The 54840-nt window shown below is 72.9% G+C and carries 55 protein-coding genes (2 of these 55 cut by a window edge); 25 read left to right on the plus strand and 30 right to left on the minus strand.

The features are described 5' to 3' along the window. On the minus strand, nucleotides 1-160 hold the 5' end (the start) of the coding sequence (locus tag AB8735_RS06970) for a dihydrofolate reductase family protein (protein ID WP_372406104.1). 431 nt of this gene lie to the left of the window's left edge; only the first 160 of its 591 coding nucleotides appear in the window; it begins with the start codon at nucleotides 158-160; its stop codon lies beyond the left edge, outside the window. A gap of 74 nt (nucleotides 161-234) precedes the next feature. Here AB8735_RS06970 and AB8735_RS06975 point away from each other — a divergent pair, with 74 nt between their 5' ends. Beyond that, the gene (locus AB8735_RS06975) at nucleotides 235-801 is read left to right on the plus strand and encodes a TetR/AcrR family transcriptional regulator (RefSeq protein ID WP_372406105.1); all 567 of its coding nucleotides are present in this window, start codon (nucleotides 235-237) and stop codon (nucleotides 799-801) included. 10 nt (nucleotides 802-811) lie between these two features. Here the strand turns inward: AB8735_RS06975 and AB8735_RS06980 are convergent, their stop codons facing one another. Genes AB8735_RS06980 through AB8735_RS06990 form a run of 3 tightly spaced genes read right to left on the minus strand, consistent with a single transcriptional unit; the run spans nucleotide 812 to nucleotide 2875 of the window. Beyond that, nucleotides 812-1219: a hypothetical protein gene (locus tag AB8735_RS06980; protein WP_344022352.1), complete on the minus strand. Its 408-nt coding sequence runs from the start codon at nucleotides 1217-1219 to the stop codon at nucleotides 812-814. A 43-nt stretch (nucleotides 1220-1262) separates the two neighbouring features. After that, nucleotides 1263-2039: a helix-turn-helix transcriptional regulator gene (locus tag AB8735_RS06985; protein WP_372406108.1), complete on the minus strand. Its 777-nt coding sequence runs from the start codon at nucleotides 2037-2039 to the stop codon at nucleotides 1263-1265. A gap of 32 nt (nucleotides 2040-2071) precedes the next feature. Further along, on the minus strand, nucleotides 2072-2875 hold the full coding sequence (locus tag AB8735_RS06990; RefSeq protein ID WP_372406109.1) for a helix-turn-helix domain-containing protein: 804 nt from the start codon (nucleotides 2873-2875) through the stop codon (nucleotides 2072-2074). 55 nt (nucleotides 2876-2930) lie between these two features. On the opposite strand from AB8735_RS06990, the gene AB8735_RS06995 reads away from it, so the two are divergent. Further along, entirely contained in the window at nucleotides 2931-3503 is a 573-nt protein-coding gene (locus tag AB8735_RS06995) for a class I SAM-dependent methyltransferase (RefSeq protein ID WP_372406111.1), read from the plus strand. Here the strand turns inward: AB8735_RS06995 and AB8735_RS07000 are convergent. The 5 genes from AB8735_RS07000 to AB8735_RS07020 all read right to left on the minus strand — a co-directional run bounded on the left by AB8735_RS07000 (nucleotide 3451) and on the right by AB8735_RS07020 (nucleotide 8001). Continuing rightward, nucleotides 3451-4743 (minus strand): aldolase, encoded by a 1293-nt coding sequence (locus AB8735_RS07000; RefSeq protein WP_372406113.1) that lies wholly within the window; start codon nucleotides 4741-4743, stop codon nucleotides 3451-3453. The genes AB8735_RS06995 and AB8735_RS07000 overlap by 53 nt on opposite strands. Nucleotides 4744-4896: 153 nt before the next feature. After that, a complete protein-coding gene (locus AB8735_RS07005; RefSeq protein WP_344022342.1) occupies nucleotides 4897-5859 on the minus strand; it encodes an electron transfer flavoprotein subunit alpha/FixB family protein in 963 nt (320 codons plus the stop codon). A 49-nt stretch (nucleotides 5860-5908) separates the two neighbouring features. After that, the gene (locus AB8735_RS07010; protein ID WP_344022340.1) at nucleotides 5909-6694 is read right to left on the minus strand and encodes an electron transfer flavoprotein subunit beta/FixA family protein; all 786 of its coding nucleotides are present in this window, start codon (nucleotides 6692-6694) and stop codon (nucleotides 5909-5911) included. 205 nt (nucleotides 6695-6899) lie between these two features. Then, complete coding sequence (locus AB8735_RS07015) at nucleotides 6900-7442, minus strand: flavin reductase family protein (RefSeq protein ID WP_372411787.1); 543 nt, start codon at nucleotides 7440-7442, stop codon at nucleotides 6900-6902. A 229-nt stretch (nucleotides 7443-7671) separates the two neighbouring features. After that, entirely contained in the window at nucleotides 7672-8001 is a 330-nt protein-coding gene (locus AB8735_RS07020; protein ID WP_372406116.1) for a TlpA family protein disulfide reductase, read from the minus strand. A 220-nt stretch (nucleotides 8002-8221) separates the two neighbouring features. On the opposite strand from AB8735_RS07020, the gene AB8735_RS07025 reads away from it, so the two are divergent. Then, nucleotides 8222-8944 (plus strand): lysophospholipid acyltransferase family protein, encoded by a 723-nt coding sequence (locus AB8735_RS07025; protein WP_344022336.1) that lies wholly within the window; start codon nucleotides 8222-8224, stop codon nucleotides 8942-8944. Nucleotides 8945-9147: 203 nt separating this feature from the next. Here AB8735_RS07025 and AB8735_RS07030 read toward each other — a convergent pair whose 3' ends face one another. The 4 genes from AB8735_RS07030 to AB8735_RS07045 all read right to left on the minus strand — a co-directional run bounded on the left by AB8735_RS07030 (nucleotide 9148) and on the right by AB8735_RS07045 (nucleotide 13128). Next, complete coding sequence (locus tag AB8735_RS07030; protein ID WP_344022334.1) at nucleotides 9148-10233, minus strand: low specificity L-threonine aldolase; 1086 nt, start codon at nucleotides 10231-10233, stop codon at nucleotides 9148-9150. Then, nucleotides 10212-10973 (minus strand): SDR family NAD(P)-dependent oxidoreductase, encoded by a 762-nt coding sequence (locus AB8735_RS07035; RefSeq protein ID WP_372406120.1) that lies wholly within the window; start codon nucleotides 10971-10973, stop codon nucleotides 10212-10214. The genes AB8735_RS07030 and AB8735_RS07035 overlap by 22 nt, the downstream gene beginning before the upstream one ends. A gap of 26 nt (nucleotides 10974-10999) precedes the next feature. Continuing rightward, entirely contained in the window at nucleotides 11000-12409 is a 1410-nt protein-coding gene (locus AB8735_RS07040) for a DUF6421 family protein (RefSeq protein ID WP_344022330.1), read from the minus strand. A gap of 167 nt (nucleotides 12410-12576) precedes the next feature. After that, nucleotides 12577-13128 (minus strand): GNAT family N-acetyltransferase, encoded by a 552-nt coding sequence (locus AB8735_RS07045; protein WP_372406122.1) that lies wholly within the window; start codon nucleotides 13126-13128, stop codon nucleotides 12577-12579. Between the two features lie 108 nt (nucleotides 13129-13236). On the opposite strand from AB8735_RS07045, the gene AB8735_RS07050 reads away from it, so the two are divergent. The 3 genes from AB8735_RS07050 to AB8735_RS07060 all read left to right on the plus strand — a co-directional run bounded on the left by AB8735_RS07050 (nucleotide 13237) and on the right by AB8735_RS07060 (nucleotide 15539). Beyond that, complete coding sequence (locus AB8735_RS07050; RefSeq protein WP_344022326.1) at nucleotides 13237-13629, plus strand: VOC family protein; 393 nt, start codon at nucleotides 13237-13239, stop codon at nucleotides 13627-13629. Nucleotides 13630-13793: 164 nt separating this feature from the next. Then, complete coding sequence (locus AB8735_RS07055; protein WP_372406125.1) at nucleotides 13794-14390, plus strand: DUF5134 domain-containing protein; 597 nt, start codon at nucleotides 13794-13796, stop codon at nucleotides 14388-14390. A gap of 210 nt (nucleotides 14391-14600) precedes the next feature. Next, nucleotides 14601-15539, plus strand: a complete 939-nt coding sequence (locus tag AB8735_RS07060; RefSeq protein ID WP_344022322.1) for a M56 family metallopeptidase — start codon at nucleotides 14601-14603, stop codon at nucleotides 15537-15539. A 186-nt stretch (nucleotides 15540-15725) separates the two neighbouring features. Here AB8735_RS07060 and AB8735_RS07065 read toward each other — a convergent pair whose 3' ends face one another. Genes AB8735_RS07065 through AB8735_RS07075 form a run of 3 tightly spaced genes read right to left on the minus strand, consistent with a single transcriptional unit; the run spans nucleotide 15726 to nucleotide 17139 of the window. Beyond that, on the minus strand, nucleotides 15726-16430 hold the full coding sequence (locus tag AB8735_RS07065) for a hypothetical protein (RefSeq protein ID WP_344032623.1): 705 nt from the start codon (nucleotides 16428-16430) through the stop codon (nucleotides 15726-15728). Further along, nucleotides 16427-16945 (minus strand): RNA polymerase sigma factor, encoded by a 519-nt coding sequence (locus AB8735_RS07070; protein ID WP_049716087.1) that lies wholly within the window; start codon nucleotides 16943-16945, stop codon nucleotides 16427-16429. Before AB8735_RS07070 ends, AB8735_RS07065 begins: the two co-directional genes overlap by 4 nt. Before the next feature lie 29 nt (nucleotides 16946-16974). Beyond that, nucleotides 16975-17139: a hypothetical protein gene (locus AB8735_RS07075; RefSeq protein WP_372406126.1), complete on the minus strand. Its 165-nt coding sequence runs from the start codon at nucleotides 17137-17139 to the stop codon at nucleotides 16975-16977. A gap of 285 nt (nucleotides 17140-17424) precedes the next feature. On the opposite strand from AB8735_RS07075, the gene AB8735_RS07080 reads away from it, so the two are divergent. The 4 genes from AB8735_RS07080 to AB8735_RS07095 all read left to right on the plus strand — a co-directional run bounded on the left by AB8735_RS07080 (nucleotide 17425) and on the right by AB8735_RS07095 (nucleotide 22069). Next, a complete protein-coding gene (locus AB8735_RS07080; RefSeq protein ID WP_372406128.1) occupies nucleotides 17425-18342 on the plus strand; it encodes an NAD(P)H-binding protein in 918 nt (305 codons plus the stop codon). Nucleotides 18343-18608: 266 nt separating this feature from the next. After that, a complete protein-coding gene (locus tag AB8735_RS07085; protein ID WP_344032630.1) occupies nucleotides 18609-19568 on the plus strand; it encodes a hypothetical protein in 960 nt (319 codons plus the stop codon). A gap of 138 nt (nucleotides 19569-19706) precedes the next feature. After that, entirely contained in the window at nucleotides 19707-21161 is a 1455-nt protein-coding gene (locus tag AB8735_RS07090; protein ID WP_372411788.1) for an amino acid permease, read from the plus strand. A gap of 65 nt (nucleotides 21162-21226) precedes the next feature. Continuing rightward, nucleotides 21227-22069 carry a GNAT family N-acetyltransferase gene (locus AB8735_RS07095; RefSeq protein ID WP_344032632.1) on the plus strand — a complete coding sequence of 281 codons (843 nt, stop codon included), beginning with the start codon at nucleotides 21227-21229 and terminating at the stop codon, nucleotides 22067-22069. A 6-nt stretch (nucleotides 22070-22075) separates the two neighbouring features. On the opposite strand, the gene AB8735_RS07100 is transcribed toward AB8735_RS07095, so the two are convergent. Together AB8735_RS07100 and AB8735_RS07105 are read right to left on the minus strand one after the other, a co-directional pair. Continuing rightward, nucleotides 22076-23260, minus strand: coding sequence for a hypothetical protein (locus tag AB8735_RS07100; RefSeq protein ID WP_372406130.1), 1185 nt, complete (start codon nucleotides 23258-23260; stop codon nucleotides 22076-22078). Nucleotides 23261-23268: 8 nt separating this feature from the next. Beyond that, entirely contained in the window at nucleotides 23269-25476 is a 2208-nt protein-coding gene (locus tag AB8735_RS07105; protein WP_372406132.1) for a CHAT domain-containing protein, read from the minus strand. A 132-nt stretch (nucleotides 25477-25608) separates the two neighbouring features. Here AB8735_RS07105 and AB8735_RS07110 point away from each other — a divergent pair, with 132 nt between their 5' ends. From AB8735_RS07110 to AB8735_RS07125, 4 genes are all read left to right on the plus strand, one after another. Continuing rightward, nucleotides 25609-26406 (plus strand): GNAT family N-acetyltransferase, encoded by a 798-nt coding sequence (locus AB8735_RS07110; RefSeq protein ID WP_372406134.1) that lies wholly within the window; start codon nucleotides 25609-25611, stop codon nucleotides 26404-26406. Beyond that, nucleotides 26403-27410, plus strand: coding sequence for an ElyC/SanA/YdcF family protein (locus tag AB8735_RS07115; protein WP_372406136.1), 1008 nt, complete (start codon nucleotides 26403-26405; stop codon nucleotides 27408-27410). The genes AB8735_RS07110 and AB8735_RS07115 overlap by 4 nt, the downstream gene beginning before the upstream one ends. 105 nt (nucleotides 27411-27515) lie before the next feature. Further along, nucleotides 27516-28466, plus strand: a complete 951-nt coding sequence (locus AB8735_RS07120) for a hypothetical protein (protein ID WP_372406137.1) — start codon at nucleotides 27516-27518, stop codon at nucleotides 28464-28466. Between the two features lie 145 nt (nucleotides 28467-28611). Further along, entirely contained in the window at nucleotides 28612-29577 is a 966-nt protein-coding gene (locus AB8735_RS07125) for a pirin family protein (RefSeq protein WP_372406139.1), read from the plus strand. Nucleotides 29578-29591: 14 nt separating this feature from the next. Here the strand turns inward: AB8735_RS07125 and AB8735_RS07130 are convergent, their stop codons facing one another. Continuing rightward, nucleotides 29592-29924: an HNH endonuclease gene (locus AB8735_RS07130; protein WP_344032644.1), complete on the minus strand. Its 333-nt coding sequence runs from the start codon at nucleotides 29922-29924 to the stop codon at nucleotides 29592-29594. Between the two features lie 499 nt (nucleotides 29925-30423). On the opposite strand from AB8735_RS07130, the gene AB8735_RS07135 reads away from it, so the two are divergent. From AB8735_RS07135 to AB8735_RS07155, 5 genes are all read left to right on the plus strand, one after another. Further along, the gene (locus tag AB8735_RS07135; RefSeq protein WP_372406142.1) at nucleotides 30424-30531 is read left to right on the plus strand and encodes a keywimysin-related RiPP; all 108 of its coding nucleotides are present in this window, start codon (nucleotides 30424-30426) and stop codon (nucleotides 30529-30531) included. Between the two features lie 118 nt (nucleotides 30532-30649). Further along, nucleotides 30650-32500, plus strand: a complete 1851-nt coding sequence (locus AB8735_RS07140) for a lasso peptide isopeptide bond-forming cyclase (protein ID WP_372406144.1) — start codon at nucleotides 30650-30652, stop codon at nucleotides 32498-32500. 5 nt (nucleotides 32501-32505) lie between these two features. Then, nucleotides 32506-32763 carry a lasso peptide biosynthesis PqqD family chaperone gene (locus AB8735_RS07145; RefSeq protein ID WP_344032650.1) on the plus strand — a complete coding sequence of 86 codons (258 nt, stop codon included), beginning with the start codon at nucleotides 32506-32508 and terminating at the stop codon, nucleotides 32761-32763. An 18-nt stretch (nucleotides 32764-32781) separates the two neighbouring features. Beyond that, nucleotides 32782-33198 (plus strand): lasso peptide biosynthesis B2 protein, encoded by a 417-nt coding sequence (locus tag AB8735_RS07150; RefSeq protein ID WP_372406145.1) that lies wholly within the window; start codon nucleotides 32782-32784, stop codon nucleotides 33196-33198. A gap of 3 nt (nucleotides 33199-33201) precedes the next feature. After that, on the plus strand, nucleotides 33202-34968 hold the full coding sequence (locus AB8735_RS07155; protein WP_372406147.1) for an ABC transporter ATP-binding protein: 1767 nt from the start codon (nucleotides 33202-33204) through the stop codon (nucleotides 34966-34968). A 25-nt stretch (nucleotides 34969-34993) separates the two neighbouring features. On the opposite strand, the gene AB8735_RS07160 is transcribed toward AB8735_RS07155, so the two are convergent. Further along, complete coding sequence (locus tag AB8735_RS07160; protein ID WP_372406148.1) at nucleotides 34994-35752, minus strand: dienelactone hydrolase family protein; 759 nt, start codon at nucleotides 35750-35752, stop codon at nucleotides 34994-34996. A gap of 237 nt (nucleotides 35753-35989) precedes the next feature. Between AB8735_RS07160 and AB8735_RS07165 the strand changes: the two genes are divergently transcribed. Next, nucleotides 35990-36538: a hypothetical protein gene (locus AB8735_RS07165; protein WP_372406150.1), complete on the plus strand. Its 549-nt coding sequence runs from the start codon at nucleotides 35990-35992 to the stop codon at nucleotides 36536-36538. On the opposite strand, the gene AB8735_RS07170 is transcribed toward AB8735_RS07165, so the two are convergent. The 3 genes from AB8735_RS07170 to AB8735_RS07180 form a co-directional block, all read right to left on the minus strand. Next, nucleotides 36535-37392 carry a poly-gamma-glutamate hydrolase family protein gene (locus AB8735_RS07170; protein WP_372406152.1) on the minus strand — a complete coding sequence of 286 codons (858 nt, stop codon included), beginning with the start codon at nucleotides 37390-37392 and terminating at the stop codon, nucleotides 36535-36537. The two genes, AB8735_RS07165 and AB8735_RS07170, sit on opposite strands and share 4 nt — an antisense overlap. 105 nt (nucleotides 37393-37497) lie before the next feature. Beyond that, nucleotides 37498-38865: a xylan 1,4-beta-xylosidase gene (locus AB8735_RS07175; RefSeq protein WP_372406154.1), complete on the minus strand. Its 1368-nt coding sequence runs from the start codon at nucleotides 38863-38865 to the stop codon at nucleotides 37498-37500. 112 nt (nucleotides 38866-38977) lie between these two features. Then, on the minus strand, nucleotides 38978-39559 hold the full coding sequence (locus AB8735_RS07180) for a glycoside hydrolase family 25 protein (protein ID WP_372406155.1): 582 nt from the start codon (nucleotides 39557-39559) through the stop codon (nucleotides 38978-38980). Nucleotides 39560-39654: 95 nt separating this feature from the next. Between AB8735_RS07180 and AB8735_RS07185 the strand changes: the two genes are divergently transcribed. Next, nucleotides 39655-40365 (plus strand): HAD family hydrolase, encoded by a 711-nt coding sequence (locus AB8735_RS07185; RefSeq protein ID WP_372406156.1) that lies wholly within the window; start codon nucleotides 39655-39657, stop codon nucleotides 40363-40365. 276 nt (nucleotides 40366-40641) lie between these two features. On the opposite strand, the gene AB8735_RS07190 is transcribed toward AB8735_RS07185, so the two are convergent. Together AB8735_RS07190 and AB8735_RS07195 are read right to left on the minus strand one after the other, a co-directional pair. Then, nucleotides 40642-41031, minus strand: coding sequence for a VOC family protein (locus AB8735_RS07190; RefSeq protein WP_344032668.1), 390 nt, complete (start codon nucleotides 41029-41031; stop codon nucleotides 40642-40644). A gap of 239 nt (nucleotides 41032-41270) precedes the next feature. Then, nucleotides 41271-42491, minus strand: coding sequence for a helix-turn-helix domain-containing protein (locus AB8735_RS07195; protein WP_372406158.1), 1221 nt, complete (start codon nucleotides 42489-42491; stop codon nucleotides 41271-41273). Between the two features lie 176 nt (nucleotides 42492-42667). Here AB8735_RS07195 and AB8735_RS07200 point away from each other — a divergent pair, with 176 nt between their 5' ends. Together AB8735_RS07200 and AB8735_RS07205 are read left to right on the plus strand one after the other, a co-directional pair. Continuing rightward, nucleotides 42668-43018, plus strand: coding sequence for a hypothetical protein (locus AB8735_RS07200; RefSeq protein ID WP_372406160.1), 351 nt, complete (start codon nucleotides 42668-42670; stop codon nucleotides 43016-43018). Between the two features lie 259 nt (nucleotides 43019-43277). Further along, entirely contained in the window at nucleotides 43278-44015 is a 738-nt protein-coding gene (locus AB8735_RS07205) for a phosphotransferase (RefSeq protein WP_372406161.1), read from the plus strand. 7 nt (nucleotides 44016-44022) lie between these two features. On the opposite strand, the gene meaB is transcribed toward AB8735_RS07205, so the two are convergent. The 4 genes from meaB to AB8735_RS07225 form a co-directional block, all read right to left on the minus strand. Continuing rightward, entirely contained in the window at nucleotides 44023-45009 is a 987-nt protein-coding gene (meaB, locus tag AB8735_RS07210; RefSeq protein ID WP_344032677.1) for a methylmalonyl Co-A mutase-associated GTPase MeaB, read from the minus strand. A gap of 10 nt (nucleotides 45010-45019) precedes the next feature. Then, the gene (gene scpA / locus AB8735_RS07215) at nucleotides 45020-47215 is read right to left on the minus strand and encodes a methylmalonyl-CoA mutase (RefSeq protein ID WP_372406162.1); all 2196 of its coding nucleotides are present in this window, start codon (nucleotides 47213-47215) and stop codon (nucleotides 45020-45022) included. Then, nucleotides 47212-49071, minus strand: a complete 1860-nt coding sequence (gene mutA, locus AB8735_RS07220; RefSeq protein ID WP_372406163.1) for a methylmalonyl-CoA mutase small subunit — start codon at nucleotides 49069-49071, stop codon at nucleotides 47212-47214. The genes scpA and mutA overlap by 4 nt, the downstream gene beginning before the upstream one ends. A gap of 100 nt (nucleotides 49072-49171) precedes the next feature. Further along, a complete protein-coding gene (locus AB8735_RS07225; protein ID WP_344032683.1) occupies nucleotides 49172-51241 on the minus strand; it encodes a SpoIIE family protein phosphatase in 2070 nt (689 codons plus the stop codon). A gap of 88 nt (nucleotides 51242-51329) precedes the next feature. On the opposite strand from AB8735_RS07225, the gene AB8735_RS07230 reads away from it, so the two are divergent. Beyond that, complete coding sequence (locus AB8735_RS07230; RefSeq protein WP_372406165.1) at nucleotides 51330-52760, plus strand: lipase maturation factor family protein; 1431 nt, start codon at nucleotides 51330-51332, stop codon at nucleotides 52758-52760. After that, nucleotides 52760-53770 (plus strand): PHP domain-containing protein, encoded by a 1011-nt coding sequence (locus AB8735_RS07235; protein ID WP_372406166.1) that lies wholly within the window; start codon nucleotides 52760-52762, stop codon nucleotides 53768-53770. Before AB8735_RS07230 ends, AB8735_RS07235 begins: the two co-directional genes overlap by 1 nt. A gap of 228 nt (nucleotides 53771-53998) precedes the next feature. Here AB8735_RS07235 and ligD read toward each other — a convergent pair whose 3' ends face one another. Continuing rightward, nucleotides 53999-54840, minus strand: the 3' portion of a protein-coding gene (gene ligD / locus AB8735_RS07240) for a non-homologous end-joining DNA ligase (RefSeq protein WP_372411789.1). 1 nt of this gene lie beyond the right edge of the window; 842 of the gene's 843 nt are visible here — the last part of the coding sequence; only part of the start codon is in view: it crosses the right edge, with 2 bases visible at nucleotides 54839-54840; its stop codon occupies nucleotides 53999-54001.

Genomic DNA, 54840 nt, shown 5'->3' on the forward strand with positions numbered 1-54840 from the left:
GGAAGGCCGTGGGGAGGAACTCGGGGTAGCGCTCGTTGACCCAGCCGCTGTAGGCGGCCGCCTGCCGCTCGTCGCCCTGGGGGTAGAAGTCGTACTCGCCGCCCGGCCCGGCGATCCGGCCGTCGATGCTGACGCCGACGAAGTACACGAGTTCACGCATTCTCTTACCACTCCACCCGTAGTAGTCTGACCGACGAACGGAACCGTAGTACTACACCTGGAGTGGTGTCAACGATGCGCAGGAACGACGAACGAAGGGCGGCCCTCGTCGACGCCGCCATCGAGGTCCTGGCCCGGGAGGGGGCGCGCGGGCTGACCTTCCGCTCGGTGGACACCGAGGCCGGCGTGCCGAACGGCACGGCCTCCAACTACTTCGCGAACCGCGACGACCTGCTCACCCAGGCCGGCGCCCGCGTCTACCAGCGGCTCCAGCCCGACGAGGCGACGATCGCCCGGCAGCGGGCGGCGGCTCCCGACCGGGAGACGTACGCCGTGCTGATGCGCGAACTGGTCGGCCGCGTCAGCACCTTCCGCACCGGCTACCTCGCCCTGCTCGAACTCCGCCTGGAGGCCACCCGCCGTCCGCAGCTCCGCGCCGTCCTCACCGAGCGCGTCCGCGCCGACGTCGACGCCAACGTCGCGTACCACGAGGAGTCCGGCCTGCCCGGCGACGCGACGGCCGTCCGGCTGCTCCACCTCGCCCTCAACTGGCTGATCGTCGAGCAGCTCACGCTCCCCGACGTGTTCCCGGAGGAGGAGCGCGAACGGCTCGTGCAGGCGGCGGTCGAGCGGATCGTCTGAGGAGTGCCGGTCAGGGGCAGACGATCACCAGCGAGAACGGCCGGTCGTCGTCCACGCTCGACGGCGTCGCGGTGCGGACGAAGAGCGTGTTGGAGTACACCTCGCCGACCAGCACCGAGGAGTTGCCGGGACCCGGGTCCTGGCCGCCCTTGGTGTTGAGCGTGCCGGTCAGCGCGCAGGAGTCGAGGCCGAAGCTGGTGTAGAGGTTGTACCGGCCGCCGCCCCAGTGGTTCACGCCGGTGATGCCCGACCCGCCGAGCAGGGTCCCCTCGGCGCTGACCTTCGCCCAGTAGGTGGTGCCCGACAGCGTACGGGCGCCCGGACCGGCCTCGGCCGTCGCCGACGACACGGCGAACGCGCCGCCGGTCGCGAGGACCAGCGCCGCCGCGCCCACGATCAGTCTCCCGGGTCTCTTCATCGCTGCTCCTGTTCCGGAGGGAGGAACACGCGGACGGCCGTCATTATCCGGGCGGCCGGGAAGGCTCCATGAAGCCGTTTTTCGGCCGGTGTTGGGCCGGGGTGCGGCCGAACGCCCGCCGGAAGACGTCGATGAACGCGCTGCTCGACGCCCACCCGCACCGGTGGGCCACCGCCGTGACCGTCAGCCCCTCCGCCAGCAGGCGCAACGCGTGATGCAGCCGCACCTGCGTCCGCCACTGCGGGAAGCTCATCCCGAACTCGGCCTGGAAGAGCCGGGTCAACGTCCGCTCGCTGACGCCCGCTTCGGCGCCCAGCCGCGCCAGCGTCCGCCCGTCCGCCGGATCCTCCCGGAGGACCGCGCACACGGCGGCGAGCCGTGGATCCCTCGCGGCGGGCACATGGACCGGCTGCTCGTCGGAGTGCCGCAGCCGGTCCAGCAGGACGCCCCTCAGCCGGCGCCGCTCTGCGCTGCGGTCCTCCGGCTCCCCCGTGTACGCGATGATCAGCTCGCGCAGCAGCGGCCCGACGCCCAGGACCGCGGGGCGGTCGAGGCCCAGGGGGTCGGCCCCGGCCGGGAGCCCGACGAGGTGGACATCGGTCTCGCCGTACGCGCGGTGCTCGTGGACGGTCCCGGCAGGGACCCAGATGGCGCGGGTGGCCGGGGCCACCCAACTGCCCGCGTCGGTCGTCACGGAGAGCACTCCGCGCGCGGCGTAGACGATCTGGTGCTCGTCGTGCCAGTGGGCGTCTATGCCGTCACCGGAGCGGAGCGGACGTATACCGGTCATGGCGCGCGGGGTGTGGCGGATCCTCGACATCACCCCTCACCGTACGCCGCGGGTCCGGGCGCTCATCCGCGTACCCCCGGCGCGAAGTACGCCCCCGGCGGCACGCCCACGCCCCGCCGGAACGCCGCCACGAACGCGCTCGGCGAACCGTAGCCGACCCTCCGGGCCACCGACGACACCGTCGCTCCCGCCGCCAGGAGCGGCATGGCCGTCTGCAGCCGCAGTTGTGTGCGCCACTGCCCGAACGGCATGCCCGTGTCCGTCGCGAAAGCCCGCGCCAGCGTCCGCGCGCTCGCGCCCACCGCCGTGCCCCACTCCGCGAGGGTCCGGCCGTCCGCCGGGTCGGAGCGCAGCGCCTCCGCCACCCGGCGGGCCCGGGGATCCCTGGGCATCGGCGCCCGTACGGTCGTCACCTCGACCGGCTCCAGCAGGTCGAGGACGACGCGCTCCGCGCGCTCCCGTTCGGCGGCGCCGAGCCGGTCCTCGTCCTGGGCGAGGTGTCCGATCAGCTCGCGCAACAGGGCGGAGACGGGGACGACTCGGGGCTCGTCCCAGGTGAGCGGGCAGCGGTCCGGCCAGAAGTACAGGCTGCGGAGCAGGGCGGAGGCCGTCGCCCCGGTGGAGTGCGGGGTGCCGGCCGGTATCCAGAGGGCGACGGTCGGCGGCAGCACCCACGTACGGCCGTGCGTGCGGACGGCCAGCACCCCGTCGGGCGCCCACGCCAGTTGGTGGGCGTCGTGCCGGTGGCGCCCGAACCACTCGCCGCCGTCCAGCGGGAAGCTGGCCACGGCGACGGCCCCGCCGGGCGGGTTGACCAGCCGGGGTGCGGGCCTGCGGATCCGGTGCGGCTGTCCGTTCGGCGACATGGGTTGGCCTCCTGGTGCGTATACGACACAGCTCCCCCCTTCCTAACCTCGGGGCATGCCGATGAATCTCGTCCACCGCCGCCTCTGCTCCTCCGACCGCTGGGCGCGCTCCGTCCGCGACCAACTCCTGCCCTGGGCCCTGGAGGACGCCCGGCTCGGCCCCGACACCCTGGAGATCGGGCCCGGTTACGGCGCCACCACCAGCGCGCTGCTCCGCCGGACGGAACGACTGACCGCCGTCGAGTCCGATCCCTCCTACACCGTCCGGCTGCGCCTGCTGTTCGGCGACCGGGTGGACGTCGTCCACGGCGACGGCGCCGATCTGCCGCTGGACGACGGCCGGTTCGACTCCGTCGTCTGCTTCACGATGCTCCACCATGTGCCGTCGGTCGCGGCCCAGGACCGGCTCTTCGCCGAGGCCCACCGGGTGCTCCGCCCCGGCGGTCTTTTCACCGGCTGCGACGCGCTGAGCAGTTGGGGCTTCCGGGCCATCCATCTCGGCGACACCTGTGTGCCCGTACCGCCGGAGACCCTGGAGGCGCGCCTGCGGATGGCGGGCTTCGAGAAGTGCTCCGTCACGGTCGGGGAGGGGAGCTTCCGTTTCGCGGCGCATCGGGCGGCCGCATGACGAGCCCCTCCAGCTCCCCCCGTGTCAGCCCCGTCGCCCGGGCCGCCTCCTCCGCTCCCACGGCTCCGCAGTCCACCCCGCGGAGCACATATCCGGCCAGCGCCCGCGCCGTCGCCGGCTCGTCCAGCATGCGGCCGCCGACCCCGCCTCCCGTGTACGCGACCAGCCGCGCCGCGGCCGCCTCCAGGCCCTCCCGGTAGAACGCGTACACCGCCGCGTAGCGGCTCACCAGGTGCCCCGGGTGCATGTCCCAGCCCTGGTAATAGGCGCGGGCGAGCGACCGGCGGACCAGGTCGTGGTGCAACCGCCAGGCGGCGCCGACCTGTTCGCCCGTCCCCACCGGCAGGACGTTCGTCGAGCCGTCGGAGAGGCGGACGCCCGTCCCGGCCACGGCGGTCTGCATCACGGCCTTGGCGTGGTCGGCGGCCGGGTGGTCGGGGGACTGGTGCGCGGGGGCGACGCCGCAGGCCGCGCTGTAGTCGAACGTGCCGTAGTGGAGGGCCGAGACACGGCCCTCGCCCGCGTCCAGGAAGCGGGCGACCGTGGCACGGCCGTCGGGGCCCAGGATCGCCCGGGTGGTCTCGATCTGGACCTCGAAGCGGAGGCGTCCGGGGTCCAGGGCGTGGGCCTTCTCGAACTCCCCGGCCAGAGTGGCCATCGCGGCGACCTGTTCGGCGTGGGTGACCTTGGGGAGGGTGAGGACGAGGCCGTCGGGCAGACCGCCGGCCGCCGTCAGCGCGGTAAGGAAGACGTCGAGGGTGCGGATGCCGCGGTCGCGGACGGCGGCATCCATGGACTTGGCGCGGATGCCCGCGAAGGGGGCGCCCGTCCCGGCGGCCACCAACCCGGCCGCGTGGAGCGCCGCTTCGTCCTCCTCGGCGTCGGAGCGGCGGCCGTAGCCGTCCTCGAAGTCGATGCGCAGGTCCTCGACCGGCTCGGCGGCGAGTTTCGCCCGTACGCGGTCGTGGACGGGTCCGGCGACGTCCGGGGACAGGCCGAGGGCGGACGCCAACGCGTCGGCGGAGGGGGCGTGTTCGTCGAGCGCGGCGAGGGCGCGGTCGCCCCAGGAGCGGACCGTGCCGGCACGGACGGCGTCCGCCGGGACGTAGACCGTGTGCACCGGCTGCCGGGTGCCCGCGTCGCCCGGGTAGCGGCGGGCGAGCTCCGCGTCGACGTCCGCGAGGGACGCGCCGAGCCGGGCCGCCAGAGCGGGACCGAACGTCGTGGGATGCCGCGTCATCGCCCCATCACCCCTTCCTCAACGGTTTGTTGAAGCTACACCGGGGTGCGGGCCGTACGGAAGCGGTCCATACGGAATCGGTCCGAATCGGTCCGTACGAAAGGGGTTCCCGCGCGCCGCCGCGCACGGGAACCCCGTCGTCCGTCGGGAGTCTCAGCCCTTGCGGGCCTTGACCTCCTCGGTCAGCTGCGGGACGACCTCGAAGAGGTCGCCGACCACGCCGTAGTCGACCAGCTCGAAGATCGGCGCCTCTTCGTCCTTGTTGATGGCGACGATGGTCTTCGAGGTCTGCATGCCGGCCCGGTGCTGGATGGCGCCGGAGATGCCCGCCGCGATGTACAGCTGCGGGGAGACCGACTTGCCGGTCTGGCCGACCTGGTTGGTGTGCGGGTACCAGCCGGCGTCCACGGCGGCGCGGGAGGCGCCGACGGCACCGCCGAGCGAGTCGGCGAGGGCCTCGATCAGCGGGAAGTTCTCGGCGCCGTTGACGCCGCGGCCGCCGGAGACCACGATCGCGGCCTCGGTCAGCTCGGGGCGGCCGGTGGACTCGCGCGGGGTGCGGGAGACGACCTTGGTGCCGGTGGCGAGCGCGCCGAAGGTGACGGAGAGCTGCTCGACCGTGCCCGCGGCCGGAGCGGCCTCGGGGGCGGCGGAGTTGGGCTTCACGGTGATGACCGGGGTGCCCTTGATGACGCGGGACTTGGTGGTGTACGAGGCCGCGAAGACGGACTGCGTGGCCACCGGGCCCTCGTCGCCGGCCTCCAGGTCGACGGCGTCGGTGATGATGCCGGAGCCGATGCGGACGGCGAGGCGGGCGGCGATCTCCTTGCCCTCGGCGTTCGAGGGGAGGAGGACGGCGGCCGGGGAGACGGCCTCGTACGCGGCCTGGAGCGCGTCCACCTTGGGCGCGACCAGGTAGTCGGCGAACTCGGGCGCGTCGGCGGCGAGGACCTTGACCGCGCCGTGCTCGCCCAGGGTCTGCGCGGCCGCGTCGGCGCCGGCGCCGAGGTGCACCGCGACGGGCTCGCCGATGCGGCGGGCGAGGGTGAGCAGTTCGAGGGTGGGCTTGCGGACGGCACCGTCCACGTGGTCTACGTAGACGAGGACTTCAGCCATGGCGTTGCTCCTGCGGGAAGTTGAAGACGGTTGAGGGAGGGGTCGGGGCTCAGATGAACTTCTGACCCGCCAGGAACTCGGCGAGCTGCTTCCCGCCGTTGCCCTCATCCTTGACGATCGTGCCGGCCGTGCGGGCCGGGCGCTCCGTGGCCTCCTCGACCTTGGTCGAGGCGTTGTCGAGGCCGACCTCGTCCGCCTCGATGCCGAGGTCGGACAGGTCCAGGGTCTCCACCGGCTTCTTCTTGGCGGCCATGATGCCCTTGAAGGACGGGTAACGGGCCTCGCCGGACTGGTCGGTGACGGACACGACGGCCGGGAGGGAAGCCTCCAGCTGCTCGCTGGCCGCGTCGCCGTCGCGGCGGCCGGTCACCTTGCCGCCCTCGACCTTGACCTCCGAGAGCAGGGTGACCTGCGGGACGCCCAGGCGCTCGGCCAGCATCGCCGGGACGACGCCCATGCCGCCGTCGGTGGAGGCCATGCCGGAGACGACCAGGTCGTAGCCGACGTGCTCGAGGGCCTTGGCCAGCACCAGGGAGGTGCCGAGCGCGTCGGTGCCGTGCAGGTCGTCGTCCTCGACGTGGACAGCCTTGTCGGCGCCCATCGACAGGGCCTTGCGGAGGGCGTCGGTGGCGTCCTCGGGGCCGACGGTCAGGACCGTGACCTCGGCGTCGTCCGCCTCCTCCTTGATCTGCAGCGCCTGCTCGACCGCGTACTCGTCGAGCTCCGAGAGCAGGCCGTCCACGTCGTCGCGGTCGACGGTCAGGTCCTCGGCGAAGTGCCGGTCGCCGGTGGCGTCGGGCACGTACTTCACGGTGACAACGATCCTCAAGCTCACGCCGGCTCTCCTACTGCATCGTCATTTCGTAGCTGCCTTGTGCCTTGACAGGCAGCATAGGCGCCTTCGGGGGGCGGATCCCGGTCTTCGGGCGATGCCCCCGACCAGGATGTTACTCGTCAGTACAGCGATCGCTTTCCCCGAGCGCAAGGCCGCTGAACTGTGATTTGTCCAACGCGCGGCCGGGGCGCGGGGCGGGGACGGATCAGTCGCGCAACGCGTTGAAGCGCCCCTGGCGGTACAGAAGTGGACGACCTGCTTCCGCAGCATCGCCCACCACGGCCTCACCCGCCACGTCACCCGCCACGGCCTCGGCGAGGAAGACCCGGTGGTCGCCCGCGGGCACCCGGGCCACCACCCGGCACACCAGCCACCCGAGCACCCCCTCCAGCAGGGGCACGCCCTCCGGGCCGGTGGTCCAGCGGGTGGGCGGGGCGAAGCGGTCGGCGCCGCTGCGGGCGAAGGTGGCGGCCAACTCCCGCTGGTTCTCGGCGAGTATGTGGACGCCGACGTGGACGGCCTCGGCGAGCACGGGCCAGCTGGACGAGCCGGTGCCCACCCCGAAGGAGACGATCGGCGGCTCGGCGGCCACCGAGGCGAGCGAGGTGGCGGTCAGGCCGACGGGGCGGCCGCCCCGCGCCGCCGTTATCACCGCGACGCCGGCGGCGTGCCGGCGGAAGACCGCGCGCAGCAGCTCGGGTCCTGCGAGGACGGTGCCTGGGGTGCCGAGTTCGGGCGAGGCCGACATGGAGCGGTCCTTTTCGGGAGTGGGCCGGAACGGGCGGGCGCGGTCGCTCAGGAGCTCGGACAGCGCCGGGGCGCGGGTGTGCGTCCCCGAGCGGGGGTTCCAGGCGTTCCAGGCCACATGGCGCCACCTTGACGAGCGGCGGGGAGGGGCGTCAAGGCCCGGGGCGCGGATGGGAGACGGATCACGGAATGGATCACTGGGCGGACCCCTGGGCGGACCCCTGGACGGATCACGCGGAGACGACCGCGCCCAGCGCGGCGATGACATGGGCCGGGCGCGGCTCCCCCACCGCCCGGCGCACGACGCGCCCTTCGGCGTCGAGGACGAGCACGGTCGGGGTGGCGGCGACGTCCAGCCGCCGGACGAGGCCGAGGTGCGCCTCCGCGTCGATCTCGACGTGCGCGACGCCGTCGACCATCGCGGCCACGTCGGCGAGCACGCGCCGCGTCGCACGGCAGGGCCGGCAGAAGGCGCTGGAGAACAGGACGAGCGTGGCCCGCTCCCCCAGCTCCGCGCCGATCTCCTCGGCGCTCAGCCGCGCCGTGTCGTGATCACACACATGCCCAGGATGCCCCCGTCGCCGACGGCCGTATCGGGCATAACGGGCCACGTGACGAGGATCTCCCACTCCGGACCGTCCCCCGACTGGCCCGCGGGCCGGACATTCAGGCACGATCTGCCGGAAGCCGCCACCCTACGACCGCGTAACTTCAGCGGTGTCTTCACCGGTAACTTCAGCGGGAGCACTCTCCCCAGGCCCCCCGAAGGATGTCCCCTCCATGGCAGAACTCGTCTACCCCCCGGTCATCGGCGCGGTCCGCACCCTGTTCAAGGCGGCCGACCTGCGCATCGACCTCCAGGGGACCGAGCACGTCCCCGAGCGCGGCGGGGCGGTTCTGGTGAGCAACCACATCGGGTACCTCGACTTCGTCTTCTGCGGCCTCGCGGCACGGCCGGCGAAGCGGCTGGTGCGCTTCATGGCCAAGGAGTCGGTGTTCCGGCACAAGGTGTCCGGTCCGCTGATGCGGGCGATGAAGCACATCCCCGTGGACCGCTCGGCGGGCACGGGTGCGTACAACCACGCGCTGAACGCGCTGCGTTCGGGCGAGATCGTCGGGGTCTTCCCCGAGGCGACGATCTCGGGCTCGTTCACGCTGAAGACCTTCAAGTCGGGCGCGGCCCGGCTGGCCCAGGAGGCGGGCGTGCCGCTGGTGCCGATGGCGCTGTGGGGAACACAGCGGCTGTGGACGAAGGGGCGGAAGCGGGATCTGGGGCGCAGCCATCTCCCGGTGTCGATCCGGGTGGGGGCTCCCATGCCCACCGACGCGGACGAGCCGGCGGAACACATCACCGAGCGACTGCGGGCCCGCGTCCAGGAACTCCTGGAATCGGCCCAGCGCGCCTACCCGATGCGCCCCAAGGGGCCGGACGACTCGTGGTGGATCCCGGCACACCTGGGCGGGACGGCGCCGACGCCGGAGGAGTTGGTGACGCGGGCGTAGTGGGGCGCGCGGTGGGATGTGCCCCGGTCCCGCCCTTTCACCGTTTCTCGCCGCGCTCCGCGCGGGTTGTCCTCAAACGCCGGACGGGCTGAAATTCAGCCCGTCCGGCGTTTGAGGACAGCGCCCGAAGGGCGCTTGGGGTCCGGGGTCTCCCCGGGAAACGGTGAAAGGGCGGGACCGGGGCACATCCCACCGCGAAGCGGCTACCCCCGCGCCATCTCCTCCCGCAGCGCCCCCACGAACCCGTCCACATCCTCCTCCGCCGTGTCGAAGGCGCACATCCAGCGGACATCGCCGGCCGCCTCGTCCCAGAAGTAGAAGCGGTATCGCTTCTGCAGACGCTCCGAGACGTCGTGCGGCAGCCGCGCGAACACCGCGTTGGACTGCACGGGATGCAGCACCTCGACCCCAGGCACGCCACGCACGCCCTCCTCCAGCCGCCGCGCCATCGCGTTCGCGTGCGCCGCGCTGCGCAGCCACAGGTCCCCGGCCAGCAGGGCCTCGAACTGCACCGAGACGAAGCGCATCTTGGAGGCGAGCTGCATGGACAGCTTGCGCAGGTGCTTCATCGCCTTGACCGCGTCCGGGTTCAGGACGACGACGCACTCGCCGAAGAGCAGGCCGTTCTTGGTGCCGCCGAAGGACAGCAGGTCGACCCCGGCGTCGGTGGTGAAGGCCCGCAGCGGCAGGCCGAGCGTGGCCGCGGCGTTGGCGAGCCGGGAGCCGTCGACGTGGACCCGCATGCCCCGCTCGTGGGCATGGTCGCAGATCTCGCGGATCTCGTCGGGGGTGTAGCAGGTGCCCAGCTCGGTGGTCTGGGTGAGCGAGACGACCTGCGGCTGGGCGCGGTGCTCGTCCTCCCAGCCCCACGCCTGCCGGTCGATCAGCTCGGGGGTGAGCTTGCCGTGCGGCGTGGGGACGGTGAGCAGCTTGAGGCCGCCGACGCGCTCGGGGGCGCCGCACTCGTCGACGTTGATGTGGGCGGTCTCCGCGCAGACGACGGCCCCCCACCGCTCGGTGACGGCCTGGAGCGCGACGACGTTGGCGCCGGTGCCGTTGAAGACCGGGTAGACCTCCGCGGTGGGCCCGAAGTGGCCCCGGAACACCTCCTGGAGGTGCCCGGTGTAGGCGTCCTCCCCGTAGGCGACCTGGTGGCCCCCGTTGGCGAGCGCGAGCGCCGCGAGGATCTCGGGGTGCGCGCCGGCGTAGTTGTCGCTGGCGAAGCCGCGGGAGTGCGGGTCGTGCCGGCGTATCGCGTCGGTCGCGGTCACGGTCGGGGAGTCAGCCACTGACGGGTTCCGTTCACTTCCTGGGCGGGCTTGTCCCAGACGCCGACGATGGCCTCGGCCAGGTCCGTGACGTCGGTGAAGCCCGCGAACTTCGCGTTCGGGCGCTCGGCGCGCATCGCGTCGTGCACCAGTGCCTTGATGATCAGGACGGTGGCGGCGGCCTTCGGCCCGTCCTCGCCGCCGGCCTTGCGGAAGGCGTCCCCCAGGGCGAGGGTCCACGCCTCCGCGGCGGCCTTGGAGGCCGCGTACGCCGCGTTGCCCGCGGTGGGCTTGCTGGCGCCGGCCGCGCTCACCAGCACGAAGCGGCCGTCGCCGCTGCGGGCGAGCGGGCCCTCGAAGGCCAGTGAGGTGTGCTGCACGGTGCGGATCAGCAGCTTCTCCAGGAGCGCCCAGTCCGCCAGGTCGGTCTCGGCGAAGGTCGCCGAGCCGCGCCAGCCGCCCACCAGGTGGACGAGCCCGTCGACGCGGCCGAACTCCTTCTCCGTGCGGTCGGCCCAGGCGCGCGTGGCCTCCAGGTCGAGCAGGTCCACGGTGTCGCCGGTGACCGTGGCGCCGCCGTGGGCGTAGCGGGCCGCGTCCACCGCCTCGGCGAGGCGGGCCGCGTCCGCGTCGGCGGCGACGACCGTCGCGCCCGCCTCGGCCAGCCGCAGCAGCGTGGCCCGGCCGGCCGGACCGGCCGCCCCTGCCACGGCCACGACGCGGCCTTCCAGCGGACCGTTGCCGTTGGTCGCAGTGCTCATGGTCGTCGCCTCCTCGTTCCCCTCGCTCACGCCGCCGCCTTCTCGGCGCCCTGTGCGGTGATGCCCTTGGTCGAGGCGATCACGGTCCGCAGCTTCTTGGCAAGTGCCTCGAAGAACATGCTGAGCGGGAACTCGTCCGGAAGCACGTCGTCCACGAGCTTGCGCGGCGGGAGACCGAGGTCGAGGGCCTCGGGACCCTTGGCCCAGGTGGAGCCGGGGTGCGGGGCCAGATACGTCGAGACGAGCTCGTAGGCGGCGAACCAGTGGACGAGCTTGGGGCGGTCGATGCCGTCCCGGTAGAGCTTCTCGATCTCGCCGCACAGCTGATTGGTGACCTGCGGGGCGCGGTCCCAGTCGATGTGCAGGGTGTTGTCCGTCCAGCGTACGACGTCGTGCTTGTGCAGGTAGGCGAAGAGGAGCTGGCCGCCGAGGCCGTCGTAGTTGCGCACCCGGTCGCCGGTGACCGGGAAGCGGAACATCCGGTCGAAGAGGACGGCGTACTGGACGTCGCGGCCGTGCGCGTTGCCCTCGGCCTCCAGCTTCACGGCCTCCTTGAAGGCGGTGAGGTCGCAGCGCAGCTCCTCCAGGCCGTACATCCAGAACGGCTGCCGCTGCTTGATCATGAAGGGGTCGAACGGCAGGTCGCCGTGGCTGTGGGTGCGGTCGTGGACCATGTCCCAGAGGACGAATGCCTGCTGACAGCGCTGCTGGTCGCCGAGCATGTCGGCGATGTCGGCGGGCAGTTCCAGGCCGAGCGCGTCCACGGCGGCCTCGGTCACGCGGCGGAAGCGGGCGGCCTCGCGGTCGCAGAAGATGGCGCCCCAGGTGAAGCGCTCGGGGGCCTGGCGGACGGCGACCGTCTCGGGGAAGAGCACCGCGGAGTTGGTGTCGTAGCCGGCGGTGAAGTCCTCGAAGGTGATGCCGAGGAACAGCGGGTTGTCGTAGCGGGTGCGCTCCAGCTCCGAGAGCCACTCGGGCCACACCACCCGCAGCACGACCGCCTCGAGATTGCGGTCGGGGTTGCCGTTCTGGGTGTACATGGGGAAGACGACCAGGTGCTGGCGGCCGTCGGTGCGGTGGGCGGCGGGCTGGAAGGCCAGCAGCGAGTCGAGGAAGTCCGGGACCCCGAAGCCGGAGTCCGCCCAGGCGCGCAGGTCGGCGACGACGGCCGTGTGGTAGTCGGCGTCGTGCGGGAGGAGCGGCGAGAGCTGCCCGACGGCGGCGGCGACCCGCTCGACCTCGGCGCGGACCGTCTCCGTCGGCGGTGCCCCGTCGGCCGCGAGGTCGATCGACCCGTCGGCGGACTGCCACGGCCGGATGGTCTCCACGGCGTCCTTGAGCTCCGCCCAGGCGGGGTGCCGGGTGACGCTCTCGACCGCCGTCTCGGACGACGATTCGCCGGTGGCTATGGCCCCCTGCGCAAGAATTTCCGTCATGACTACCCCTCCTCGGGAGAACCTGGCGTTAAGACACCGTATCCATGCGAGGTTCTTCTCCTCAAGGGGTGCTGCTGCAAATTATCCTGCGGACCCCCGGGTCCGGCCGTGGTTTTTCCTGTCGGCCGCTGCCGAATGACAGCCGGGGGCCACGGGGGGCACATCCCTCAGCCGAGGTCCTTGATCAGCAGCTCGAACTCCAGGTCGTCGCGGCGCGGTATGCCGAAGCGCTCGTCGCCGTAGGGGAACGGGCTCATCTCCCCGGTCCGCCGGTAACCGCGCCGCTCGTACCAGGAGATGAGCTCCTCCCGCTGCCGGATGACCGTCATATGCATCTCCCGCGCGCCCCACTCGGCCCGCGCGACCCGCTCCGCCTCGGCCATCACCGCTCTGCCCAGACCGCCGCCCTGCCGCTGCGGACGGACGGCGAACATGCCGAAGTACGCGTGCGCGCCCCGGTGCTCGATGTGGCAGCAGGCCAGGATCTCGCCATCGGCCTCGGCCAGCAGCACCCGGCTGCCGCCGTCGCCCACCACGGCCCGGACCCCGTCCTCGTCCGTCCGCTGGCCGTCGAGCAGGTCCGCCTCGGTGGTCCAGCCCGTGCGGCTGGCGTCCCCGCGGTAGGCCGACTCGATCAGGGGGACGAGCTGCGGGACGTCGGCCTCGGCGGCGAAGCGGAACACCGGCGCCGAGTGCGTGCCGGGGCCTGCGGTCTCCATGGCTTCCATGCTGGTCCGGAACCTTTCCGTGCGGTTCATGGGCCGGGTTCGGCCGGTTCGAGCCTAACCGCCCGCGTCCGGCGGCCCGGCTGCGTACAGTCGGGCGGCATGGTGCACGTACTGAGCAGCAGGGTGCTGTTGCGGCCCACCGATCCGGAGCGGTCGCGGGCCTTCTACGGCGGGGCGCTGGGGCTCGCGGTCCACCGCGAGTTCGGGACGGGCCCGGACCGCGGCACCGTCTACTTCCTCGGCGGCGGGTTCCTGGAGCTCTCCGGCCGGTCCGCGGCACCGCCCGCGCCGGGGCTGGAGCTGTGGCTCCAGGTGGCGGACGCCGCGGCGGCGCACGAGGAGCTCCTGCGCCACGGCGTGGAGGTGCTGGAGCCTCCGGAACTCCGGCCGTGGGGGCTGGTGGAGATGTGGATCGCCGATCCGGACGGGGTGCGCATCGTCGTGGTGGAGGTGCCGGAGGGCCATCCCCTGCGGTACCGGCCCGGCATCTGACCCACCCAACTCCCCTTTCCCGCCGGGCACTTCACCCTCTTTGCGGCGGCGCGCGGGCGCGTGATCCCGCCCGCACCGTGCGCCCGTGCGCTCCCGTGCGACGCCCGCGGGGCGGGCATGCTCCCCCGGGGTCGACAGGCGTCGTACGTCGGGGGAGGTGTGCCGTGCACGGACCGCCGCTGGTGGAGTGGCTGCTCGTGGCACTGTCCGCCGCCACCGGGGCGTACGGCCTGCACCGGGCGCGGGCCGGCGCGGCGGGGGAGCGCCGGGCGGCGTGCGGGGACGCCCTGATGGGGCTGGGCATGGCGGTGATGGCGTTGCCGGCCGTGACATCGGCGGGGCGGCCGTGGGGCGCGGGGGTGTTCACGGCGGTGTTCGCGGCGGCGGGGCTGTACGCGGTGGGGTCGTATGCGACGGGGACGTGTGCGGCGGGGCGGCGCGCGGCGGGGCGGGTCGGCCGTCCGTACCGCCGCGCGGCTGATCCGCACCATGCGGTGGGCGCCTTCGCCATGGCCTACATGGCTCTCGCGATGGCCGGCGGCCACCACCACCGCGCGGGGACACCGCTGCTGACGGGGCTGCTGCTGGTGTACTTCGCGGGGGATGTGGTGCGGTCGGCCACCGCGCTCGTGCCGGCCCCCTCTCCAGGCCCTCCCCCGCACCCCCTCCCGGTCCGTCCGACCGTCACCCGGCGGGAGCTCACCCGCGCCTGCCGGATATCCATGGGAATGGGGATGCTCACGATGCTGCTGATGATGTGAGCCTCTCTGTGAGCCCGCGGCCTTCGAGGCTATGAGCCCACGGTCTTCGAGGAGCCCACAGCCTTCGAGCACAGCCCGTCGGCACGGACAAGCCCCGTGCACGGGCCGCCCGCGTGTGGAGGGCCACTGCGCGACGGCCCCCGGTCCGACTACGCTCTGAACCCACAGAACCCCACGCTGTCGTGGATCACTCTGAGGGGAAGGGCACCCATGCTGGTCCCGCTGGCGCTGCTGGCCCTCGGCGGGCTGCTCGCGTCCCTGGCACCGCGCGTGCTGGCCCGGGCCGACTGGCCCGACCGCGAACCCGTGCTGGCCCTGTGGATGTGGCAATGCGTCGTCGTGGCCGTGCTGTTGTGCTGCGTCCTGGCCATGTCGCTGAGCGCGGCCGCCGCCTGGGAGGCCGTGCGCGGCAACGTCTTCGCCGCGGCACCGCATGAGGTGGTGGAGGCCTACGCGCTCGGCGCCTACGGCTCCTGGGCCGCGCCCATGGCGGTCATCCTGGCCTGTGGAGCGGTGTGGACCGCCGTGATGCTGACCCGCGAGATCCGTTCCTCGCGCGCCTCGCGCCGGAAGCGCCGCGCCGATCTGCTCGTCCGCTCGCCCCGGCTGCCCGGTGAGGAGCCCGGCGACGGACGGCTGGTGCTCCTGGAGTCCGAGCGGCCGGACGCGTGGCTGCTGCGCGGCGACCGGACGCCGCAGCTGGTGATCACCACGGGTGCGCTGCGCCGGCTCAACGGCTCCCAGCTGGACGCCCTCCTGGCACACGAGCAGGGCCACCTCCGGGCCCGCCACGACTGGCTGCTGCACTCCTCGGGCGCACTGGCCAACGGCTTCCCGCAGGTGCCGGTCTTCGCCGCGTTCCGCGACCGGGTGCACCACCTGGTGGAACTGGCGGCCGACGACATGGCCTCCCGCCGCTTCGGCCGGCTGACCACGGCGCTGGCGCTGGTCGAACTCAACGAGAGCCGTGGGGTGTTCGATCCCTGCGCGGGGCGTGCGTCCCAGGTGCCGGGGCGGGTGCATCGGCTGCTGGCGCCGGGGCCGCGGTTGACCGCGGCGCGTCGGCTGCGGCTGACGGCTGCGGCGGCGCTGGTGCCGGTGGTGCCGGTGTTGGTGGCGTTCGTGCCGGGGTTGCGGGCGTTGGGTTAGTTGCCCCTGGCCCGCCCTTTCACCGTTTCTTCCGGGGAGACCCCGGACCCCATTCGCCCTTCGGGCGAAGTCCTCAAGCGCCGGACGGGCTGATATTCAGCCCGTCCGGCGCTTGAGGACACCCGCGCGGAGCGCAAAGAAACGGTGAAAGGGCGGGCCAGGGGCAAACTCCTCACACGCGCCCCCTCACCTCACCCCCGTCAACTCCTCGATCCGCTCCGGAAAGTCCGGCTGCGGCAGCGGCAGATCGACCTCCTCCACAAACCCCAACGCCCCCGGCACATACGCGATCACCGCCGTCGCCGCCGGCGAGAACGTCTCCCCGTCCCGCAACCCGTCCAGCATCTGCAACGCCATGTTGAGGTCATTGCGGTCGATCTCCTCCGGCGTCTCCGGCATCAGCGACTCCAACCCGGCCTGGCGGCGCCACAGTTCCGCCTCCCTGCGCTCCCCGAGCGCCATGTGGTGCAGGTACAGGCAGCAGGCGGCGCCTGTGTCGTCCGCCCCGGCGCCGAACTGCCACCAGAACCGGGCGCTGTCCTCGCGGTCGGCCAGCTGGAGGACGCAGCCGAGGACGAGCGCGCCCTCGGGCTCCAGCAGCCGGTCGGCCAGGAGGGTGCCGAGCTTGTGGAGGTCGTGGGCGACCACCGTCTTGCACAGGCTGCGCAAGTGGCGGTAGAAGGCGCGGTGGGGAAGGTAGTTGCGCTGGGCGGCGCGGACGGCCGCGGTGCGCGCCGGCTCCATCTGGTCGTCGAAGTTGAGGGCCCCGTGCCACATGCGCTCGGTCAGCCGGGCGGCCAGCCGGGCCTCGGCCCGGTCCACCTCCACGACCGGGTAGGGACGCCGGTCCAGTCGGGCCTTGGCCAGCACGTGGTCGAGTGTTCCGGTCACCGGTGCTCCTCTTCTCTCTCCAGTCCGAGCGCGTCGTGCAGGCGGTGTCGGGCGTGCCGGGCGGTGGAGCGCACCCCGCCCTCGGTGATGCCCATGATGTCGGCGGTCTCGCGGACGCTGTAGCCCAGGCAGTGGTGCAGGACGATGACGTCGTGCTGGCGGGCGGGCAGGGCGCAGATCGCCTCGTAGATCGACATGCTGAGCTCCAGCTCCCCGATGGGGTCGGCCGCCTGCCGCAGGGCGACGGTCTCGAAGGCCGCGGTGTCGATGACGGCGGGGCGCCGGCCGCGGGCCCGTGCGCAGTCGATCGTCCGGTGTCTGACCACGGCCCAGGCGTAGGCGTTGGGGTTCTCGGTGCCCAGGACCTCGCTCCAGGTGAAGTACAGGTCCTCGAAGGCCTGGTCGACGGCCTCCTCGGCGTCGTGCCGGTTGCCGAGGTAGAGCTCGGCCCAGTGCACATAGGCGGCGCGGTAGAGCTGGTGGAACGCCCGGTAGTCGGCGGGCAGTCCGGTCACGGGAAACGTGCTCGCTCGGGAGGGTGGCGTCACCTTTCGCCTCCCCGCCGCCGGCGGGGGCCGCGCCGCAGTGCGCTGGTTCCGGTGCGGACGCCGGCGGCCGCGGTACCGCGCGGCAGGGCGGGGGCGTCGCCGCCGAGGACACGCGCGCGGACCGCCGCGGTCGGCAGGTCGGCCGTGTGGTGTGGGTTCACGGAACTGGTGGTCCCTCCGGTCGCTGTGATCGTGTAGCCGAGCGCGACGGCCGTTCCCCGAAGTCCGCCGCACCGTGGAGGAAGGCAGGCCGCGACGGGCACGCCCCTCTTCGCCGGTAATGGCGTTCCTGGAGGGTCTTTTGTGCAGCGGGCGATCGTAAAGACTTACGGAATGTGGCACTCCGGCTACGGGGTGGACGGCCGGGAATCCCCCGCGCCCCGGGGGCGGTTGCCCCCTGGACGATCACCTGCGCGATCAAAGGCATACCACCGGAGGGGACTTCGATGACCATCCTGCTCACCACGCCGAACGGTACGGTCGGCCGCCATCCGACCGATGCCCTGCGCGACCGGGAGGACGTCCGCCACCTGGTGCGTTCCGCCTCCGCGGCGGCGGCGCTCGGCCCGGTGCGGGGCGAGGTCGTGTACGGGGACGCCACCGACGCGGCGGCCGTCCGGGCCGCCGTCGCGGGGGTGGACCGCCTCTGTCTCGCGCACCCCTTCACCGAGGACCAGGCCGCCGTCGAGACGGCGCTCGGCCTCGCGGCCCTCGACGCGGGGGCGCGCCGGATCGTCAAGCTGGGCGCGCGTCCTTTCACCGGTTCGGGGACCGCCCCCGATGCCGTGACCGGTGCCCACGACGCCGTGGTGGAACGGCTGTCGGCCGCCGGCGCCCCGGAGCTGACCGTCCTGCGGCCCGACCGCTTCCTCCAGAACTTCCTGCCCTCGGCGGCGGACATCGCCGGCGGCACGCCCGCCGATCCGGCCGGCCCCGGCGCCCGGGGCTATGTGGACGCCCGGGACATCGCCGCCGTCGCGGCCGCCGAACTGCTCGCGGAACGCCCCGTCGGCGGCCATCTCGACCTCAGCGGCCCGCAGGCGCTGACGCTCGCGGAGCTCGCGGGCGTCTTCGGCGCCGCGCTGGGCCGGCCGGTGCGGTACGCCGACATCCCCCTCGACGACGCCTGGCGGGCCGGGCTCCTCGGACGCGGCATGACCCCCGGCGTCGTCGAGGGCCTTTACGGCCTCTACGCGAACTACCGCCGCGAGGGCGTGGCGGGCCTCGGCGACGGCGTCCGGAGGGTCCTGGGCCGCCCGCCGCTCCCGGCCGCGCGGTTCGCGGCCGAGGTGCTCGTCCCGGCCGCGTCCCGTACCCGAGCCGTGTTCGAGAACCACCGCGGACGAACCCCGCCCCGCACCTGACACACCGCCACCCCCGCCCCCTCACTCCCGATTGCCGACCCCCCGCCCTGGGCACGGAATTCGAAAGCATGCGGGACCGGATCGTCCGGATCACCCTCGGTACCCGGTGATCCTGAGTAGGGTGTACCTCACTGGCCGTGAGCTTGCCTGGCCAAGCGGCGGCTCCATCCGCCGCCCGGCACGGGCGAGTTGCACGATTCCCTTTCCATATCCATGGCGCGGCACGGCGACATGGCGGCATCTATTGCGACGGGTGGCAGGTCAAGATGGTCGCTGGCTCGTTCGAGGGTCGGTACGTGTGGCATCCGGCCGCCGACGACCACGAGTTGGCCCAGGCGTGCGTCGACGTCCAGGCCGGCCGGTACCAGAGCGCGCACGCCGTGCTCCACGACGTCCGCACCGACTTCGCGACGCGCGCCCACCGCTCCCTCGTGCTGGCCTCCATGGCAGCCGACTCCGACCTGGCCGAGCGCGGCCTGGCGGAGGCGCCGGGCCCGGACGCGGCCCTGCTGTGGGCCCGCGTCGCGATGCTCCGCGCCCTGCGCATGGCCGGCACCGAGGACCGGCGGACCGCGTCCCTGATACGAATAGCCGAGGCGGCCTGCGACCAGGCCGCCCGCATGGCCCCCGAGGACCCCACCCCTTGGGTGGCCAGGCTGGCCCTCGCCCGCACCGGACCGGTCCACGACCAGGACCCCGCGCCCCGCGGCATGCTGACCGCCCCGCGCGGCCCGTGGGCGCTCTTCTCCCGGGCCCTCGCGCTCGACCCCTGGAACCGCGAGGCCCACCACCGCTTCCTCTCCTTCTACTTCGCCCGCCACGGCGGTTCGGCCAGCGCCCGCTGGGACGTGGCCGAGTTCCTCGGCAACCGCGCCCCGGCCCACTCGCCCCTGCGGCTGCTGCCGCTGGTCACCCTCGTCGAGGACTTCGACCCCAAGGCCGATCCGTTCGCCATCCGCGCCTGGCGGCAGCGCCGTTGGCGCACCCTCGCGCTGGACGTCTACGCGCACTGGTTCCCCGACGTCCCCGGCTACCGCTTCACGCCCGTCCTGGACCTGGCCTATCTGGCCCACGCCCTGTACCTGGCGGACTGCCAGGCCGAGGCGTGCAAGGTCTTCACCGCCATGGGCCCGTACGCCTCCCGCATGCCGTGGAGCGCCTTCGGCGCGCCCGAGGACCAGCTCAGCCGGGCGCGCCGCCGCTGCGGACTGCCCGTGCCGCCCTGACGCGCTCCTCTCGGCCCGCCATGTCCCTGTCCCGTCTCGCAGAAAGAGCCGCCGTCCGTGTCGGAGCACTCCTCTCCCGCTCACGCCCGCAGACAGGCCGCCCACGTCGCGCTGGACGACGACGCGACGCTGCACGCCATGGGCTATCCGCGCAAACTCACCCGCCGTTTCCGGGCGTTCGACAACTTCGCCATCTCGTTCACCATCATCAACATCATCTCGGGGATCTTCTCCTCCTTCGGCTTCGGCATGGGCGCCGGCGGCCCCCGCGTCCTGGTCTTCGGCTGGATCGGCGTCTCGGTGATGGTGCTGTTCGTCGGCGCCTCGATGGCCGAGATCGCCTCGGCCTACCCGACCAGCGGGGCGCTGTACTTCTCCGCCGGCAAGCTCGCCAAGCGGCACAAGGGCGCCTGGTCCTGGTACACGGGCTGGCTCAACTTCATCGGCCAGGTGGGCGGTACGGCCGCCACCGACTTCGCCGCCGCCACCTTCATCCAGTCCTTCGTGGCGCTGCAGTGGCCCTCCTACCACCCGACGGCGCCGCAGACCGTGGGCATCACCGCGGTGATCCTCCTGCTCCAGGCCCTCGCCAACACCTATACGGTGCGCCTGGTCGCCATCCTCAACCGGATCTCGGTGTGGTGGCTGCTGATCGGCCTGGTCGTCATCGTCGCCGCGCTGGTCGCGGTGCCCGCGGACCACCAGTCCGCCGGTTTCGTCACCCACTTCGTCAACAACACCGGCTTCTCGAACGCCGTCTACGCCGGGATGCTCGGACTGCTCGTCACCAGCTGGACGTTCACCGGTTTCGACGGCAGCTTCCACATGTCCGAGGAGACCGTGCAGGCCACCGTCAACGCTCCCCGGGGCATCGTGCGGGCCGTCGGCTTCTCCGCCCTCACCGGGCTGGTCCTGATGCTCGCCCTGGTCTATGCCATCCGCGACTACGCGGCCGAGGCCGCCGCCGAGGCACCGCCGGTGCAGATCCTCATCGACGCGCTCGGCCTGTCCACCGCCAAGCTGCTGCTGCTCGTCGTCATCGGCGCCATGCTCTTCTGCGGCCTGGCCAACATGACCAGCAACACCCGGCAGATCTTCGCCTTCTCCCGCGACGGGGCGATGCCCGGCTCCCGGCTGTGGCACTCCGTCTCCCCGCGCACCCGCACCCCCGTCAAGGCCGTGTGGCTGGCCGCCGCGTGCGCCCTGGTGCTGGTGGTGCCCGGCTGGTGGTCGCACGTCGCCTTCACCGCCGTCGTCAGCATCAACGTCGTCGGCCTCTTCCTCGCCTACGGCGTGCCGATCTTCCTCCGGCTGCGGCTGGGCGACGACTTCCGGCCCGGCCCCTGGAACCTGGGCCGCTTCGGCCGGCCGGTGGCGGCCGTCGCCGTCGTGTGGATCGTCCTGAGCAACATCCTCTTCATGCTCCCCCAGGCGTCCCCCATCACCGCCGAATCGTTCAACTACGCGCCGATCGCCCTCGTCGTCGTCCTCGTCATCGCCACCGTCTGGTGGTTCGCGGCAGCCCGCCGCCGCTTCAAGGGGCCGGTCAGCTACGGCAGTCCGGACGAGGTGGCCGCCATGGACCTGATCTAGACACGGAACACCCGGAATACGGAATACGCGGAACACATGGAACACGCGGAATACGGAGTCACGGAATGAGCATCACCCTCGCCCCCGCCACCCTCGACGACTGGCAGCAGATCGTGGCCTGGACGAACGCCGAGGGCTGGAACCCCGGTCACGGCGACGCGGCCTGCTTCCTGCCCACCGACCCGGCCGGCTTCTTCGTGGGCCGCGACGACGACGGCCGCATCCTCTCCTCCATCTCCATCGCCAACCACTCCCCCGACTTCGCCTTCCTCGGCTTCTACCTCGTCGCCCCCGGCCACCGCGGCCGCGGCCTGGGCCTCGCCACCTGGCGCTCCGCCTTCCCGCACGCGGGCACCCGGACCGTGGCCCTCGACGCCGTCCCCGCCCAGCGGGAGACGTACCGCCGCTCCGGCTTCGTCCCCGCCCACACCACCGTCCGCTGGACCGGCCGCCCCTCGGGCGCCCCGGCCCCCGCCGACGTCGTCCCCTTCTCCCCCGACCACCTCGACGCGGTCGCCGCCTACGACCGCCGCTCCTTCCCCGCGGACCGCCGCGGCTTCCTCGCCCGCTGGCTCACCGCCCCCGGCCGCACCGCCCGGCTGCGCCTGCGCGACGGCCGCGTCACCGGCTACGGCACCCTCCGCCCCGCCCAGGACGGCCACCGCGTCGGCCCCCTCTGCGCCGACACCCGCGACGACGCCGAGGCCCTCCTCGACTCCCTCACGGCCCACCTCTCCCCCGAGGAAACCGTCCACCTGGACATCCCGGAACCCAACACCTCCGCCACCGCCCTGGCCCGGGACCGCGGTTACGCCCCGGGGTTCTCGACGTCCCGCATGTACGCGGGACCGGCACCGGCGACCCCGCTGGAGGGGGTGTACGCGGTGGCGAGCCTGGAGCTGGGGTAGGTGTCCTCACCCGGCCGCGAACGTCCCCCGCACCGCGTCCGCGACCTCCGGCAGCCGCCAGTACGCCGAGTGCGTCCACAGGCCCGCGCTCGCCGTGTGCGGCAGCGGGACGTCGACGGGCGGCGTGCCGTCGGCGAGGCGGAAGACACGGGAGGCCGCGAAGGCGAGGGCGTCGAGGGGCTGCCACAGGTTGGTCCAGCGGGCGAGGGAGCGGGGCAGGGGGACCGGCTCCTCGCCTGCGTAGGGCGGCAGTTGTCCGCCCCGGGGGTCGCACAGGTGGAAGTAGGCGGGCTGGGAGCCGAAGGTGAGGAGGGACGACGTCCACAGCGGGTCCGCCGCGGTGGCCATGTCGACGGCGATCACTCCGCCGAGGCTGTGCGCGGCCACGCGCACCGGGTGCTCCGGGTCGCGGCCCAGCCCCGGGGCCACCGCGTCGATCCGTTCGCGCACCCGGGCGTGGATCGCGGCGCGGTGCCGCTGGTAGACCAGCACGTCGCCGAGGAAGCGGGTGGCTCCCGGCCCGTAGTGGGCGCGCAGTTGATGGTTGACGCGGCCGGCGACGGCCTGGACGGCGGCACCCGCGACGCGGTCCAGGTCGTGCAGTCTGCGGCGGAGGAGGGGGCGGAGCCCCTTATCGTCGCCTGGGCCGCGCAGTCCGGCCCAGGAGTCGTCGGTCCCCTCCTCCAGGACGGCGGCGGCGAGGGCCGTGCCCGTCGCCCGCAGCAGACCGGGGTCGTCGACGAGGGCCAGCCACCGGGCCGTGGGCCAGAGTTCGGCCAGGGCGGCCAGGACGTCGTCGGGGTCCGGGTGACCGCCGGGGCCCCGCAGGCCGTCGTCGGCGGCGCCCATGGCGGCGCGGAGCGCGTCCGCCAGCGCGGCCGGTGGTTCCCCCTCGTCCCGGAGCAGAGCGGAGACGGGGGTTGAAGCGGAGGGGCCGAAGAGGGACTCCAGCACGGCCATGGACTCCTCCGCGTCCGGCGGTACCTCCTCCACGTCCCTCAACCCGGTGTCCCGCGCGGGCCGTTGGCGCGGCAGCGCCAGGTCCACGAAGCGGTCGTCGGCCCCGAGGTCCCCCCAGTACACGGGGACCAGGGCGAGGCCGGTGGCGGTCCGGAGACCGGCGACCGTCCGGGCGAAGTCCGCCTCGTCGCGGTTGCCGACGCCGTGGATCACAAAGACGGGCTCGTCCATGTCGCTCCTCATGTCCGGGGGTTCACGCGGGCCGCGGGACTGCCGTACACCGCGTAGGCCAGCCATGTCGGATCGCCGCCCGTCCGGTCGCGGACGGACCGGCGGGCCTGGATCGACGCCTGCCCGAGCGTGAGCCGCTGGGACACCAGGCCGAAGTAGAAGATGTCCGCGAAGGCGAGCGCCGAGTCCGAACGCACCGGCCACAGCGAGCCGATGAACGCGCCCGCGCCCGCCCGGAGGAACTGCGGCGCCCACCCCAGGCTGCTGGAGAACCAGTCGATCCCGCCCGCACTGCGGCAGGCGTTGAAGAACACCAGCGGGCGCGTGCGGCGCAGGGCGCCCGACTGCGTCGCATAGGCGAGGTCGATCGGGTCGAACGCGCCGTCGCTCATCTTCACGGACGAGCCGGCGTCGGTGAAGGAGTTGTGGCAGGCGAAGTGCAGGAGACCGGCGAGCCCTTGGTCGATCAGGCCGGTGACGGCCGACTGCTCGGCCAGGACGCCGCCGTCGGCGACCCCGCGGCCGAGCGTCCGCCGCACCTTCTCGACCTCGCGCGCGGCGTCGACCGGCGACCCGGGCGGTACGACATAGGTGGCCCGGGGCAGATCGAGCTCCCGGATCCGCTCCTGCCCGAACACCCGGCGCACCACCGGCAGCCACTCGGCGAGGAAGCCGTCGCCCTCGCTCGCGCCGTCCAGCGGGTACAGCAACTCCCAGGGGACGAGGTCGTGTTCGCCGAGCACGGTGAACGACGAGATCCGCCCGGCCTCGGCCCAGAACTGCCGCCGCACGGCGTCCGGAACGGCCGCCGACCACAACTGCACGCCCAGATTGCGCAGCCGTCTGCGGGCCGCGTCGCCGTCCCCCGGCCCGGCCTTCCCGGCGGCGGCCGCCATCCTGCGCAGCTCCTCGTAGATCCGTTCCGTCGGCCCCCGGGGGTCGCCCGCGAGCAGCCGGAAGGACTCGGGCGCGTAGCAGCGTTCGCTGAGCAGCTGGAAGCTGTACGAACCGTCCGCGCCCCGGAGGACCTGGAGGGTCACCTCGCCCGGGTCGAAGGCCACGGTCGGCAGCCGTACCTCGCGTGTCGGTCCGTCCCGGGTCGGCGTGTCGTCCTCCACGGAGATCTGGGTGCGCAACTCGCCCAGGAATGTGCCGCCGTGGAAGGCCCGTACGGTGACGGTGTGCAGCCCGGTGCGGGTGGTGCGCAACCCGAAGCGGAGGACGTCGGAGTCGCGGCCGGGCGTGACGAGCAGCTCCTGCTGGAGGTCGCCGAGCGCGAGCAGCGCGGGCGCGTGCACGGTGATCAGCAGCCGGGCACCGTCGGGCGGGACGGCGAAGGCCCGGAGGGTGACGCCGGGCGCGGCGAGGTCGCGGACGATCCGCACATGCAGGGGGACGTCGCGGCCGGGGGACGCCTGTTCGGCGAGTTCGACGGTGAGGCGGTGGGGTTCGTCGGAGGGAGCCGGGGACGGGAACGGCCGGGGCCTGGACCGGATGCTGCGGACGGAAGTCCGGTACTGTGCCGAGAAGCTCGCCTCGTCCTGCCCGGGATACGGAGTGCTCGCCGTCGGCAGGCCCCCCAGGGAATCCGCCGACGGGGATCCCGACGAAGGAGGCGAGGCGCTCGCGGGACGTGGGGGGCGGCTCCTCGGGGGAGCCGAGTGCGGGACGTCCCGCTCCGGCCGGGCCGGCTCGTCCAGCACGTTTTCGAGGTAGGGAAGAACGCCCGACCGCATCAGCTCGTCCAGCCACGCCCGGCGCGCCGCGGCCACCGACTCGGCGTATTCCGCGGCCGGTTCCGCCGTGTCGGACGCGGCACGCCGCTCCCGCACGAAGCGGGGCAGGGACACCGCCCCCACCGCCACACCGGCCGACAGCACCCCGACCCACGTGGACCAGTGAACCCCCCGCGCGGCCCCGTCGACGACCCCCGCGACGACGGCCCCCGCGACAGCGACCGGCACTTCTCTCAGCGCCCTGGGCCGGCCTCGGGGCTCGGGACCGCGCCCTGCGGCCGTCCGCACGTCCACGTACCGGCGGTACTGGGCGTCCGCGCACGCGGCGATCTCGTTCCGCGCGGCATAGGCCCGGACGCGCAGCGCCGCGGCGGTCGGCCTCCGCCTGCGCGGGACGGCCAGCACCACCCGCAACGCCTCGTCGAGAACGCTCTCGAACTCCGCCCGGTCCTCGGGCCGCAGCAGTTCCCCGTTGCCCAAATCGGACCCCCCGTATCCTCGGTCCCGGCCTCCGCAGCGTACGCCGCGCTCCCCACGCGAACGGCGAATTCCCCCAACTCACGGAATCCGGAACCCGATAAACCGGTTGCCGCGATCCGTAGCATCGAATTCATGACCGACACAGATGCCTTGCTGGCCGCCTACGACGCCCAGATGCGCGGCACCCCGCCCGCCCTCCCCGCCGGTGTCCGCTGCGAACAGGACGGTCCCGTCCTGCGCGTCGTCGGCGACGTCCGCGGCTTCGTCGCCGCGCCGCGCGACACCGGGCTGCGCGGCACGGATCTCGACGAACTGCTCGCCCGGCAGCGGGACTTCTACGGAGCGCGCGGCGAGCCCGTAGAGTGGAAGCACCACACGCACGACCTCCCGGCCGACCTCCCCGAGCGGCTCCGCGCCGCCGGCTTCGAACCCGAGGAGCCCGAGACCGTCCTCATCGGCCGCGCCGCCGACGTGGCGGCACCGCCCGTCCTGCCCGAGGGCGTCGTCCTCCGCCGGGTCACGGAGGACGCGGACATGCGCCGCATCGCCGCGATGGAGACGGCCGTCTGGGACGAGGACTGGTCCTGGATCGGCGACGACCTGATCGCGCGTACCGCCGCCACTCCGGACGACCTCGTCGTCATGGTGGCGGAGGCGGGGGACGAAGTGGTCTCCGCCGCCTGGCTCGTCCACCACTCCGGCAGCGACTTCGCGAGCCTCTGGGGCGGTTCGACGCTCGCCGCCTGGCGGGGGCGCGGGATCTACCGCGCGCTGGTCGCCGCCCGCGCGCGGCTTGCCGTGGCGCGGGGCGTCACGTACCTGCAGGTGGACGCCTCGGACGACAGCGCGCCGATCCTGCGGCGGCTGGGGTTCACGGCCGTGACGACGACCACGCCCTACGTCTGGTCGCCGCGTACCATGCGGGCGTGATCGCCTATGCACCAGCAGTCCTGTTCCTCGTCCTCTTCGCCGTCGGCGTGCTGCGCGACCGACGGCGCTTCAGCAACGCCGTATATCTGGGACTCGCCTGCATATCCCTGCTGTTCACGCTGGCCGCGGTAGCGCACCGCGGCCACCCCGGGGTGGGGTGGTTCCTGGCCGCCCTCGTGCTGCTGGTCCCCTTCCTCGGCGCCTTCGTGCTCCCGGCGTTCCTGGTCGCCAACGGCGTGAAGATGATCCGCAAGGAGGGGCGCAGCCCGGCGAACCTGCTGTCGTTCCTCGTCGGCATCGGCATCTTCGGCCTCATCGGGCTGATGGTGGCGGCCGTCTTCACCCGGTCCGCCGGTCTGGCCGCGGCGACCGGCACCCTGCTCCTGATCGCCGCCTATGTCTCGTTCCTCTTCTTCTGCTTCATCGGCTACGCGTTCCTCTACGGGCGGCTGCGGCCGCGCCGCGACGCCGACTTCGTTGTCGTCCTCGGCTCCGGCCTGATCGGCGGGGAGCGGGTGCCGCCGCTGCTTGCCAGCCGGCTGGAGCGCGGCCGGAAGGTGTACGAGGCGCAGGCGGCGCGCGGCAGGGCGCCGATGCTCATCACGTCCGGCGGCCAGGGCCCCGACGAGAAGCTGCCCGAGTCCCACGCGATGGCGAACTACCTCACCGAGCGCGGTTTCCCCGCCGAGCACGTGCTGCGCGAGGACCGCTCCCGTACCACCGAGGAGAACCTCGAGTACAGCAAGGCGATCATGTCGGCCGCCGTCCCCGGCTACAAGTGCGTCATCGTCACCAACAACTACCACGCCTTCCGGGCCGCGCTGATGGCCCGCAAGACGGGCGTCAACGGCCAGGTGGTGGGCTCCCCGACGGCCGCGTACTTCTGGCCGAGCGCGACGATCCGGGAGTTCGTGGCGGTGTTCCTCCAGCACAAGCTGGTCAACTTCTCGATCTGCGGGGTGGTCGCGCTGTTCGGCGTGCTGGGCCGGCTGCTGGCGCGCTGACCGGTTCTTCCGCCGCATGGCGGAGGTGGCTCCGCCCCGGGGACGACGCCCTGGGTGGAGCCGCCGTCGAGGCTGGGACTCCTCGGACAGGAAGAGGAGTTCTCCGTGGGACGACGGGCTCGGGTGGGCCGACGGGATCTGGTGGGCCGCGCGGGTGCGTACGGAGCGGCCCTGGCGATGGCCCCCTATCTATTGATCAAGGTGACCTGGGTCGTCGGCTCGCCGGCCGGCCTGCTGCCCGTCGGTGCCGGGTTCGACCTTGCGGGGTGGGTGGTGCTCAACGCGGTCACCATCGGTATGGCGGGCCTGGGAATCGCGGTGGCCCTGGCGCTGGTGCGGCCGTGGGGGATGCGGATCCCGGGGCCGCCGGTGGTGTTCGTGGCGTGGGTGGGGACGGGCTTCCTCGTCCCGATGCTGCCGTACGCGATCGTGGACCTGCTCCTCGGAACCCCCTCGGGCAGCGGCGACGACGCCGGCGCGTCGATGCCGGCCTGGGAAGCGACCCTCGTCCAATGCAGCTTCGTCGGCATGGGGTTGGGTCTGCTCGTCGCCCTCCCCGCATATCTGCGGCGCCGCCGGCCGCACGCCTTCGCCGGTGGCCGGCGGAGCGCCCCCTGGCCCGCCGTCGCGGCCGCGGCGGTGGGCGCGGTGTGGCTGTACTGGGCGGCGGGCGGCACGGCGGGCGTCGCGCACCCCGGCGAACGCGGCGCCAACTGGCATGCGCTGAACGCCGTATGCGGCACCTGGGCCGCCCTGGCCGCCGCGGCGGCCACCCTCCTCACCGGCCGTACCCGGCTGGTCCTGGGCTGGCTCGGCTCGGGATCCCTCTTCGCCTGGAGCGGCTGGAAGCTGCCGTTCACGCTGTACGTGGCGGCGGCGGGGCGGGCGGACGCGTCGCTGCCGGAGGATCTGGCCGTGGGCGGATCGCTGCACGTGGCGGCGGTGCTGTCGGGCGTGGCCCTGCTGAGGGCCCTCGTGCGCCCCGACCAGGCCCCGGACAGCTCATGGTCCACCCCGGCCGACCGCCCCGACGACCGTCCGTCACCCGCCCACTGATCACACAGCCCCGGATCACCAGGGGCGCGGCTCCCGGGCGCGTGAGGGCCTCGTCGTTCCTTTCCTTGCCGGATCACCCTCCCGGCGGCCGGAGCAGAAGCCGTCAAAGCCGGGCCCCCGCCGCCCCCTTTGGCAGAGTTCTCCCATGAGCAATCTCGACCTCAAGCCCTCCCCCACCCTCTGCGGCGGCCGGGAGGACGTGACCGCGCGGCCCGTCCACGAGCTGCTGCCCTCCAAGAACGTGCCGCTCGGCGAGAGCACCGTCGTACGGAGGCTCCTGCCCAGCATCAGGCGGCGCATGATCGGGGCATGGTGCTTCGTCGACCACTACGGGCCGGACGACATCGCCGACGAGCCGGGCATGCAGGTGGCACCGCACCCGCACATGGGCCTGCAGACGGTGAGTTGGCTGCACGACGGGGAGGTGCTGCACCGGGACAGCCTCGGGAGTCTGCAGACCGTGCGGCCGAAGGAGCTGGGGCTGATGACGTCCGGGCGGGCCATCGCGCACTCGGAGGAGTCGCCGCGCGAGCACGCCCGGCTGCTGCACGGGGCGCAGCTGTGGGTGGCGCTGCCGGACGCGCACCGGCACACGGAGCCGACCTGGGAGCACCACGCGGAACTGCCCCGGGTGACCCACCACGGCATCGACGCGACGGTCGTCCTCGGGGAGCTGGACGGCGCCGCGTCCCCCGGTACGGCGTTCACGCCGATCGTCGGCGCGGATGTCACGCTGCCTGCGGGGGCGTCCGGACGCCTGCCCATCGAGCCGGACTTCGAGTACGCCGCGCTGACGATGTCCGGCGAGGCCGAGGTGGACGGCGTCCGGCTCGCGCCCGGCTCGCTGCTCTACCTCGGCTGCGGACGGCGTGAACTCCCGCTGCGGGCCGACGTGGACAGCTCGTTCATGCTGCTCGGCGGCGAACCGTTCGAGGAACACCTGGTGATGTGGTGGAACTTCGTGGGGCGCAGCCATGACGAGATCGCGCAGGCGCGGGAGGACTGGATGACGGGGGAACGGTTCGGGGAGGTCAGGGGGTACGACGGTGCCCCGCTGGCCGCTCCCGCGCTTCCGCCGGTGCCCCTCAAACCACGAGGACGGGCCCGCTGACCCACGCCGGGGCGCTATTCGGCACGAGGACGCAGCCCCGCCTCGAAGCGCCCGCGCACCGTCGCGACGAACAACTCGTGTATCTGTTCCGGCTCCAGGTCGCCGAGGCCGGGCGGTACGGGCACCCCGGCGAGGGCGAGGACGTCGGCCGGGGGCATGGCGCCCTTGGCCTGGTTGCAGGGTTCGCAGGCCAGGACGACCCCGCCGGACGCCCCTTTGGGGCGTATGCATATGGGCACGACGTGGTCGAGGGTCATCTGCGCCTCGCGCAGAAAGATCATGCCGCAATAGAAACAGGAGTTGCCGTCGCGGCGGAGGATGCGACGACGCTGGAACAGTCGGCCCATGCCCGGATCGTAAACCCGTGGCCGGCTCCGGCCGGCCCGCTTCTGCGGCTCCGCCCGCCGCGTGAGCGAACATTGATCGAAGATGAACGGCACTGATCTGTCGGCGGGTTCGCGCGACGCATGAACATACCGCGGACGGTACGCCCCCACCGCCCGGACGTCGACCGGAGCCCCCGATTCACTTCCGTACCGCAGGAAGGGAATTCATTCATGTTTGGCCGGGGCCCTCCATGATTCCCCCTGATCCGGCGCGAGTCGCTCCCGAGAGAAACGAATCTCCGCACCTTTCACATGGCGCACGCCCCCGGGGCGCAACGCTTCACGCGCCGGAGAAAAGCGCCGAACGCGCACCCACGGCGCACTCTTGCCCTCCCCGCATATTCATTGCGTTGTTGCGATTGTCCTACTTACTTTGGGTGCTGCGCGGGCCACCCGCTCAAGGCCCGCAGCACAGGCGCCTGTTGATCGTTTCGTCCCCACGAGAACGAAGGAGAACGCCATGACGTACGAGCGTCCCACCATCGCCAAGGCCGGCAGCTTCCGCAAGGTGACCGGTATCAAGAACACCGGCCCGAAGGACGTTCTCGGCGGCAAGCAGCTCCTCTGACCTCCGACGCGGGCTGAGCACCACGGGCCCTAGCCGAGAGGGCCCGTAAGACCGGGTGGCGGCGTCCGGCCGCCACCCGGTCCCCTGTCCGCGCACCGCCGACCGAAGGCCGAGACCCATGGAGCAGCAGTCCCTGTCCCTCCGGACCGTCCCCGCCTGGTTCGTCGTCCTGCCCGACACCGACGCGGCCGCGCCCCTCGCCCGCGCGGCGCTCCCCCACGCGCACCGGACCCTGTGCCACGCCTCGGGAAGGCCCTGGATCGTGGGGCGTTGGGCACCGGACGCCATGACCGTGGGCGGACACGGGAGCACGCGCGTCGCGGTGACCGGCGAGCACGCCGTCACCCCGCGGCAGGCCGCCCGGGCCGCCGCGGCCGTCACCCGCGCCGGCTCCCTCGGCGCGCTGGACCGCGCCGCCGACTGGCCCGGCAGCTTCCATCTCATGGCCAGCGGCCCCGGCGGCGTCCGCGTACAGGGCTGCGCGGTGGGCCTGCGCCGGGTCTTCCACACCACCGCCGGGCGGGTGGGCGTGGCCGCCGACCGCGCCGACGTCCTCGCCGAGCTCGTCGGCGCCGGACTGGACGAGGGCCGCGTCGCCCTCACGATGCTGACGCCCGGCACGCCGTACCCCTGGGCGGGGAGCCCCCTGTGGCGGGGCCTGCTGGCCGTCCCGGGCGGCCACAGTCTGACCGTGTGCCCCGACGGGCGGGCCCGCACGGCGCGTTGGTGGTCGCCGCCCGATCCGGTCCTCTCCCTCGCCGAGGGGGCGGTCCTGCTGCGCGACGCGCTCGCCGAGGCGGTCGCGATCCGCACCCGGGGGCACGGTCCGGTCAGCACGGACCTGGGCGGCCTCGACTCGACGGCCGTGTGCTGCACGGCCGTACGCGGCGGCGCCGAGGTCGTCGCCTACACCGCCGCCCTCCACGACACGGCCGGCGACGACGTGTACTGGGCCGAGCGGACCGTCCGGGCACTGGACGGCGTCGAGCACCACGTCGTACCCGCCGGCGATGTGGCCCTGACCTTCGACGGGATCGACGCCCTCACCGACATCCTGGACACGCCCAGCATCATCACCGTCGACCGCAACCGCCGCATGGGCATCGTGGAACGGGCCGCGGCCCGTGGATCCCGCCTGCACTTCACCGGTCTCGGCGGCGACGAACTCCTGGCCGGCACACCCGCCCGGCTGCACGCGCTGCTGCTCACCCGCCCCCGCACCGCCGTCCGTTCCGTCCGGGGATACGCCGCCAAGTACCAGTGGTCGCGCCGGGGAACGCTGCGCCAGCTGCTCGACCGGCGCCCGTACCGGTCCTGGATCGACCGGGTCGCCCGCGACCTGACGGCACCACCGGCCGCCGAGGACGAGCCCCTGCTCGACTGGTCGGTCCCCCCGCGCATGCCGCCCTGGGCCACGGACGACGCCGTGGCCACCGTCCGCGAACTCCTGCGCGCCGACGGGCCTGTACGCCCGCGCGGCAGGAACCACGGCGAGCACCGCGAACTGGTCGCCATGGACGGCATCTCCCAATGGGCCCGCCACATCGGGCAGATGGCGGCCCCGCTGGGCATCGCCGTCTCCGCCCCCTACTACGACGCCCGCGTCATCGGTGCCGCCCTCGCCGTCCGCCCCTCGGAACGCATCACCCCCTGGCGGTACAAGCCGCTCATCGTCGAGGCCATGCGCGGCATCGTCCCCGAGACCAGCCGCACCCGCGCCACCAAGGCGAACGCCACCTTCGAGGAGGAGGCCGGGCTGCGCGGCCACCGCCGGTCCCTGCTGGCCCTCTGCGAGGACGCGCGGCTGGCCCGGCTCGGTCTCGTCGATGGACGCGTCCTGCGCGACTGGTGCCGCCGCTTCCTCCCGGCGGAGACCGAGAGCGGTCTGCTCCACCCGACGATCTCCTGCGAAGTATGGCTGCGCTCCCGGGAGCTGACCCCCAGCCCCGCGACCGTCAAGGGAAGGTGACCGACATGCTCACGCTCAAGCCCGGTGTCCTGCTGACCGAGACCGAGTACGGCATGGCCCTGCTCGACGAGAAGAGCGCCGAGTACTGGACGCTCAACCCGACCGCCGCGCTCGTCCTGCGCACCCTGCTCGACGGGCACGGCACCGAGCGGGCGGCCGAGCTCCTGACCGTGCGGTACGAGGACGTGGACCCGGACACGGCCGCCGAGGACGTCCACCGCGTCGTCGAGGACCTGCGCTCCGCCGGGCTCGTCGCCCCCTGACTCCCGCCGGAGGTTCGCGTGTCGACGCATGAAGCACTCCCCTACGACCCCCGCTCCGTCCCCCTCGGCCGCCGTCTCGTGGCACGGCTCGCCGTGGGAGGCGCCCGGCTGCTGACCCTGCTGCCGCCGCACCGGATCCGCGCCGTCCTCGCCCGGCTGCGCGGCGACGTACCGCACGCCACGCTCACCGAGGCGAGTGCCGCACGGGAGACGGTGCTCGCCGTGAGCCTGACGGCCGGCGGGCAGAAGGGCTGTCTGACCCGGTCCCTCGCCACGGCGCTGCTGTGCCGTTGGGACGGCCGGTGGGTCACCTGGTGCGTGGGCGTGCGCACCCGGCCGCCGTTCGCCGCGCACGCCTGGGTGGAGGCCGACGGCGTGCTGGTCGGCGAGGGCGCGCCGGCCGATTACTTCCAGCGGTTCTTCGGCGTGGAGTGAGCGATGACCGTCGCGCCCCCCGTCGAGGCCGCTCGCGCGAAGCCGGCCGCCCCCGCCCGTCCGGGACACCGGGCCCTGCTGGCACTCCTGCGCCCGCAGCGCGGCCGCATGGCCGCGGGCGTCGTCGTCGGCCTGGCGGGCAGCGTCCTGGGTCTGGCCCAACCCCTCGCGGCAAAGCGCGTGGTGGACGACATGGGCCGGGGGCACCCGGCCGCAGGGCCCGTCCTGCTCCTCAGCCTGCTGGTGGTCGCCGGGGCCGTGCTCGCGGGGCTGGGGTACTACGTCCTGCAGTGCTCGGCCGAGTCCGTCGTCCGCACCGCCCGCGGCCGGCTGGCCCACCGTCTGCTGCGGCTGCGCGTCCCCGTGGTCGAGAACACCGAACCGGGCGATCTCATCGCCCGGTTGACCTCCGACACGACGCTGCTGCGCCAGACCGCCCCGCTGGCGGTGTCCGCCGCGGTCAACGGCACGCTGGTGACGGTGGCGACCGTCGTCATGATGGGGCTGCTCGACCCCGTCCTGCTGTGCGCGACCCTGGCGGTCGTCGCCTTCGTCGGCGTCCTCGTCGCGGTCGTCGCTCCCCGGATCGGCCGGGCCACCCGTGACACCCAGGACGCGGTGGGGCGCCTCGGGGCCGCGCTGGAACGGGCGTTGGGCGCCTTCCGTACGGTGAAGGCGTCCGGCGCCGAACGTCAGGAGACCGAGGCGCTGGAGCGCGCCGCCGAGCTGGCCCGGCGCACGGGGGTACGGGCCGCCGCCTGGGAGTCGGTCTCCGCCACGGCGACGGCCGTGGTGCTCCAGATCTGCTTCCTGGTGGTGCTGGGGCTGGGCGGCGCCCGGGTCGCGTCCGGGGCGACCGGCGTCTCCACGCTCGTCGCGTTCCTGCTGTACCTCTTCGCGCTCGCCCCGCGGATCGGCCAAGTGGTGGAAGGTTTGAGCCAGTTCCAGGTGGCGTCCGCGGCCGCGGCCCGCCTCTCGGAGGCGGAGGGGCTGGAGGCGGAACGGGTGGAGGGTGCCGCGGATCCGGGCCCGCCCGTCGCCGTGGCCTTCCGGGAGGTCTGTTTCGCCTACCCCCGGTCCGGGGCGCGCCCCGTCCACCGCGGGGTCTCCTTCGAGATTCCCGCCCGCGGGCTGACGGCCTTCGTCGGGCCGTCCGGCGCGGGCAAGACGACGCTGCTGTCGCTGATCGAGCGCTTCTACGAGCCGGGTTCGGGACGCGTCCTGCTGGACGGCGAGGACGTACGGCACTGGCCCCTGGCCCGGCTGCGGGCCCGCATCGGCTACGTCGAGCAGGACGCCCCCGTGCTCGCCGGCACGCTGCGCGACAACCTGGCGTTCGGCACGGCGGGTTGCTCCGAGGCGGACATCGCCCGGGTCCTGCGCCTGACCCGCCTGGACGAGGTGACCGCCCGCCTGCCCGAGGGGCTCGGCACGACGGTCGGCCACCGCGGCTGCCGCCTCTCCGGCGGTGAGCGCCAACGCGTGGCGGTCGCCCGGGCGTTGCTCCGCCGCCCCGGCCTCCTGCTCCTGGACGAGGCCACGTCCCAGCTGGACGCCGCGAACGAGGCGGCGCTCCGCGACACGATCTCCGCCGCCGCCCGGGACACGACGGTGCTGGTGGTGGCCCACCGGCTGTCGACCGTGACGACGGCGGACCGGATCGTGGTCATGGAGGAGGGCCGGGTACGGGCCGTCGGCCCGCACCGGGAGCTGATGGCCCGGGACGAGCTGTACGCGTCGCTGGCGCGGACGCAGTTGCTCAAAAGCTGAGGCTCAGCTGCTCAAAAGCTGAGGCTCAGACCAGTGTGCGGCCGAACAGGTCCAGCAGCGCCACCCAGTGGCGTTCGGCGGCCTCGGCGTTGTAGGCGGCGGTGTCGGCCTGGGTGAAGCCGTGTTCGGCGCCGGTGTAGACCTCGCAGCGGTGGCGCACGCCCGCCGCGGTGAGGGCCTCCTCCAGGCGGTCGATCTGCTCGGGCGGCAGGGCCTCGTCCTGGTCGGCGTGGCCGAAGTACAGCTCGGCGGCGACGCGGCCGGCGAGCAGGTGCGGGCTGTCCGGCGCGGCACTGGCCAGGTAGGCGCCGTGGAAGCCGGCCGCGGCGGCGACCCGGTCCGGGTAGGTGCCCGCGGTGCGCAGGGCGAGACCGGCTCCCATGCAGTAGCCGGTCACACCCACCGGACCGCCCGTGGTCAGCGGGGAGTCGGCCAGCCAGCGCAGATAGGCGTCGGCGTCGCGCATCGCCAGGTCCGGCGTCAGGGACAGGAAGACGGGCCCGATCTTCTCGAAGATCTCCGGACGGTCCTCCGGGCCGATGAAGTCGGGCAGTTCGACCACCGGTGCCCGCCCGTGGCGGTGGTAGAGGTTGGGCACCAGGACGGCGTAGCCGGCCGAGGCCAGCCGGTCGGCCATCTTCTTCAGGTGCGGGCGGAGCCCGAAGGCGTCCATGTAGAGCAGGACGGCGGGGTAGGGGCCGGGGCCGCCGGGGTGCGCGAGATAGGCGTCGGCGGTGCCGTCGGGGGTGGGAATGTCCACCATCGATCCATGTGCAGTGATCATCTGCAGCTCCCTCTTCGCGGTGAATTGACGTAGGTGCCCAGGGGAAGCGCCCCGGAACCACGGCCAGGGTCAAGATCGTAGTAGGTGGGCACCCGGCGGTTCCCGGGAGAGCCCGGGGATCCGGCCACCGCGCCCCCGCGCGCCTCGCGCACCGTTCCCCCGGCGGCCGTTCCGGTTTCCGTCCGCTTCCCCGGGCGCAGGATCGTAGGGGGGCCGCGCGGCGGAGGGGGAACGGCGATGACCGTGATAGTCGGACTCGTGCACGACGGACGGGTGCACCTGGGCGGGGACTCGGCCGGGGTCTCCGGTCTCAGGATCACCGTCCGCCGGGACCCGAAGGTCTTCCGCAACGGCCCCTACGCGATGGGCTTCACCACCAGTTTCCGCATGGGGCAGTTGCTGCACCACGCGTTCGAGGCGCCCCGGCCCGAGGGCGACTTGGACCGGTTCATGACCACCGTCTTCGTCGACAGGCTGCGCGCCTGCCTCAAGGCGGGCGGGTGGGCGCGCAAGGACGAGGAGCAGGAGCAGGCCGGGACGTTCCTCGTCGGGGTGCACGGCCGGCTGTTCGCCGTCTACGACGACTACCAGATCGCCGAACCCGCGGACGGCTACGCGGCCGTGGGGTGCGGCGGCGAGTTCGCCCTCGGCGCGCTGCACGCCACCGCGGGGCTGGACCTCAAGCCGCGCAAGCGGCTGGGGCTGGCGCTCGCCGCCGCGGGCCACCACAGTGCCGGGGTCGCGGGGCCGTTCGGCTATGTCACCGCGCGGAAGGGCACTGCCTAGAGGACGGCCTGGTCCGGTCCCGCCTCCAGCCTGGTGATCGCCGCACGGCAGGCCGCCGTGAAGCGGCGGAACGTGTCGTTGGTGCTCTTCGCCCGCCCCTGGCGGGTGAAGGAGCCGAACATGCCCTGCCGCAGCTCCGTGGTGAGCTCCAGCTGGCCGCCCTTGCCCAGCAGGGTGCGATTGCAGATGTTGTCGGGGTCGTCGCCGCCCAGGTCGGGGACCTCGGCGCCGTCGACGGTCCGGAATCCCGCGGCGCGGAGCTCCTCGTGCAGATGGCGCCGGAAGTCGGTGTTGCGCCCGCCGACCACCACGGCCTCGGGGCGGGAGGCGGGGGCGCCGGCCTGGGCGGCGGTGCAGCCGTGCAGGCTGAGGACGTTGAGGCTGCCGGCGGCCAGGGCGAGGGCGACGCGGTCGTCGCAGTGCCGGGAAGTGACGTGCAGCTCGCGGTTGTCCGCGTTCCGGATGCCCTCGAACATCCAGTAGTCGTGGACGGGCCCGTCGGCCTGCGCCCGTTCCAGGGTGGCGGGGTGGTAGCCGGCGATGGCGAGGCAGAGTTCGGACGTACCGGCCTCGATGCCGCCGCCGTGCGGGGCCAGGACGGTCGTGCGGTGGAAGGGGAAGCGCGCTTCGGCGCTCGCGTCGGCCATCTCGTGCCGCTTGTAGCGGCGGGCGTAGTCGGTGCCCTCGCCGTCCGGGAGCCGGGTGTACAGGTCGGTGTTGGACGCGTAGACGTCACCGGCGGCCGTGGCGCGGGCGGTTCCCGCGCCGAGTGCGGAGAGCAGGGGCGTCGCCGCGAGGGCGGTGAGGAGGGTTCTGCGGCTGGTGCGGGGGCGCTGCGGCGTCGACGGGGACATACGGTTCCATTACGTTTGCTTGACCGGTTGTTGACCGTCAAGTCTCCCCTCGGAAGCGGCCGGAGGTCAAAGCCGGAGGTCGAAGCCGGAGGTCAAAACACTCTCTCAGCGGCCCAACCACCGCACCTCGTACGGGCTGAGGGACAGCGACTGCCCGTCCACCCGGGCCGCGACGGGCCGGCGCTCGGTGTTGACGACGAGCACGGCCGCGTCGTCGGCGAGGGCCCGGATCCTGGCACCGTGCCCCGCGGTGGCGGACACCGGCCGGAAGGCGCTGCCCGGCGGGAACTCGCGGGCGAAGCGGCGGAGCAGCCGGGCCATGGGCAACTCCTCGCCCCCGTCGCGCAGATGGGTGCTCCGCCAGAGGCAGCCCGGGCAGTCTCCCCCGGTCCGCTGCGGGTTCCAGTAGAAGGCGGCCGACGCCCCGCCCGACGCCAGCTGCATCAGGGCGGTCGCCTGCACGGCGGTGCGGTGCTGCTCGCTCCAGCCGTCCCGGCCGCCCGGCCGGTCGTCCTCGGCGGGCGGCTCGACGTACCACTCGGCCCACCACACCGGAAGGCCGGTGACGCCCCTCAGCCAGCGGGTGACGTCGGCGAACTTCCCGGTGGCGGCGAACTCGTCGGGGATCGTCCGGTGGCCCTCGCGGGTGTAGCTCGCCCCGTCGACGACGACGAAGTCGGCGCCCGCCTTGTGCGCGTTCCAGTAGCGGACGACGTCGGCGGAGCGCCGGTCGAGCCCGCCCCAGGGGCCGCGCAGTTCGGGCGAGCGGTCCTCGTCGCCGGGCGGGTCGTGGTCGACGACGACGTACGGACCGCCGACGAGGCTCCGCGGGTTCTGCTTCTTCAGCTCGGCGAAGACAAGGTTGTACAGCTCGGTGTACCCCTCGTAGTTCCAGCGGTTCCGGCGGTCGTCCCAGAAGCCCTTGAGCTCGTTCCACACGAGGAAGTGCCGGATGTCCGGATAGCGGCGGGCGATCGTGCCCGCGAGCCGGGCGAAGTCCTTGTAGTGACGGCGGTCGGGGGCGGTCTCCAGCCGGGACCAGTCGGTGCGCCCCTTCCGCCCGCCCTTCATCCAGTCCGGGGCGCCGCACAGGGTGAGGACGGGGACGGCGCCGGTGGCCCGCATCAGGGCGACGCGCTCGTCGAGGGCCTCGAAGTCGTACCGCCCGGGCGCCGGTTCGGGGTTCTCCGCGCCCCAGCCCATGATGTGCTGGTTCTGCGGCAGGGGCCGCAGGGAGAGCAGGCCGGCGGCCCTGCGCGTGGCCTCCGGCGCGCCGTGGTCCGCGCTGTGCTGGGTGTGGGTGAAGCCCCATCCCGGCCGCACGTCGTCGTCGTTCCGGACCCCCTCCGGCGACGCGCCGCCGCCCGGCCGGCCCGAGGCCACCGTCAGCGGCAGGGCGGCCAGGGCCACCGCGCCGCACGCACCGAACAGGGCCGTGAACGGCCGTCGCCCTTTGCCCTCGTGTCGTCCCACGGCATCCAAGAATAGGCGGCATCGTCCGGATTTCCCCCGCGCACGCGCCCCGGACCGGAGCGAACATCCGTACGCGCGGCGGGACTTGTGGTGCGCGCGGGCGGTGCCCCGCTCACTCGGAAGTCGGCTCCTCCTCCTGGAGGGTGCGGTGGCGCGCCCACGCCCGCAGTTCCGCCCGCGTGGAGAAGCGCGCGACGTTGCGGTCGATCCCGCCGTCGATGTCGTACTGGTGGAACGTCCACGCGTGCCGCACCCCCGGCCGGCCCGCCGCGTGCTCGGGGTCGGCGATCCACAGGCCGTCGCCCGCGTTGCTCGTGGTGTCGCGGTGGAACCAGAAGTCGCGGTTGCAGTAGAGGACGACGCGGTGGCCCCGGGCCCGGTCGCGGACGTGGGCGATCCAGCGGTCCTTGTCGGCACAGGGGACGCCGGTGTGCTCCCAGTCGAGGGCGAGGATGTCGCCCTCGCGTAAGGCGATCTTCCCGAGGAAACGATCCGCCTGGGCGGACATCGAGCCCGGGGTCACGAAGTGGTAGTAGCCGACGACGAGACCGGCCGAGCGCGCGTGCTCGCGCTGCGCGACCCAGCGGGGGTTGGTGTACGACATGCCCTCGGTGACCTTGACGAAGGCGAAGTCCTGGCCCTGGACGGGGTAGTTGCTGCTCTGGTAGCTGCTGACGTCGACGCCGTGAAGCATGGCGGACCCCTTATTGCCTGCCGATGTTTGCGTGTACATGACGCAGTATCGACGTGCGGCCGCGCTTCGGCGAGCCCCCTGGCAGACTGGCGACCGTGACGGTCAAAGGTGTGCTCTTCGATTTCTCCGGGACCCTGTTCCATATCGAGTCGCCCGTATCGTGGCTGGGGGCGGCCGTCGCGCGATGCGGCCTCGGCGGCACGCTCGGCGAGGACGAACTCCACCGCGTCGCAGGGGAGTTGTCCACTGCCGGAGCGCAGCCGGGCGGGGCACCGCCACGCGAGGTGCCCGCGCACCTGACGGAAGTGTGGGCACAGCGCGACCGCAGCGCGGCGGAGCACCGTGCGGCATATCTCGGGCTGGCCCGGGAAGTGTCCCTGCCTGCGCAGGAGCTCTACGAGGCACTGTACGCACGGCACATGGAGCCGGCGGCGTGGCACCCGTACCCCGACGCGGCCGCCGTGCTCACCGCCCTGCGCGGGCGCGGCGTACGGATCGCCGTGGTGAGCAACATCGGCTGGGACCTGCGCCCGGTCTTCCGTGCGCACGGGCTGGACGAGTTCGTGGACGCGTATGTGCTGTCGTACGAGCACGGTGCGCAGAAGCCGGATGCGCGGCTGTTCGCGGCGGCGTGCCGGGAGATCGGGTTTCCGCCCGGGGATGTGCTGATGGTCGGGGACAGTCCGGAGGCGGACGGGGGTGCGGGGCGGTTGGGGTGCGCCGTGCATCTGGTGGAGCCGTTGCCGGTGACGGAGCGGCGGGAGGGGTTGGGGGCGGTGCTGGGGTTGGCGGGTGCGGGTGGATAGGGGGCGCGGTGGGCCGTCGGGCCGGGCTGACGCGACCCGGGTATGGACGATGGAACCATGCGGCCCTCGTGACCGGCCGGTACCCGGGCGACCAGCATCGGGTCACACCCTGCGGCGCTCCCGGGAAGTGGCTGGTGGCGGACTCTGTCCGTAAGGGCGGATGGCCTCCATGCCCGTAGTGCCCTTTCCTCCGCTGCTGTTCGAGCCAGACCGGCCCCAAGGCGGAACCCTTGGCGATCAAATCCCAACTGTCCTGTTGCCGAGTAAGTTTGACTATCAGACGAGATAGTTCGCACGCCCCATGTCGTCGATTTCGAGGGGGCCTTCAGGGATGATGCAGAACTCATTGCCCTCGGGGTCCGCCATCACCAGGAACCCGCCGCCCGCGTACTGCTCCAGCCTGCGGCCGCCAAGCATCTCGACCCGTTGCTGCTCGACAGCGGGATCGGGAGAGGTGACGTCAAAGTGCATCCGATTCTTACTCGACTTGGGTTCGGCGGTTTGCTGAAAACCCAGCCCCAGGCCGTCTTCCCGCCGCAGCCAGACGTACGGGCCCATACGGGCCACGATCGGCCTACCAAGCAGTTCAGACCAGAACGTAGCGAGCCGCTCGGGATCCGTGGCATCAACGATGAGGGTATTGATCCGCATAGGTGAGTGCGTCATGCCCCGATCCTCTCAAGCGGGCCCAGCGCCACTCAGCGGCGGCCTTGACCGGCGGAAATCAAGCTCGGTTGCATCCGCCCAGGTGCGACGGCACAGGACACCAACGATAAGAAACAAGCCTTATCCTGTGCCTGATGATCTGTGGGAGCGCATAGCCCCGCTGCTCCCGGGGGGAAGGCGGCAGTCTGCATCTACTCCCGGCAGAAGGCCGAAACCCTGGCGACCAGATGAGTTCTGGCTCAGTCCAGGTCGGCAAGGGCGTCCACGAGCGTGCGCCCCTCATGGGCTCTGCGTCGAAGCAACAAGGCGGCCACGGTATGCAGCTCGCCCCATGCGTGCGGCCTGCCGATCTCTGACGCGTCGATGATGATGTCCAGTGCCGTTTTGAGCGCCGCTTCGGCTTCCCCCGCACCTGCGCAGGCGTGCGCCAGACACGCTCCGTACCAGGCTCGATCACGCCGGAAGGCCATCGGGAAGCCGGCCAGACCGGTCTTCAAGTTATCGATGGCGCCCGCCCAGTTGCTCAAGTGCACATCCGCCATGCCTCGCTGCGCCGCCAACCACGACTCCCCGTAGAAGTACAGCCAGGGCGGGGCATCGGATGCGTTTTCAATGATCTTCTGCGCTTCGTCCAACTTGCGGTACGCGTCGCGGGTATCACCGTCAAGAGCGTGGCCCCGTCCGGCCATCTGAATCGCCATGGCTCGTGTCGCGTCACTCGCCCCTGCTGTGGAGGCTGCGGCTTCCCCAAGCCGGACGCAACGGCGGCCATTCCCTTTCGACCACGCCAAGTGAGCCTTCATGCTCATGGTGGTGGCCGCCATGTCACCATAACCGGCCTCCAACGCCCAGTCGTACGACCGGTCGAACCATCCCAACGCCGCCGGGGCGTTGTCCTGGTCCTGCGCCATCCATGCGAGGAACTGCGCGTACTCCGCCAACAGCTTCACGAGCCGGTCTGCGAGCGGCCCGCGGGCTTGGTCGTACAGGCCGGCCACTTTCTCGAACTGTGCGGTCACTACACCGTTCATCACCCGCGAGCCAAGCGTGTCCTCGGCCCGGCGGTGTGCGGCCAGCAAACCCTCCATTGCTTCCAGGGAATCCACGTCCAGACGCATGCCGTCCCCATGGACGCGTCGCAGTCGGTCCATCGCCGGGTCCGCAACCACCTCAGGAAGCACCAGTGACGGCAGCGGCACGGGTTCCTTGGTACCCCCGAGGAGTTCCACCGGAATCCTCAGGCCGTCAACGAGCCGCTGCCGTACCTCTGTCGAGGTCACAGTGCGGCGCCTGTTCTCGATCGCAGAGACATCCGGTTGCGAGAGCCCAACGAGCGCCCCGAGCCTGCTCTGATTGATGCGGGTCAAAGCCCGCCAGGTCTTCAACACCGCGGGCCAGTCCTCAGCGGCCGTAGCGGCCCGCAGCCCAGGGTGCGCCCACACGTTCGGCTCCGGCTCCATCCCAGAAATATACGGCGGCCGTATATGACCCGGCAGTGGATCAGTCCGGCTGCCGACCGACATCGTGAAGGCTCACGGGGGCCGCACGCCCCCTGGCAGCGGGCACCGATCCGTCAGCGTGATGTGCCCACTGTCCACTGCATCCCGTCGCATCCCTTCGGAGAACGCGATCACCCATGACTGACCTGCACCCGGCCTACCAGTTCCCCCGGCCCCTGATCGGCATGACCCGCCAGCCCCCGCCCGCACACCGAAGGGGTGATGCGGTGCCGGTCGAAGACCGGGACACCGCTCGATTCCCCGCGGAACCGGACCAGCACGAGCAGACGGAACGGCCCGGGGAGAACGCGCCGCCGCACAGCAGCGGACCCCGCGCCATGCCGGAACCGGTCAAGGGCTGCGCCATCTGCGTCCGGCTCGACAAAGCATGGCGAGCCGCACGGAAACGTGGCGACCGGACGTCGGCCGACAAGTTCGCGGGCGCGCTCATCAAGCACCACAAGTCCCGGCACCCGGGGGCGTGGTGACCACCGGAACGAGTGATCAGCAGCCGCAGGTTCAGTACCTCTGGGACCTGAGTTGTGACAAGTGCCGCACGTTCCTCGCAGTCATCGGCGCGGCGCGGCTCGTCGCCCGAATGGATGTGGAGGTAAGCGCGAGGATGTTGCTGGATGGGCACTGCGAACACGATCACCGGGAGCGGGGGGAAGTTCGACCCTGTCGCTGGGGGACGCGCCTCACAGTGCCGGGCGGGTCAGTGAACCTCTTTCATCCTGTCCCAGGAGGGTGAGGACGTCGGCGCCGCTCCAGAAAGAGCGTCTCAACTGCTCCGCAGCACTCGCGCTGACCACCGGACGCAGCGGACGTCTTTTCTTCAAGGGCGCCCGTGAAGCCGATGGTGAAGCCGTCACGGCACTCGGCCGGGAAGCACGCATCAACGCAACAGTGCAGGGCGTCAGCCCGATCGTCCGTCATCGCTTCCGGATTGGGGGATGGTCCTGCCTGGCGTTCGCGCACATTGCAGGCCGGCACGCCGACCTGGGCCCCGGAACCGATGATCTGGCGTCAGTGGGATCCGTCCTACGGCGCATGCAGGCGCTCAGCGAGTCCGCGTTCCCCGCACCGCCCCTCGCCGACCGGTACGTGCCGTATCTGCTGCCCGGTGAAGCCGAGCGCCTGAGCGGAACCGGCTTGCTGCACACCGACACGAACCCGCACAACATCCTGATCAGCGACGGCGACGGCACCGCCTACGTCGTCGACTGGGCCAGAGCCGCAACCGGCCCCGCATGGGTGGACCCGGCGTGCACGGCCGTCCGGCTCATGGAATGCGGACAGGCACCCGCCGACGCGTTGGCGTGGCTCGACGGGTTCGCCAGTTGGCGGACCGCGGACCCGAGATCGGTGGAGGCGTTCGTGAACGTCACGTGCCGACGCTGGACGGCAAGGGTCGGAGAGCGAGGAGCGGAGCAGAGCAACACCAGGTTTCGGCATCTGCTGAGCTACCCGCGCGAAAGCGCCTGACCGGGACTCACTCGCCCCGGAACACCGACAGGATCCGCTCCGCCGCCAGCGTCGCTGTCAACGTCCCCTCCCGAAGCCGCCGTTCGAGGTCGGGTGCGACCTCGCGCACCCCCGCGTGCCCCCGCAGTTCCCCCAGCAACTGGTCGCGCACCATCGACCACGCCCACTCCACCTGCTGGTCACTGCGCCGCCGCGCCAGCTCCCCCGTGACGTCGAGGATCCGGCGGTGCTGCTCCAGCCGCTCCCAGACCTCGGTCAGGCCGGCGCCCTCCCGCGCGCTGCACGTCAGCACGGGCGCGTTCCAGGCCGCGTCTGGCGAGCGCATCAGCCGCAGCGCGCCCGCGAGTTCGCGCGCCGCGGACCGCGCGTCCCGTTCGTGCGGCCCGTCGGCCTTGTTGACGGCGACGACGTCGGCCATCTCCAGGACACCCTTCTTGATGCCCTGCAGCTGATCGCCCGTGCGCGCCAGGGTGAGCATGAGGAAGCTGTCCACCATCCCGGCGACCGCCGTCTCGGACTGGCCGACGCCGACCGTCTCGACGAGCACCACGTCGTAACCGGCCGCCTCCATCACGACGATGGTCTCCCGCGTGGCCCGGGCGACCCCGCCCAGGGTGCCGGCCGTCGGCGAGGGCCGGACGAAGGCGGCGGGGTCGGTCGCGAGGCGTTCCATGCGCGTCTTGTCGCCGAGGATGGAGCCGCCGGTGCGCGAGGACGAAGGGTCCACGGCGAGCACGGCGACCCGGTGGCCGAGCCCGGTGAGCAGGGTGCCGAGGGCGTCGATGAAGGTCGACTTGCCGACGCCGGGCACGCCCGTGACGCCGACCCGCCGCGCCGCCCCGGAGTGCGGCAGCAGCTGGACCAGCATCCGCTGGGCGAGCTCGCGGTGGTCGGCGCGGGTGGACTCGACGAGGGTGATGGCGCGGGCGACGGCCGCGCGCCGCCCGTCGAGCACGCCCTTGACGACGGCGTCCAGATCGATGGTCCGGGCCACGGCCATGGGCCTACAGCTCGTGGCCGAGGACCCCGGCGAGGGTCTTCAGCAGATCGTGGGCGGCGTCGGGGATCACCGTGCCGGGCGGGAACACGGCGGTGGCACCGGCCTCGTGGAGCGCCGGGACGTCCTGCGGGGGGATCACCCCGCCGACGACGATCATGATGTCCTCCCGGCCCTCCTCGGCGAGGCACTCGCGCAGCGCGGGCACGAGCGTGAGGTGCCCGGCGGCCAGCGAGGAGACGCCGACGACGTGCACGTCGGCCTCCACCGCCTGCCGGGCGACCTCGGCCGGGGTCTGGAACAGCGGGCCGACGTCGACGTCGAAGCCGAGGTCGGCGAAGGCCGTGGCGATCACCTTCTGGCCGCGGTCATGGCCGTCCTGGCCCATCTTGGCGACCAGGATGCGCGGACGGCGGCCCTCCTCCCGCTCGAAGGCCTCGACCAGTTCACGGGTACGCTCCACGCCGGACGACGGTCCGGCCTCCTGCCTGTACACACCGGAGATGGTACGGATGCGGCCCGCGTGGCGCCCGTACACCTTCTCCAGGGCGTCCGAGATCTCGCCGACGGTGGCCTTGGCGCGGGCCGCGTCCACCGCGAGGGCCAGCAGGTTGCCCTCCAGGCCGGGGCCGGGGCCGGACTCCGCCGCGGCCGTCAGCGCGCGCAGCGCGTCCTGGCAGACGGCCTCGTCGCGTTCGGCGCGCAGCCGGCGCAGCTTGTCGAGCTGCCGTTCGCGGACGGAGGAGTTGTCGACCTTGAGGACCTCGATCTGCTCGTCGCTGTCCACCCGGTACTTGTTGACGCCGATGACCGGCTGCCGGCCGGAGTCGATGCGGGCCTGGGTGCGGGCCGCGGCCTCCTCGACGCGCATCTTGGGGATGCCCGCGTCGATGGCCTGGGCCATGCCGCCGGCCGCCTCGACCTCCTGGATGTGTGCCCAGGCGCGGCGGGCGAGGTCGTGGGTGAGCCGCTCGACGTAGGCGCTGCCGCCCCAGGGGTCGATCACCCGGCAGGTGCCGGACTCCTGTTGGAGGAGGAGCTGGGTGTTGCGGGCGATGCGGGCGGAGAAGTCCGTGGGCAGGGCCAGGGCCTCGTCGAGCGCGTTGGTGTGCAGCGACTGGGTGTGGCCCTGGGTGGCCGCCATGGCCTCGACGCAGGTGCGGGTGACGTTGTTGAAGACGTCCTGGGCCGTGAGCGACCAGCCGGAGGTCTGCGAATGGGTGCGCAGGGAGAGCGACTTGGTGTTCTTCGGCTCGAACTGTGCGACCAGCCGCGCCCACAGCAACCGCGCCGCGCGCATCTTGGCGATCTCCATGAAGAAGTTCATGCCGATCGCCCAGAAGAAGGAGAGCCGGGGCGCGAAGGCGTCCACGTCGAGCCCGGCGCCGAGCCCGGCCCGCAGGTACTCGACGCCGTCCGCGAGGGTGTACGCCAGCTCCAGGTCGGCCGTCGCACCCGCCTCCTGGATGTGGTAGCCGGAGATGGAGATGGAGTTGTAGCGCGGCATCTTCTGCGAGGTGTACGCGAAGATGTCCGAGATGATCCGCATCGAGGGCCGGGGCGGATAGATGTAGGTGTTGCGGACCATGAACTCCTTGAGGATGTCGTTCTGGATGGTCCCGGCCAGCTTCTCGGGCGGTACGCCCTGTTCCTCGGCGGCGACGATGTAGAGCGCGAGCACCGGCAGCACGGCGCCGTTCATCGTCATCGACACGCTCATCCGGTCCAGCGGGATGCCGTCGAAGAGCTGCCGCATGTCGTAGATGGAGTCGATGGCGACGCCCGCCATGCCGACGTCGCCGGTGACGCGCGGGTGGTCGCTGTCGTAGCCGCGGTGGGTGGGCAGGTCGAAGGCGACGGACAGGCCCTTCTGGCCGGCCGCCAGGTTGCGGCGGTAGAAGGCGTTGGACTCCTCGGCGGTGGAGAATCCCGCGTACTGCCGGATGGTCCAGGGCTGGTTGACGTACATCGTGGGGTAAGGGCCGCGCAGATAGGGCGCGATGCCCGGGTAGGTTCCCAGGAAGTCCAGGCCGCGCAGGTCCTCGCCGGTGTAGAGGGGCTTGACGCCGATGCCCTCGGGGGTCTCCCAGGTGAGGTCGGCGGCGCTGTGGCCGGTGTTCTCCTTGAGGGCGGCCTGCCAGCGGCCGGCGTCGGCGGCGGCCTCTCCCGGCCCCAGGTCGATGCCGGAGAAGTCGGGGATCATCGCGCCACTCCCAGGTGATCGAGAACGGAAGTCAGGACGGCGGTCGCGTCGCCGCCCGCGTGGACGAACTCGTCGACGTCCGCGGGTGGTTGGTCGCCCCGTCGGCCCGCGAGGAGGATCCGTCCGGCCCCGGCCGCCTTCAGCGCGGCGGCGACGGCCCCGGCCTGCTCGGCGTAGACCGCGTCGGAGGAGCACAGGCACGCCACCGTGGCACCGCTGCGGCGGAACGCCGCGGCGGCGGTGTCCGCGTCGACGGAGGCGGGCTCGTGCACGGGCTCGATCCCGCCCGCCTGGAGGAGGTTGGCGGCGAAAGTGGCCCGCGCGGTGTGGGCCGCGGGCGAGCCGAGGGCGGCGAGGAAGACCCGGGGGCGGGCGCCGGTGGCGGCCAAGTGGGCGTCGGAGCGGGCGCGCAGCGCCTCGTACGCCTCGTCGCGGCGCACCCTCGGCAGCCCGCCCGACGGCGGGCGGGGCGCGGCCTCGCGCTCGACGGGCTGCTCGGCCAGGTGCGGGAACTCGCTGACGCCGGTGACCGGTTCGCGCCGGGTGGCCAGCCGGGCGGAGCGCTCCGCCCAGGTGGCGGCGAGCCGTTCGGCGACCAGCCCGGAGCGCAGGGCGGCCTCCTGGCCGCCGGCGCGCTCGATCTCCTGGAACCACGCCCAGGCGGCGCGGGCGAGTTCGTCGGTGAGCCGCTCGACGTACCAGGAGCCGCCGGCCGGGTCGATGACGCGGGCGAGGTGCGACTCCTCCAGCAGGATCGAGGAGGTGTTGCGGGCGATCCGGCGGGCGAAGGCGTCGGGCAGGCCGATGGCGCTGTCGAAGGGCAGGACGGTGACGGCGTCCGCGCCGCCGACGCCCGCGCCGAGGCAGGCGACGGTGGTGCGCAGCATGTTCACCCAGGGGTCCCGGCGGGTCATCATCACCGGGGAGGTGACGGCGTGCTGGCGCTGGGCGCGGGCGGCCGGGGAGGCGCCGCAGACCTCGGTGACGCGGGCCCACAGGCGGCGGGCCGCACGCAGGGTGGCGATGGTGAGGAACTGGTCGGCGCCGGCGGCGTGGCGGAACTCCAGCTGGGCGCAGGCGTCGTCGATGCCGAGGCCGGCGTCGGTGAGGGTGCGCAGATAGGCGACGCCGGTGGCCAGCGCACAGCCGAGCTCCTGGGCGGCGGAGCCGCCGGCCTCGTGGTACGGGAGGGCGTCGACGACGAGGGCGCGCACGCCGGGCCGGTCGTCGAGGCACGCGGTGGCGAGGGCGGCCGTGTCGACGTCGGGGGCCGTGCCGGTGCGGGCGAGGGTGCCGAGCGGGTCGGCGCCGAGGCTGCCGCGGGCCTCGGTGCGGGCGGTGCCGCGCTCGTCGTACAGGCGCAGCAGGGCCCGCGCGGCGGCCTCGGTGTCGTGTCCGGCGTCGAGGACGACGGGCGCGAGGTCGAGGAGGACGCCGTCGAGGGCGGTGCCGAGGTCCCGGGCGGGGAGGCCGGTGGTGCCGACGGTCAGCCAGAGGGAGGTGACGCCGTTCTCCAGGTCCGCCAGGACGGCTTCGTTGGTGCGGCGGGCGTCGGGGTGGGCGTGGAGCTGGCGCACGTCCCAGCCGGAGACGGCCGTTCCCTCGGGCCGTCCGCCGCGGACGAACGGCGGGAAGCCCGGCAGACCGGGGTCGGGTGACGCGTCGTCGGCCGTGTACAGGGGCCGGGTGCTCAGCCCGTCCTGGAGGGCGGTGGCCAGCGCGTCCTCCGCCGCCGTCCCCGCCGCCTCGGTGCCCGCCTTGCGCAGCACGCCCTCGACGAGGCGCTGCCACTGCTCGCGGGTCGCGTCCGGGAATTCGGCGGCCAGGGAGAAGCCTTCTTCGGGCAGGACCGTCATGGGGGGAAGGCTAGGCGCTGCACTGCTTCCGGAAGAGGGGATTCGGCTGTGACCTTGGCCTCTTCCCGATGCCGGAGGCCGTTGCCCCGCCGTCCGGGGCTCACTCCCCATCCAGAACGAACTCGCACCACACCGACTTCCCCCCGCCCCGCGACTCCACCCCCCACCCGTCCGCCAGCCGGTCCACCAGCAGCAGCCCCCGCCCCGACACCCCCGACTCCCCCGGCTCCCTGCGCCGGGGCAGCGCGCTGGAGCGGTCCTCCACCTCCACGCGCAGCCGCCGCCCGGGCCCGGCGAGCATCCGGATCGTCACCACCGCGGCGCCGTCCGTGTGCAGCAGCGCGTTGGTCGCCAACTCGTCGGCAGCCAGCTCGATTTCGTCCGAGCGGTCGCGTGCGCCCCAGGCCCGCACGGCGGTGCGGATCATGTGCCGGGCGGCGGAGAGGGCCTCGGGGTCCGCGGGGGCGATGTGCTGCTGGAGGCGCCCGCCCGGGCGTGCGGGCGCGGTGCCCTGACGGCGCAGCAGCAGGACGGCCATGTCGTCCTCGCCGACGCGCTCCTCGACCATGTCGCACAGCCGGTCGGCGAGCTCGTGCAGGTCCTCCGGCCCGCAGGCGATCGCCTCGGAGAGCTGTGCCACGCCCTCGTCCAGGTCGGATCCCGGCTGTTCGACCAGGCCGTCGGTGAACAGCAGCAGGGTCTCCCCCGCGTCCAGCTCGACGCTGGTCACCGGGTAGTCGAGCCGCCCGAACTCGGCGGACAGGCCCAGCGGGAGCCCGCCGGCCACGGGCAGCCGGCGGGAGGTTCCGTCGCAGTGCCGCAGCAGGGGGTCGATGTGCCCGGCGCGGACGAGCTGCACCACGCCGGTCGACAGGTCGGCCTCGGCGTACGAGCAGGTGGCGAAGCGGTCGGTGTCGAGGTCGTGGAGGAAGGACGAGGCGCGGGCCATGACCGTGGCCGGGGCGTGGCCCTCGGTGGCGTAGGCGCGCAGGACGATCCGCAGCTGCCCCATCACGGCGGCGGCATGGGTGTCGTGGCCCTGGACGTCGCCGATGACGGCCCCGACGCGGCCGCCGGGCAGCGGGATCACGTCGTACCAGTCGCCGCCGATGTCCCGGCCCAGCCGGGCGGAGCGGTAGCGGACGGCGATCTGCGCGCCCGGCACGTCGGGGATGCGCCGGGGGAGCATGGACTGCTGGAGCCCCTCGGCCAGGTCGTGCTCCTGGTCGAAGAGCATGGCGCGGGCGATGCTCTGCGCCAGGCTGCTGCCGAGGGCGATGAAGAGGTTGCGCTCCTGCCGGTCGAAGCCACGGGCCTCGCGGTAGAGCAGGCCGAGCGCGCCGATGGGCTTGGCCTGGGCGATGAGCGGGAGGTAGGCGGCGGAGGCGATGCCGATGTCCTCGATGCGCTCCCACAGCCAGGGGTAGCAGCGGGCGAACTCCTCGCGGGACTCGATGAACCGGGGGGTGAGGGTGCGGATGACCTCGCTCATCGGGAAGTTGTCGTCGATCCGCGTGTAGCGGGTGCCGGGGATGAAGTGCTCGGAGGGGCCCTCCGCGACGAGGTGGATGCGGCCGGACTCGATCAGTCCGAGGACGAGCAGGTCGGAGCCGAGGTGTTCGACGGCGCGGGCGTCCTTGAAGAAGTCGATCACGTCCTGGACGGTCCTGGCGTGGGCCAGGGCGGCGGTGATGGTCTCCACGACGGTGGTCTGGTGGCGGCGCTCGCCGTTGCTCCCGACGGGCCGGTCGGCGAGGGCGAGCTCGGCGTCGGCGTCCCGCAGCAGGCCGAGGATGCGGCAGGGGCGCCCGGCCGCGTCGCGCTCGATGCGGCCCTGGGTGTAGGCCCAGTGCAGCGAGCCGTCGGGCCCGCGGACCCGGTGGTAGGCGCCGTAGCTCTCACTGCCGTCCTTCAGCGCCCGGGCGACCAGGGTGTCGAGCCGGGCCCCGTCGGCGCGCGGCACCCGGCCGGACAGATCGCCGATGCGGCCGCCGAAGTCCTCCGGGGGCATGCCGAGGATGCCCAGGGCCGTGCGGTCCAGGTGCAGGCGTCCGCTGATGAGGTCCCAGTCGAAGGTCCCGACCCGGTTGCGGACGAGGATGGGCTCCGGGCGGGCGGGCCAGTCGTCCGGCAGCGCTCCGGAGGCAGGCGTCGCTCCCCGATCAACCACGGATCCACTCTGCCACCTTTTGCCCGTTTCTTCGATTTCTTGACCGCAGCAGCGGGGTCCCGGGACGGCTGGGGGTACAGATACCCGAGTGGAGTGGTTCACGGCATCCGGCTCCTGGCTGAGCAGGCTGGTCGTCCAGCGCGGGCTGGCCGCCCTCTACCTGGTCGCGTTCGCCTCCGCCGCCCTCCAGTTCCGCGCCCTCATCGGGGAGCGCGGCATGCTGCCCGTCCCCCGCTACCTGGCGTACGTCCCCGCGAAGCGGGCGCCGACCCTGTTCCGGCTGCACTACTCGGACCGCTTCTTCGCCCTGTGCGCCTGGTCGGGCGCCCTGCTCTCGGCGGGGATCCTGGCGGGGGCCGCCGACGCGGTGCCGCCCGCCGCCGCCATGGCCTGGTGGGCGGTGCTCTGGGGGCTCTACCTCTCGATCGTCAACGTGGGACAGACCTGGTACGGCTTCGGCTGGGAGTCCCTGCTGCTGGAGGCCGGGTTCCTCGCCGTCTTCCTGGGCAACGCGCGCACCGGCCCGCCCGTCCTGGTGCTCTTCCTGATGCGCTGGCTGGTCTTCCGGGTCGAGTTCGGCGCCGGGCTGATCAAAATGCGCGGCGACCCCTGCTGGCGCGATCTGACCTGCCTCTACTACCACCACGAGACCCAGCCGATGCCCGGCCCGCTGAGCTGGTTCTTCCACCGCCTCCCCCGGCCGCTGCACCGGGTGGAGACCGCGGCGAACCACATCGCCCAGCTCGTCGTGCCCTTCGGGCTCTTCGCCCCGCAGCCGGTGGCGAGCGTCGCCGCGGGGCTGGTGATCGTCACCCAGCTCTGGCTGGTCGCCTCCGGCAACTTCGCCTGGCTCAACTGGCTCACCGTCGTCCTCGCCTTCTCCGCCGTGGACGGCGACGCCATGGCCGAACTCTTCGGCCTGCCCGCGCACGGCCCCGGGCCCGCCACACCCCTGTGGTTCATGGCCCTCGTCCTGTCCGCGACCGCCCTCGTCGCCGTGCTCAGCTGGTGGCCCGTGCGCAACCTGCTCTCCCGCGGCCAGCGCATGAACATGTCCTTCAACGCCTTCCACCTGGTCAACACCTACGGCGCCTTCGGCAGCATCAACCGCAGCCGCTACGAGGTGGTCGTCGAGGGCACCGAGGACCGGACCCTCGGCCCGGGGACGGTCTGGAAGGAGTACGGCTTCAAGGGCAAGCCCGGTGACGTACGGCGGACACCGCGCCAGTACGCCCCCTGGCATCTGCGCCTGGACTGGCTGATGTGGTTCGCCGGGATCTCCCCCGCCTACGCGCGGGACTGGTTCGGCCCCTTCGTCGAACGCCTGCTCCTCGGCGACCGCGACACCCTGCGGCTGCTGCGCCACAACCCCTTCCCCGACGCCCCGCCCGCCCATGTCCGCGCCCGGCTCTACCTCTACCGCTTCACCACCTGGCAGGAGCTGCGCGCCACCGGTGCCTGGTGGCACCGCACCCTGGTGCGCGAGTACCTGCCGCCGGCCGCCCTGCGGAGGCCCTGATGGACCCCGTCGATGCCCTCGAACGCATCGCCTTCCTCCTCGAACGCGACCAGGCGCCCACCTACCGCGTCCAGGCGTTCCGCACGGCCGCGGACGTCGTCTCCGCGATGCCGGCCGACGAAGTGCGCCGCCACTCCGAGGGCGGCTCCTTCACGGACCGCAAGGGCATCGGGCCCAAGACCGCCGCGGTGGTCGCCGAGGCGCTGCGGGGCGAGGTGCCGGGGTATCTGGCACGGCTGGAGGACGCCACCGACTGGCCGCCGGTCGAGGGCGGGCACACGCTGCGGGCCGCCCTGCGCGGCGACTGCCATCTGCACTCCGACTGGTCCGACGGCGGCAGCCCGATCGAGGCGATGGCCCGCGCTGCGGCGTCGCTCGGCCACGAATGGGCCGTGCTCACCGACCACTCGCCCCGGCTCACCGTCGCGAACGGCCTGTCGGCGGAACGGCTGCGGCGGCAGCTCGACGTCGTCGCCGAGGTCAACTCCCGTATCGGGGACGGCTTCCGGCTCCTCACCGGCATCGAGTGCGACATCCTCCCCGACGGCTCGCTCGACCAGGAGGAGGAGCTCCTGGAACGGCTCGACGTGGTCGTCGCCTCCGTCCACTCCCAACTCCGCATGGACGCGGGGAGCATGACCCGACGGCTGGTCATCGCCGTCGCCAACCCGCTGGTGGACGTCCTCGGCCACTGCACCGGCCGCCTCGTCGGCGGGAAGCGGCCGGAGTCCTCCTTCGACGCGGAACTCGTCTTCGCCGCGTGCGCCCGCTTCGGCACGGCCGTGGAGATCAACAGCCGCCCGGACCGGCTGGATCCGCCGCGGCGGCTGCTGCGGCTGGCGGTGTCGGCGGGGACGCTCTTCGCCGTCGACAGCGACGCGCACGCGCCGGGGCAGTTGGAGTGGCAGATCCTGGGCTGCGCCCGGGCGGAGGAGTGCGGGGTGCCGGTGGATCGGGTGGTGACGGCGTGGGGGGAGGACCGGTTGCGGTCGTGGACCGCGGGGGGTTGAGCCCCTGGCCCGCCCTTTCACCGTTTCTTCCGGGGGAGACCCCCGGACCCCCATTCGCCCTTCGGGCGAAGTCCTCAAACTCCCCGGAGGGGGCAACCCCCAGACGGGCTGATTCAGCCCGTCTGGGGGTTGCCCCCTCCGGGGAGTTTGAGGACACCCGCGCGGAGCGCAAAGAAACGGTGAAAGGGCGGGCCAGGGGCAAATCCCCTCCGCCGCACCCACGTGCGCCTACGGCACCCGCCCCCGCACCCCCTCCCCCAACAACCCCGCCAGCAGATCCCCCCGTTCGGCAGCCCGCTCCACCACCGCCTCCGGCGTGAACGCCAGATCCGACGGCGCCCGGCACGCCGCCACCTCGTCCCAGGTCACGGGGGCCGCCACCCCCGGAGAACCCTCCCGCAACCGCACGGTATAAGGCGCCGCCGTCGTCTTCGCGGACGCGTTCTGGCTCCAGTCGATCAGCACCCGCCCCCGCCGCTCCAGCTTCGCCATCGACGCCACCACCAGCCGGGGGTGCTCCACCGTCATCCGCTCCGCCAGCCCCTTCGCGTAGGCGCTCGCCCCGCGCCCGGACACCGCCTCGACGGGCGCGTACAGATGCAGGCCCTTCGAGCCGGAGACGACCGGGCACGCCATCAGCCCGTCCTCGTCGAGGAGTTGACGCAGCCGCTCCGCGACGCGGCAGCAGACGACGAGGTCCGCCCCGGGCCCGGGATCGAGGTCCAGGACGAGGCGGTCGTGCGCGTCCCGCCCGCCCGCGGCCGTCCACTGCGGGACGTGCACCTCGTACGCGCCCAGGTTCACCATCGCGGCCAGCGCGGCCGTCGAATCGACGACGACCTGTTCCGTCACCCCGTCGCGGTGCTCGACCGGCACCAGCGGCACCCAGTCCGGCACCCCGGGCGGCGGGTTCTTGGCGATCCAGCTCTCGCCCTCCGGCCCCTCGGGCGCCCGCACGAAGGACGCGGGGCGTCCGGCGACGTGCGGGAGCATCACGGGGGCGATCTGCGCGTAGTAGTGCAGCACATGGGCCTTGGTGTGGCCGGAGGCCGGGAAGAGCACCCGCTCCA

This window comes from Streptomyces luteireticuli (genome assembly GCF_041519305.1).
In the GTDB taxonomy this organism is placed as follows: domain Bacteria; phylum Actinomycetota; class Actinomycetes; order Streptomycetales; family Streptomycetaceae; genus Streptomyces; species Streptomyces luteireticuli.

What these genes read in the sequence shown, in the direction of transcription:
- AB8735_RS07130 (WP_344032644.1), bottom strand. Translation starts at nt 29,924, where the DNA reads ATGGGCCGACTGTTCCAGCGTCGTCGCATCCTCCGCCGCGACGGCAAC.
- AB8735_RS06975 (WP_372406105.1), top strand. Translation starts at nt 235, where the DNA reads ATGCGCAGGAACGACGAACGAAGGGCGGCCCTCGTCGACGCCGCCATC.
- AB8735_RS07140 (WP_372406144.1), top strand. Translation starts at nt 30,650, where the DNA reads ATGGAGCAGCAGTCCCTGTCCCTCCGGACCGTCCCCGCCTGGTTCGTC.
- AB8735_RS06995 (WP_372406111.1), top strand. Translation starts at nt 2,931, where the DNA reads ATGCCGATGAATCTCGTCCACCGCCGCCTCTGCTCCTCCGACCGCTGG.
- AB8735_RS07190 (WP_344032668.1), bottom strand. Translation starts at nt 41,031, where the DNA reads ATGACGCACTCACCTATGCGGATCAATACCCTCATCGTTGATGCCACG.
- AB8735_RS07080 (WP_372406128.1), top strand. Translation starts at nt 17,425, where the DNA reads ATGACCATCCTGCTCACCACGCCGAACGGTACGGTCGGCCGCCATCCG.
- AB8735_RS07170 (WP_372406152.1), bottom strand. Translation starts at nt 37,392, where the DNA reads ATGTCCCCGTCGACGCCGCAGCGCCCCCGCACCAGCCGCAGAACCCTC.
- AB8735_RS07165 (WP_372406150.1), top strand. Translation starts at nt 35,990, where the DNA reads ATGACCGTGATAGTCGGACTCGTGCACGACGGACGGGTGCACCTGGGC.
- AB8735_RS07155 (WP_372406147.1), top strand. Translation starts at nt 33,202, where the DNA reads ATGACCGTCGCGCCCCCCGTCGAGGCCGCTCGCGCGAAGCCGGCCGCC.
- AB8735_RS07145 (WP_344032650.1), top strand. Translation starts at nt 32,506, where the DNA reads ATGCTCACGCTCAAGCCCGGTGTCCTGCTGACCGAGACCGAGTACGGC.
- AB8735_RS06985 (WP_372406108.1), bottom strand. Translation starts at nt 2,039, where the DNA reads ATGTCGAGGATCCGCCACACCCCGCGCGCCATGACCGGTATACGTCCG.
- AB8735_RS07015 (WP_372411787.1), bottom strand. Translation starts at nt 7,442, where the DNA reads ATGTCGGCCTCGCCCGAACTCGGCACCCCAGGCACCGTCCTCGCAGGA.
- AB8735_RS07045 (WP_372406122.1), bottom strand. Translation starts at nt 13,128, where the DNA reads ATGGAGACCGCAGGCCCCGGCACGCACTCGGCGCCGGTGTTCCGCTTC.
- AB8735_RS07125 (WP_372406139.1), top strand. Translation starts at nt 28,612, where the DNA reads ATGAGCAATCTCGACCTCAAGCCCTCCCCCACCCTCTGCGGCGGCCGG.
- AB8735_RS07095 (WP_344032632.1), top strand. Translation starts at nt 21,227, where the DNA reads ATGAGCATCACCCTCGCCCCCGCCACCCTCGACGACTGGCAGCAGATC.
- AB8735_RS06980 (WP_344022352.1), bottom strand. Translation starts at nt 1,219, where the DNA reads ATGAAGAGACCCGGGAGACTGATCGTGGGCGCGGCGGCGCTGGTCCTC.
- AB8735_RS07060 (WP_344022322.1), top strand. Translation starts at nt 14,601, where the DNA reads ATGCTGGTCCCGCTGGCGCTGCTGGCCCTCGGCGGGCTGCTCGCGTCC.
- AB8735_RS07040 (WP_344022330.1), bottom strand. Translation starts at nt 12,409, where the DNA reads ATGACGGAAATTCTTGCGCAGGGGGCCATAGCCACCGGCGAATCGTCG.
- AB8735_RS07110 (WP_372406134.1), top strand. Translation starts at nt 25,609, where the DNA reads ATGACCGACACAGATGCCTTGCTGGCCGCCTACGACGCCCAGATGCGC.
- scpA (WP_372406162.1), bottom strand. Translation starts at nt 47,215, where the DNA reads ATGATCCCCGACTTCTCCGGCATCGACCTGGGGCCGGGAGAGGCCGCC.
- AB8735_RS07200 (WP_372406160.1), top strand. Translation starts at nt 42,668, where the DNA reads ATGACTGACCTGCACCCGGCCTACCAGTTCCCCCGGCCCCTGATCGGC.
- AB8735_RS07100 (WP_372406130.1), bottom strand. Translation starts at nt 23,260, where the DNA reads ATGGACGAGCCCGTCTTTGTGATCCACGGCGTCGGCAACCGCGACGAG.
- mutA (WP_372406163.1), bottom strand. Translation starts at nt 49,071, where the DNA reads ATGACGGTCCTGCCCGAAGAAGGCTTCTCCCTGGCCGCCGAATTCCCG.
- AB8735_RS07000 (WP_372406113.1), bottom strand. Translation starts at nt 4,743, where the DNA reads ATGACGCGGCATCCCACGACGTTCGGTCCCGCTCTGGCGGCCCGGCTC.
- AB8735_RS07035 (WP_372406120.1), bottom strand. Translation starts at nt 10,973, where the DNA reads ATGAGCACTGCGACCAACGGCAACGGTCCGCTGGAAGGCCGCGTCGTG.
- AB8735_RS07025 (WP_344022336.1), top strand. Translation starts at nt 8,222, where the DNA reads ATGGCAGAACTCGTCTACCCCCCGGTCATCGGCGCGGTCCGCACCCTG.
- AB8735_RS07160 (WP_372406148.1), bottom strand. Translation starts at nt 35,752, where the DNA reads ATGATCACTGCACATGGATCGATGGTGGACATTCCCACCCCCGACGGC.
- AB8735_RS06990 (WP_372406109.1), bottom strand. Translation starts at nt 2,875, where the DNA reads ATGTCGCCGAACGGACAGCCGCACCGGATCCGCAGGCCCGCACCCCGG.
- AB8735_RS07085 (WP_344032630.1), top strand. Translation starts at nt 18,609, where the DNA reads ATGGTCGCTGGCTCGTTCGAGGGTCGGTACGTGTGGCATCCGGCCGCC.
- AB8735_RS07195 (WP_372406158.1), bottom strand. Translation starts at nt 42,491, where the DNA reads ATGGAGCCGGAGCCGAACGTGTGGGCGCACCCTGGGCTGCGGGCCGCT.
- AB8735_RS07090 (WP_372411788.1), top strand. Translation starts at nt 19,707, where the DNA reads ATGGGCTATCCGCGCAAACTCACCCGCCGTTTCCGGGCGTTCGACAAC.
- AB8735_RS07050 (WP_344022326.1), top strand. Translation starts at nt 13,237, where the DNA reads ATGGTGCACGTACTGAGCAGCAGGGTGCTGTTGCGGCCCACCGATCCG.
- AB8735_RS07235 (WP_372406166.1), top strand. Translation starts at nt 52,760, where the DNA reads ATGGACCCCGTCGATGCCCTCGAACGCATCGCCTTCCTCCTCGAACGC.
- AB8735_RS07180 (WP_372406155.1), bottom strand. Translation starts at nt 39,559, where the DNA reads ATGCTTCACGGCGTCGACGTCAGCAGCTACCAGAGCAGCAACTACCCC.
- AB8735_RS07135 (WP_372406142.1), top strand. Translation starts at nt 30,424, where the DNA reads ATGACGTACGAGCGTCCCACCATCGCCAAGGCCGGCAGCTTCCGCAAG.
- AB8735_RS07005 (WP_344022342.1), bottom strand. Translation starts at nt 5,859, where the DNA reads ATGGCTGAAGTCCTCGTCTACGTAGACCACGTGGACGGTGCCGTCCGC.